The organism is Kitasatospora sp. NPDC036993 (genome assembly GCF_055607525.1).
Map to the genome: position 1 here is coordinate 396,715 of NZ_JBVJRP010000006.1, position 56,439 is coordinate 453,153.

The 56,439-nt window shown below is 72.4% G+C and carries 50 protein-coding genes (2 of these 50 cut by a window edge); 30 read left to right on the forward strand and 20 right to left on the reverse strand.

Annotated elements, in window-relative coordinates; all coding sequences use genetic code 11:
* The 11 genes from ACZ7C5_RS15685 to ACZ7C5_RS15735 form a co-directional block, all read left to right on the forward strand.
* Positions 1-247: the 3' portion of a hypothetical protein gene (locus ACZ7C5_RS15685; protein ID WP_188297744.1), read on the forward strand. It extends 197 nt beyond the left edge of the window; 247 of the gene's 444 nt are visible here — the last part of the coding sequence; the start codon falls outside the window, past its left edge; its stop codon occupies positions 245-247.
* A gap of 285 nt (positions 248-532) precedes the next feature.
* Complete coding sequence (gene atpB / locus ACZ7C5_RS15690) at positions 533-1,345, forward strand: F0F1 ATP synthase subunit A (RefSeq protein ID WP_317620169.1); 813 nt, start codon at positions 533-535, stop codon at positions 1,343-1,345.
* Positions 1,346-1,436: 91 nt separating this feature from the next.
* Positions 1,437-1,673: an ATP synthase F0 subunit C gene (atpE, locus tag ACZ7C5_RS15695; RefSeq protein WP_031074289.1), complete on the forward strand. Its 237-nt coding sequence runs from the start codon at positions 1,437-1,439 to the stop codon at positions 1,671-1,673.
* A 41-nt stretch (positions 1,674-1,714) separates the two neighbouring features.
* A complete protein-coding gene (locus ACZ7C5_RS15700) occupies positions 1,715-2,269 on the forward strand; it encodes a F0F1 ATP synthase subunit B (RefSeq protein ID WP_401083756.1) in 555 nt (184 codons plus the stop codon).
* Entirely contained in the window at positions 2,266-3,081 is an 816-nt protein-coding gene (locus ACZ7C5_RS15705) for a F0F1 ATP synthase subunit delta (RefSeq protein ID WP_470322745.1), read from the forward strand. Before ACZ7C5_RS15700 ends, ACZ7C5_RS15705 begins: the two co-directional genes overlap by 4 nt.
* A 156-nt stretch (positions 3,082-3,237) precedes the next feature.
* Entirely contained in the window at positions 3,238-4,812 is a 1,575-nt protein-coding gene (gene atpA, locus ACZ7C5_RS15710; protein WP_401083553.1) for a F0F1 ATP synthase subunit alpha, read from the forward strand.
* 32 nt (positions 4,813-4,844) lie between these two features.
* Positions 4,845-5,759, forward strand: a complete 915-nt coding sequence (locus ACZ7C5_RS15715) for a F0F1 ATP synthase subunit gamma (RefSeq protein ID WP_401083555.1) — start codon at positions 4,845-4,847, stop codon at positions 5,757-5,759.
* 2 nt (positions 5,760-5,761) lie between these two features.
* Positions 5,762-7,207, forward strand: a complete 1,446-nt coding sequence (atpD, locus tag ACZ7C5_RS15720; protein ID WP_401083557.1) for a F0F1 ATP synthase subunit beta — start codon at positions 5,762-5,764, stop codon at positions 7,205-7,207.
* A 185-nt stretch (positions 7,208-7,392) separates the two neighbouring features.
* Positions 7,393-7,776: a F0F1 ATP synthase subunit epsilon gene (locus tag ACZ7C5_RS15725; protein ID WP_188297751.1), complete on the forward strand. Its 384-nt coding sequence runs from the start codon at positions 7,393-7,395 to the stop codon at positions 7,774-7,776.
* A gap of 148 nt (positions 7,777-7,924) precedes the next feature.
* Positions 7,925-8,425 (forward strand): DUF2550 domain-containing protein, encoded by a 501-nt coding sequence (locus tag ACZ7C5_RS15730; RefSeq protein ID WP_401083559.1) that lies wholly within the window; start codon positions 7,925-7,927, stop codon positions 8,423-8,425.
* A gap of 126 nt (positions 8,426-8,551) precedes the next feature.
* Complete coding sequence (locus ACZ7C5_RS15735; protein ID WP_401083561.1) at positions 8,552-9,124, forward strand: cob(I)yrinic acid a,c-diamide adenosyltransferase; 573 nt, start codon at positions 8,552-8,554, stop codon at positions 9,122-9,124.
* Positions 9,125-9,190: 66 nt separating this feature from the next.
* On the opposite strand, the gene ACZ7C5_RS15740 is transcribed toward ACZ7C5_RS15735, so the two are convergent.
* Entirely contained in the window at positions 9,191-9,808 is a 618-nt protein-coding gene (locus ACZ7C5_RS15740; RefSeq protein ID WP_470322746.1) for a hypothetical protein, read from the reverse strand.
* A 157-nt stretch (positions 9,809-9,965) separates the two neighbouring features.
* On the opposite strand from ACZ7C5_RS15740, the gene ACZ7C5_RS15745 reads away from it, so the two are divergent.
* The 5 genes from ACZ7C5_RS15745 to ACZ7C5_RS15765 all read left to right on the forward strand — a co-directional run bounded on the left by ACZ7C5_RS15745 (position 9,966) and on the right by ACZ7C5_RS15765 (position 16,163).
* A complete protein-coding gene (locus ACZ7C5_RS15745; protein ID WP_470322747.1) occupies positions 9,966-11,174 on the forward strand; it encodes a sensor histidine kinase in 1,209 nt (402 codons plus the stop codon).
* Positions 11,171-11,821 (forward strand): response regulator, encoded by a 651-nt coding sequence (locus tag ACZ7C5_RS15750; RefSeq protein WP_401083566.1) that lies wholly within the window; start codon positions 11,171-11,173, stop codon positions 11,819-11,821. The genes ACZ7C5_RS15745 and ACZ7C5_RS15750 overlap by 4 nt, the downstream gene beginning before the upstream one ends.
* A gap of 273 nt (positions 11,822-12,094) precedes the next feature.
* Complete coding sequence (locus ACZ7C5_RS15755) at positions 12,095-12,964, forward strand: 3-hydroxyacyl-CoA dehydrogenase family protein (RefSeq protein WP_401083568.1); 870 nt, start codon at positions 12,095-12,097, stop codon at positions 12,962-12,964.
* 352 nt (positions 12,965-13,316) lie between these two features.
* Positions 13,317-13,637: an STAS domain-containing protein gene (locus ACZ7C5_RS15760; protein WP_401083570.1), complete on the forward strand. Its 321-nt coding sequence runs from the start codon at positions 13,317-13,319 to the stop codon at positions 13,635-13,637.
* A gap of 240 nt (positions 13,638-13,877) precedes the next feature.
* On the forward strand, positions 13,878-16,163 hold the full coding sequence (locus tag ACZ7C5_RS15765; protein WP_470322748.1) for a P-loop NTPase family protein: 2,286 nt from the start codon (positions 13,878-13,880) through the stop codon (positions 16,161-16,163).
* 4 nt (positions 16,164-16,167) lie between these two features.
* On the opposite strand, the gene nucS is transcribed toward ACZ7C5_RS15765, so the two are convergent.
* Entirely contained in the window at positions 16,168-16,827 is a 660-nt protein-coding gene (gene nucS / locus ACZ7C5_RS15770) for an endonuclease NucS (protein ID WP_188295135.1), read from the reverse strand.
* Positions 16,828-17,309: 482 nt separating this feature from the next.
* On the opposite strand from nucS, the gene ACZ7C5_RS15775 reads away from it, so the two are divergent.
* Complete coding sequence (locus tag ACZ7C5_RS15775; RefSeq protein WP_188295136.1) at positions 17,310-17,702, forward strand: SCO5389 family protein; 393 nt, start codon at positions 17,310-17,312, stop codon at positions 17,700-17,702.
* A gap of 81 nt (positions 17,703-17,783) precedes the next feature.
* Here the strand turns inward: ACZ7C5_RS15775 and ACZ7C5_RS15780 are convergent, their stop codons facing one another.
* Entirely contained in the window at positions 17,784-18,932 is a 1,149-nt protein-coding gene (locus tag ACZ7C5_RS15780) for an LLM class flavin-dependent oxidoreductase (RefSeq protein WP_401083758.1), read from the reverse strand.
* 420 nt (positions 18,933-19,352) lie between these two features.
* Between ACZ7C5_RS15780 and ACZ7C5_RS15785 the strand changes: the two genes are divergently transcribed.
* Entirely contained in the window at positions 19,353-19,679 is a 327-nt protein-coding gene (locus ACZ7C5_RS15785) for an ATP/GTP-binding protein (RefSeq protein ID WP_401083574.1), read from the forward strand.
* A 19-nt stretch (positions 19,680-19,698) separates the two neighbouring features.
* Here ACZ7C5_RS15785 and ACZ7C5_RS15790 read toward each other — a convergent pair whose 3' ends face one another.
* On the reverse strand, positions 19,699-20,466 hold the full coding sequence (locus ACZ7C5_RS15790; RefSeq protein WP_401083576.1) for an ABC transporter permease subunit: 768 nt from the start codon (positions 20,464-20,466) through the stop codon (positions 19,699-19,701).
* 1 nt (position 20,467) lies between these two features.
* Entirely contained in the window at positions 20,468-21,472 is a 1,005-nt protein-coding gene (locus ACZ7C5_RS15795; protein ID WP_470322749.1) for an ABC transporter ATP-binding protein, read from the reverse strand.
* A 105-nt stretch (positions 21,473-21,577) separates the two neighbouring features.
* On the opposite strand from ACZ7C5_RS15795, the gene ACZ7C5_RS15800 reads away from it, so the two are divergent.
* Both ACZ7C5_RS15800 and ACZ7C5_RS15805 read left to right on the forward strand, forming a co-directional pair.
* The gene (locus ACZ7C5_RS15800; protein WP_401083580.1) at positions 21,578-22,375 is read left to right on the forward strand and encodes an alpha/beta fold hydrolase; all 798 of its coding nucleotides are present in this window, start codon (positions 21,578-21,580) and stop codon (positions 22,373-22,375) included.
* On the forward strand, positions 22,372-22,692 hold the full coding sequence (locus ACZ7C5_RS15805; protein WP_188295141.1) for a hypothetical protein: 321 nt from the start codon (positions 22,372-22,374) through the stop codon (positions 22,690-22,692). The genes ACZ7C5_RS15800 and ACZ7C5_RS15805 overlap by 4 nt, the downstream gene beginning before the upstream one ends.
* Before the next feature lie 102 nt (positions 22,693-22,794).
* Here ACZ7C5_RS15805 and ACZ7C5_RS15810 read toward each other — a convergent pair whose 3' ends face one another.
* The 3 genes from ACZ7C5_RS15810 to mce form a co-directional block, all read right to left on the reverse strand.
* On the reverse strand, positions 22,795-23,724 hold the full coding sequence (locus tag ACZ7C5_RS15810) for a coiled-coil domain-containing protein (protein WP_188295142.1): 930 nt from the start codon (positions 23,722-23,724) through the stop codon (positions 22,795-22,797).
* A 117-nt stretch (positions 23,725-23,841) separates the two neighbouring features.
* Complete coding sequence (locus ACZ7C5_RS15815) at positions 23,842-28,767, reverse strand: hypothetical protein (protein ID WP_470322750.1); 4,926 nt, start codon at positions 28,765-28,767, stop codon at positions 23,842-23,844.
* Positions 28,768-29,280: 513 nt separating this feature from the next.
* Positions 29,281-29,721, reverse strand: coding sequence for a methylmalonyl-CoA epimerase (gene mce, locus ACZ7C5_RS15820; protein WP_401083585.1), 441 nt, complete (start codon positions 29,719-29,721; stop codon positions 29,281-29,283).
* Positions 29,722-29,963: 242 nt separating this feature from the next.
* Between mce and ACZ7C5_RS15825 the strand changes: the two genes are divergently transcribed.
* Positions 29,964-31,157, forward strand: coding sequence for an acetyl-CoA C-acetyltransferase (locus tag ACZ7C5_RS15825; RefSeq protein ID WP_401083587.1), 1,194 nt, complete (start codon positions 29,964-29,966; stop codon positions 31,155-31,157).
* 80 nt (positions 31,158-31,237) lie between these two features.
* Complete coding sequence (gene meaB, locus ACZ7C5_RS15830) at positions 31,238-32,194, forward strand: methylmalonyl Co-A mutase-associated GTPase MeaB (protein ID WP_401083589.1); 957 nt, start codon at positions 31,238-31,240, stop codon at positions 32,192-32,194.
* Between the two features lie 73 nt (positions 32,195-32,267).
* Here meaB and ACZ7C5_RS15835 read toward each other — a convergent pair whose 3' ends face one another.
* The 5 genes from ACZ7C5_RS15835 to ACZ7C5_RS15855 form a co-directional block, all read right to left on the reverse strand.
* A complete protein-coding gene (locus tag ACZ7C5_RS15835; protein ID WP_188295819.1) occupies positions 32,268-32,783 on the reverse strand; it encodes a MarR family winged helix-turn-helix transcriptional regulator in 516 nt (171 codons plus the stop codon).
* 40 nt (positions 32,784-32,823) lie between these two features.
* Positions 32,824-33,636, reverse strand: a complete 813-nt coding sequence (locus ACZ7C5_RS15840) for an AIM24 family protein (protein ID WP_401083760.1) — start codon at positions 33,634-33,636, stop codon at positions 32,824-32,826.
* A 176-nt stretch (positions 33,637-33,812) separates the two neighbouring features.
* Positions 33,813-34,463 carry an AIM24 family protein gene (locus ACZ7C5_RS15845; protein WP_188295818.1) on the reverse strand — a complete coding sequence of 217 codons (651 nt, stop codon included), beginning with the start codon at positions 34,461-34,463 and terminating at the stop codon, positions 33,813-33,815.
* On the reverse strand, positions 34,463-35,101 hold the full coding sequence (locus tag ACZ7C5_RS15850; RefSeq protein WP_401083592.1) for an AIM24 family protein: 639 nt from the start codon (positions 35,099-35,101) through the stop codon (positions 34,463-34,465). Before ACZ7C5_RS15850 ends, ACZ7C5_RS15845 begins: the two co-directional genes overlap by 1 nt.
* Before the next feature lie 80 nt (positions 35,102-35,181).
* Complete coding sequence (locus ACZ7C5_RS15855) at positions 35,182-35,979, reverse strand: DUF2127 domain-containing protein (protein WP_401083593.1); 798 nt, start codon at positions 35,977-35,979, stop codon at positions 35,182-35,184.
* Positions 35,980-36,246: 267 nt separating this feature from the next.
* Here ACZ7C5_RS15855 and ACZ7C5_RS15860 point away from each other — a divergent pair, with 267 nt between their 5' ends.
* A complete protein-coding gene (locus ACZ7C5_RS15860; protein ID WP_401083595.1) occupies positions 36,247-36,558 on the forward strand; it encodes a DUF3817 domain-containing protein in 312 nt (103 codons plus the stop codon).
* A gap of 138 nt (positions 36,559-36,696) precedes the next feature.
* Here the strand turns inward: ACZ7C5_RS15860 and ACZ7C5_RS15865 are convergent, their stop codons facing one another.
* Positions 36,697-38,322, reverse strand: a complete 1,626-nt coding sequence (locus tag ACZ7C5_RS15865; protein ID WP_401083597.1) for a M4 family metallopeptidase — start codon at positions 38,320-38,322, stop codon at positions 36,697-36,699.
* A gap of 401 nt (positions 38,323-38,723) precedes the next feature.
* Positions 38,724-40,355 (reverse strand): M4 family metallopeptidase, encoded by a 1,632-nt coding sequence (locus tag ACZ7C5_RS15870; protein ID WP_470322751.1) that lies wholly within the window; start codon positions 40,353-40,355, stop codon positions 38,724-38,726.
* Between the two features lie 498 nt (positions 40,356-40,853).
* Between ACZ7C5_RS15870 and ACZ7C5_RS15875 the strand changes: the two genes are divergently transcribed.
* From ACZ7C5_RS15875 to ACZ7C5_RS15885, 3 genes are all read left to right on the forward strand, one after another.
* Entirely contained in the window at positions 40,854-41,390 is a 537-nt protein-coding gene (locus ACZ7C5_RS15875; RefSeq protein WP_470322752.1) for a MarR family winged helix-turn-helix transcriptional regulator, read from the forward strand.
* 77 nt (positions 41,391-41,467) lie between these two features.
* Entirely contained in the window at positions 41,468-41,809 is a 342-nt protein-coding gene (locus tag ACZ7C5_RS15880; RefSeq protein ID WP_401083602.1) for a DUF3817 domain-containing protein, read from the forward strand.
* A gap of 180 nt (positions 41,810-41,989) precedes the next feature.
* Positions 41,990-43,675 (forward strand): acyl-CoA mutase large subunit family protein, encoded by a 1,686-nt coding sequence (locus tag ACZ7C5_RS15885; protein ID WP_470322753.1) that lies wholly within the window; start codon positions 41,990-41,992, stop codon positions 43,673-43,675.
* A 60-nt stretch (positions 43,676-43,735) separates the two neighbouring features.
* Here ACZ7C5_RS15885 and ACZ7C5_RS15890 read toward each other — a convergent pair whose 3' ends face one another.
* Positions 43,736-44,356, reverse strand: a complete 621-nt coding sequence (locus tag ACZ7C5_RS15890) for a TetR/AcrR family transcriptional regulator (RefSeq protein ID WP_401083762.1) — start codon at positions 44,354-44,356, stop codon at positions 43,736-43,738.
* A 493-nt stretch (positions 44,357-44,849) separates the two neighbouring features.
* Here ACZ7C5_RS15890 and ACZ7C5_RS15895 point away from each other — a divergent pair, with 493 nt between their 5' ends.
* The 4 genes from ACZ7C5_RS15895 to ACZ7C5_RS15910 all read left to right on the forward strand — a co-directional run bounded on the left by ACZ7C5_RS15895 (position 44,850) and on the right by ACZ7C5_RS15910 (position 49,556).
* Positions 44,850-45,842 carry a tetratricopeptide repeat protein gene (locus ACZ7C5_RS15895; RefSeq protein ID WP_401083606.1) on the forward strand — a complete coding sequence of 331 codons (993 nt, stop codon included), beginning with the start codon at positions 44,850-44,852 and terminating at the stop codon, positions 45,840-45,842.
* Between the two features lie 749 nt (positions 45,843-46,591).
* Entirely contained in the window at positions 46,592-47,263 is a 672-nt protein-coding gene (locus ACZ7C5_RS15900; protein ID WP_401083608.1) for a DUF6230 family protein, read from the forward strand.
* A 125-nt stretch (positions 47,264-47,388) separates the two neighbouring features.
* A complete protein-coding gene (locus ACZ7C5_RS15905) occupies positions 47,389-48,081 on the forward strand; it encodes a DUF6114 domain-containing protein (RefSeq protein ID WP_401083610.1) in 693 nt (230 codons plus the stop codon).
* On the forward strand, positions 48,078-49,556 hold the full coding sequence (locus tag ACZ7C5_RS15910; RefSeq protein WP_470322754.1) for a hypothetical protein: 1,479 nt from the start codon (positions 48,078-48,080) through the stop codon (positions 49,554-49,556). The genes ACZ7C5_RS15905 and ACZ7C5_RS15910 overlap by 4 nt, the downstream gene beginning before the upstream one ends.
* Before the next feature lie 74 nt (positions 49,557-49,630).
* Here ACZ7C5_RS15910 and pyk read toward each other — a convergent pair whose 3' ends face one another.
* From pyk to glgB, 4 genes are all read right to left on the reverse strand, one after another.
* Positions 49,631-51,058 (reverse strand): pyruvate kinase, encoded by a 1,428-nt coding sequence (gene pyk / locus ACZ7C5_RS15915; RefSeq protein ID WP_401083616.1) that lies wholly within the window; start codon positions 51,056-51,058, stop codon positions 49,631-49,633.
* Between the two features lie 94 nt (positions 51,059-51,152).
* Positions 51,153-52,376 (reverse strand): acetate kinase, encoded by a 1,224-nt coding sequence (locus ACZ7C5_RS15920; protein WP_470322755.1) that lies wholly within the window; start codon positions 52,374-52,376, stop codon positions 51,153-51,155.
* Positions 52,373-54,532 carry a phosphate acetyltransferase gene (pta, locus tag ACZ7C5_RS15925; RefSeq protein ID WP_401083620.1) on the reverse strand — a complete coding sequence of 720 codons (2,160 nt, stop codon included), beginning with the start codon at positions 54,530-54,532 and terminating at the stop codon, positions 52,373-52,375. Before pta ends, ACZ7C5_RS15920 begins: the two co-directional genes overlap by 4 nt.
* A gap of 156 nt (positions 54,533-54,688) precedes the next feature.
* Positions 54,689-56,439 carry the 3' portion of a 1,4-alpha-glucan branching enzyme gene (glgB, locus tag ACZ7C5_RS15930; RefSeq protein ID WP_470322756.1) on the reverse strand. Its footprint extends 685 nt past the window's final position, so only the last 1,751 of its 2,436 coding nucleotides appear in the window; the start codon falls outside the window, past its right edge; its stop codon occupies positions 54,689-54,691.

The following is a 56,439-nucleotide window of genomic DNA, read 5'->3' on the forward strand; positions in this document are numbered from 1 at the left end:
GATCATGATGGCCGCGGCGCTGCTGGTGTACACCACGCAGATCCTGCTGGTCGGCATCGTGCTCGCGGTCTTCCAGGACACCGAGCTCTTCAACCGGCAGGCGTTCGCCTTCACGCTGCTCGGCTGCGCCCTGGTCTGGACGGGCTTCCAGGTGCGTGGTGCACTCAAGGCCAAGACCTTCTACGTCGACCCCGACGCCTCCGAAAAGAAGGGCGACAAGCCCTCCGACAAGGGGCGTCAACAGTGACGAGGCCCGACTGTCCCCCCAACGAGGGGGGCGGTGTTTATGCCGCACTGACGGGCTGCTATCGTCCGTCGCAACAACGGAGTACGGGAAGAGGCCTGGTCTGTCCGCAGAGCGGACCGATCGCCCCCCTGATCCGGGCAGTCTTCGATGATCCCGCTGTGGTGCAGTGCACCGGCGCGCGGGGTCGGCGAGAAACCCATCAAGTTCCAGTGCCGCTCCGTGGCCGCAGGCCACGCCGACACACCGAGGTTGCCGTATCCATGCGTCACGACGAAGGAGTCCGTGGTGAGTGCTGAACTCACGTCCCTCGCCTCAGGCAGTTGCCACTTCGGGGACGCTGGCTGCGGCTTCCCGGCCCCTGGCCTGAACGAGTTCCAGTTCAAGCCGATCTTCTCGATCGGCAGCGTCGAGTTCAACAAGCCGATGCTGCTGTCGTTCATCGTCGCGTTCCTGGTGGTCGGCTTCTTCTGGGCCGCCTTCGCCAAGCCGCGCCTGGTCCCCGGCAAGCTCCAGCTGGTCGGCGAGATCGGGTACGACTTCGTCAAGCGCTCCATCGTGCTGGAGACGATCGGCAAGAAGGGCGAGAAGTACGTCCCGATGCTCGTCTCGATGTTCTTCTTCATCTGGTTGATGAACATCATGTCGATCATCCCGTTCGCCCAGTTCCCGGTGATGGCGGCGATCGCGTTCCCGGCGGGCCTCGCGGCGATCGTCTGGCTCACCTACATGACGCTGACCTTCAAGAAGCACGGCTTCGTCGGCGGTCTGAAGAACCTCTGCTGGCCGTCGGGCATCCCGGGCTGGGTCATGTTCATCCTGGTGCCGATCGAGTTCTTCTCGAACGTCCTCGTGCGCCCCTTCACGCTCGCGGTCCGAGCCTTCGCGAACATGTTCGCCGGCCACCTGCTGATCGTGATGTTCTCCATCGCCTCCTGGTACCTGCTCAGCCCGACCCTGGGCGCGCTCTACGGCTCGGTCTCCTTCGTGGTGACCATCGCGCTGACCGCCTTCGAGCTGCTGGTCCAGTTCCTGCAGGCCTACATCTTCGTGATGCTGGCCAGCAGCTACATCGCCGGTGCCCTCGAAGAGGCGCACTGAGCCCCGGGGCCCAGGCCCCGCCCAGAACCACCTCCCGGATCGCCCGGTGGCCAATCACCACCGGTTCACCACCCTGCAAAGGACAACGTCAATGAGCATCCTCGCTGAGGGCACTGTCTACGGTTCCGTCGCCTCCCTGGGCTACGGCCTCGCCGCCATCGGCCCCGGCATCGGTGTCGGTCTGATCTTCGGCAACGGTGTCCAGGCGATGGCCCGTCAGCCCGAGGCTGCCGGTCTCATCCGTTCCAACATGTTCATCGGCTTCGCGCTGACCGAGGCGCTCGCCCTCATCGGCATCGTCATGCCGTTCGTCTTCGGCAACAAGTAATCCCGCCGTAGACCCTTTCTGAGGAAGGTCCAGATATGAGCATGGCGATCGTCCAGCTCGCGTCCGAGGAGAAGATGAACCCTCTCCTCCCCGCGTGGCCCGAGATCATCATCGGCCTGCTCTGCTTCTTCATCGTCTTCGGTCTGCTCGGCAAGAAGCTCCTCCCCAGCATCGAGAAGGTGCTGTCGGAGCGCCGGGACGCGATCGAGGGCGGGATGGAGCGCGCCGAGACCGCTCAGGCGGAGGCCCAGGCCCTGCTTGAGCAGTACCGCGCCGAGCTCGCCGAGGCGCGCCACGAGGCTGCCCGCATCGTCGAGCAGGCTCGCGAGCAGGGTGCCGCCCAGCTCGCCGAGATGCGCGAGGAGGGCCAGCGCCAGCGCGAGGCCATCGTCGCCGCCGGTCACGCCCAGATCGAGGCGGACAAGAAGCAGGCCACTGCCGCCCTGCGTCAGGACGTGGGCTCGCTGGCCACCCAGCTGGCGTCCCGCATCGTGGGTGAGTCCCTGGAGGACCACACCCGGCAGAGCGGCGTCATCGACCGCTTCCTGGACGAGCTGGAGGCCAAGGCCGCCGTTGCTCAGGGTGCGGCCAAGTGATCGGCGCCAGCCGTGAGGCCTTCGCCGCCGGCCGGCAGAACCTGGAGAGCCTGACCGACTCCACCTCGGTGGACGTGGCCAAGCTCGCCGAGGAGCTCACCGCCGTCACGGCCGTGCTGGACCGTGAGGTGTCGCTGCGCCGAGTCCTGACCGACCCGTCCCGGTCGGGCGAGGACAAGGCCCAGCTGGTCTCCTCGCTGCTGACCGGCCAGGTCACCGGCGCGACGGTCGACCTGGTCTCCGGCCTGGTCCGCTCCCGCTGGTCGGGCTCGCGCGACCTGGTGGACGCGACCGAGGAGCTCGCCGCGTACGCCGAGATCGTCGCCGCGGACAAGGCCGGTTCCCTGGACGACGTCGAGGACGAGCTCTTCCGGTTCGGCCGGGTGGTGAGCGGTTCGCACGAGCTGCGGGCCGCGCTGACCGAGCCGAAGGCCGGCACCGCCGCGAAGGCCGCGCTGATCGCGAAGCTGCTCGGCGGCCGCGCCAACGCCGGCACCGTCCGGCTGGTCACCGCCGTCGTGAACGCGCCGCGTGGCCGTAGCCTGGAGCAGGGCCTGGAGTCCTACTCCAAGCTCGCCGCCGCACGCCGCGACCGCGTGGTGGCCCTGGTCACCACCGCGGTGCCGCTGTCGGACACCCAGAAGGAGCGCCTGTCCGGTGCTCTGGGCCGGATGTACGGCCGCCAGGTCCACCTGAACATCGACGTCGACCCTCAGGTCGTGGGCGGTGTCCGGGTGCAGATCGGCGACGAGATCATCAACGGCACCGTGTCGAGCCGCCTCGAGGGCGCTCGCCAGTCGCTCGAAGGCTGAGCACCGAAGCAGCACATCCGACCCTCGGTCGGGAAACCGGCTCCCCAAGGAGCCGGCACATCGTACGGCCGGTTCGGAAGACCCGGCCGAGAGTCGAATACTTGCGGCCCTCAATGGCGGGCCGAGGATCGCAAACTAGGAGAGCAGGGAAGCCTGATGGCGGAGCTTACGATCCGTCCGGAGGAGATCCGGGACGCGCTGGCCGACTTTGTCCAGTCGTACCAGCCGGACGCCGCTTCTGTGGAAGAGGTCGGCAAGGTCACTGACGCGGCGGACGGCATCGCGCATGTCGAGGGCCTGCCCTCGGTCATGGCGAACGAGCTGCTGCGGTTCGAGGACGGCACGCTCGGCCTCGCGCTGAACCTCGACACCCGCGAGATCGGTGTCGTCGTCCTCGGTGAGTTCGGCGGTATCGAAGAGGGCCAGACCGTGCGCCGCACCGGCGAGGTCCTCTCGGTTCCGGTCGGCGACGGCTACCTCGGCCGCGTCGTGGACCCGCTGGGCAACCCGATCGACGGCCTGGGCGACATCGCCGCCACCGGTCGCCGCGCCCTGGAGCTGCAGGCCCCCGGCGTCATGGCCCGCAAGTCGGTCAAGCAGCCGCTGCAGACCGGCATCAAGGCCATCGACGCGATGACCCCGATCGGCCGCGGCCAGCGCCAGCTGATCATCGGTGACCGCCAGACCGGCAAGACCGCGGTGGCCGTCGACACGATCATCAACCAGCGTGACAACTGGCGCTCGGGCGACCCGGAGAAGCAGGTCCGCTGCATCTACGTCGCCGTGGGCCAGAAGGGCTCCACCATCGCGTCCGTCCGTGGCGCCCTGGAGGAGGCCGGCGCGCTGGAGTACACCACCATCGTGGCTGCTCCCGCCTCCGACCCGGCCGGCTTCAAGTACCTCGCCCCGTACACCGGTTCGGCCATCGGCCAGGAGTGGATGTACGACGGCAAGCACGTCCTGATCATCTTCGACGACCTGTCGAAGCAGGCCGAGGCCTACCGCTCCGTCTCCCTGCTGCTGCGCCGCCCGCCGGGCCGCGAGGCCTACCCGGGTGACGTCTTCTACCTGCACTCCCGCCTGCTGGAGCGCTGCGCCAAGCTGAACGACGCTCTGGGCGGCGGCTCGATGACCGGTCTGCCGATCATCGAGACCAAGGCCAACGACGTCTCGGCGTACATCCCGACCAACGTCATCTCCATCACCGACGGCCAGTGCTTCCTGGAGTCCGACCTGTTCAACGCCGGCATCCGCCCGGCCGTGAACGTCGGTATCTCGGTCTCCCGCGTCGGTGGCTCCGCCCAGATCAAGGCCATGCGCTCGGTCGCCGGCCGTCTGCGTCTGGACCTCGCCCAGTACCGTGAGCTGGAGGCCTTCGCCGCCTTCGGTTCCGACCTGGACGCGGCCTCCAAGGCCCAGCTGGAGCGCGGTGCGCGCATGGTCGAGCTGCTGAAGCAGGGCCAGTACCAGCCGTTCCCGGTCGAGGAGCAGGTCGTCTCCATCTGGGCCGGCACCAACGGCAAGCTGGACGACGTCCCGGTCGCCGAGATCCGCCGCTTCGAGCGCGAGTTCCTGGACCACGTCCGCCTGCAGCACAAGGACCTGCTGGCCGGCATCGTCGAGACCGGTCTGCTGGCCGAGGGCACCGTCGACGCGCTGACCACCGCGATCGAGGCGTTCAAGCAGGGTTACCAGACCGCTGACGGCAAGCTGCTCTCCGAGCAGGCCTGAGTCCGGTAGCGAGGGAAAGGACGTAACGACCCATGGGAGCACAGCTTCGGGTCTACAAGCGCCGGATCCGCTCTGTCACCGCGACGAAGAAGATCACCAAGGCGATGGAGATGATCTCCGCGTCGCGCATCGTCAAGGCGCAGCGCGCGGTGGCCGCCTCCACTCCGTACGCCGATGAGCTCACCCGGGCGGTGACGGCGGTGGCCACCCGGTCCAACGCCAAGCACCCGCTCACCACCGAGAACCCGGACGCCAAGCGCGCCGCGGTCCTGCTGATCACGGCGGACCGCGGCCTGGCGGGCGGCTACTCGACCAACGCCATCAAGGCCGCCCAGGGGCTCACCGAGCGCCTGAAGGCCGAGGGCAAGGACGTGGTGACGTACATCGTCGGCCGCAAGGGCGTCTCGTACTACACGTTCCGCGGTCTCACGATCGCGGGCTCGTGGACGGGATTCTCGGACAAGCCGACCTACGGTGACGCGAAGACCGTGGCGGCCGACCTGATCGAGGCCTTCACGGCCGAGACGGGCGGCGTGGACGAGCTCCACCTGGTCTCGACCGAGTTCGTGTCGATGCTGACGCAGAACGCGGTGGACGCGCGGCTGCTGCCGCTGAAGCTGGACGAGGTCCAGCTCAGCGACCAGACGCCGGCCAAGTCGGAGATCTTCCCGCTGTACGACTTCGAGCCGTCGGCGGAGGGCGTCCTGGACGCGCTGCTGCCGCGGTACGTCGAGAGCCGGATCTACAACGCGATGCTGCAGTCGGCCGCTTCCGAGCACGCCGCCCGCCGTCGCGCGATGAAGAGCGCGACGGACAACGCCGGCGAGCTCATCAAGTCGCTCACGCGGCTTGCCAACTCGGCCCGTCAGGCCGAGATCACCCAGGAAATCAGCGAGATCGTCGGTGGCGCCAACGCGCTGGCCGACGCTAGCCGCGGGAGCGAATGAGTATGACCACCACTGTTGAGCCGACCACGGCGACGGGCCGCGTCGCGCGGGTCATCGGCCCGGTCGTCGACGTGGAGTTCCCCGTCGACGCGATTCCGGAGATGTACAACGCCCTGCACGTCGAGGTGGACAACCCCGACGGCACGGGCAGGAAGACCCTGACCCTCGAGGTCGCCCAGCACCTCGGCGACGGCATGGTCCGCGGCATCTCGATGCAGCCGACCGACGGCCTGGTCCGCGGTTCGCAGGTCTCCGACACCGGTGCCGCGATCTCCGTCCCGGTCGGCCAGATCACCAAGGGCAAGGTGTTCAACGCCCTCGGTGACGTGCTGAACGTCGACAAGGACGAGTTCGAGTCGCAGGTGGAGGTCCGCTGGCCGATCCACCGCAAGGCCCCGGAGTTCAAGGACCTCGAGTCCAAGACCGAGATGTTCGAGACGGGCATCAAGGTCATCGACCTGCTCACCCCGTACGTCACCGGTGGCAAGATCGGTCTGTTCGGTGGTGCCGGTGTCGGCAAGACCGTTCTGATCCAGGAGATGATCTACCGCGTCGCCGAGAACTTCGGTGGTGTGTCGGTGTTCGCCGGCGTCGGCGAGCGCACCCGTGAGGGCAACGACCTCATCGACGAGATGGTCGACTCGGGCGTTCTGGACAAGACCGCGCTGGTCTTCGGCCAGATGGACGAGCCGCCGGGCACCCGTCTGCGCGTCGCGCTGTCCGCGCTGACCATGGCGGAGTACTTCCGTGACGTCGAGAAGCAGGACGTGCTCCTCTTCATCGACAACATCTTCCGGTTCACCCAGGCCGGTTCCGAGGTGTCGACCCTGCTCGGCCGCATGCCCTCCGCGGTGGGCTACCAGCCGAACCTGGCCGACGAGATGGGCCTCCTCCAGGAGCGCATCACCTCGACCCGCGGTCACTCGATCACCTCGATGCAGGCGATCTACGTCCCCGCGGACGACCTGACCGACCCGGCCCCGGCCACCACCTTCGCCCACCTGGACGCGACGACCGTTCTGTCGCGGCCGATCTCGGAGAAGGGCATCTACCCGGCCGTCGACCCGCTGGACTCCACGTCCCGCATCCTCGACCCGCGGTACATCGCGGCGAACCACTACGAGACGGCCATCCGTATCAAGGGGATCCTGCAGAAGTACAAGGACCTCCAGGACATCATCGCGATCCTCGGTATCGACGAGCTGTCCGAAGAGGACAAGGTCACGGTGCACCGTGCCCGTCGCATCGAGCGCTTCCTCTCGCAGAACACCTACGTGGCGAAGCAGTTCACCGGTGTCGAGGGCTCGACCGTCCCGCTGTCGGAGACCATCGAGGCCTTCAACTCGATCGCGGACGGCAAGTACGACTCCGTCCCGGAGCAGGCCTTCTTCATGTGCGGTGGCATCGAGGACCTCGAGAAGAACGCCGCCGAGCTGGCGAAGAAGTAATCGCGGCCGGTAGCAGCTGTGCGTGACGTGAGGGGTGGCCCCCGAGCCTGGGGACCGCCCCTCACGGCGCATCGGCTGTGATTCCGGTCAAATCCGTGCCGCCGGTTTCATGCCGGAGGCGCGGGGCCGTTATTCTTACCGAAACTCCCGAGTAATCGGGGGTTGCATGAGCCTAGGAGCCCACGTTGGCTGAGCTGCACGTCGAGCTGGTCGCAGCCGACCGCAAGGTGTGGTCCGGTGCGGCCACCATCGTCGTCGCCCGTACGGCCTCCGGTGACACCGGCATCATGCCGGGCCACACCCCGGTGCTGAGTGTGCTGGAGACCGGTCCCGTCACCATCCGCACGGCGGACGGCGGCACCGTGATCGCCGCTGTGCACGGCGGCTTCATCTCCTTCGCCGACAACAAGCTGTCTCTGCTCGCGGAGATCGCCGAGCTGGCGGACGAGATCGACGTCGCCCGTGCCGAGCGCGCGCTGGAGAACGCCAAGTCGGGCCTGGACGAGCACGCCGAGCGGCGCGCCGAGGTCCGTCTGTTCGCGGCGCGCGGCCTCAAGGCCCACGTCTGAGTGCGCCGGATCCCGGCTTAGCGGGGTCTACCGACGGTCCCGGGGACGCGTGAGCGTGACCCCGGGACTGTCGTCGTAGTTGGTAGGTCAGGGCGGTCGCTTGATACGACCGCTACGGGGAACGCGGGTAGCGAGGAGGTGGGTGAGCATGGTCCTCGCGCTTGTGGTGTGTGCGGCGGTCGTGGCCCTGGGAGTGATCGGGTTGATGGCCTTCGCCGTCCGGCGCCGCCTGATCCAGAGGGTCGGCGGCACCTTCGATTGCAGTTACCGGCTCAAAATGCCCGCCGACGCCTCGACGCAGCCCGACCTCGACGAGAACGGCAAACCCACCTCGGCCCCGGTCCCTCCGACCGACGGCAAGGGGTGGGTTTTTGGTATCGGCCGCTACAGCGGCGACTCGATCGAGTGGTTCCGGGTCTTCTCCTACGCCCCGCGGCCGCGCCGGCTGCTGCCGCGCCGCGAGATCGAGGTGCTCGGCCGGCGCTACCCGGAGGGCCAGGAGGAGCTGGCGCTGCTGTCCGGCTCGGTGGTGCTGCGCTGCCTGCACAACGGGGTGCCGCTGGAGCTGGCGATGAGCGAGGACGCGCTGACCGGCTTCCTGGCCTGGCTGGAAGCCGCCCCGCCGGGGCAGAGAGTCAACGTCGCGTAGCGACGAGACTCTCGGGTTGGGGGCACCTCCCGGCCGGAGGCTGGGGGAGGTCAACGTCGCGTAGCCGTACGGTCGGCTGCCCGGCTCGGGGTTAACGCGGCCTAACCCGGCGGTTAGTCTGGCCGCATGGTCAATCTGACGCGCATCTACACCCGTACCGGCGACGACGGCACCACCGCGCTCGGCGACATGAGCCGGACCACCAAGACCGACCCGAGGCTGATCGCGTACGCCGACGCCAACGAGGCGAACGCGGCGATCGGGGTGGCCCTGGCCGTGGGGGAGCTGGCGGAGGACGTCTCGGCGGTGCTCGTCCGGGTCCAGAACGACCTGTTCGACGTCGGCGCCGACCTGTCCACCCCGGTGGTCGAGGACCCGAAGTACCCGCCGCTGCGGGTGCTCCAGTCCTACGTCGACCGGCTGGAGGCGGACTGCGACGAGTACCTGGAGCGGGTGGAGAAGCTGCGCAGCTTCATCCTGCCGGGGGGCACGCCCGGTGCGGCCCACCTGCACCTCGCCTGCACGGTGGTGCGGCGCGCCGAGCGTTCGACCTGGGCGGCCATCGCGGAGCACGGTGACAGCGTCAACCCGCTCACCGCGAAGTACCTGAACCGGCTCTCCGACCTGCTGTTCATCCTGGCCCGGGTGGCCAACAAGGAGCGCGGCGACGTGCTCTGGGTCCCGGGGGAGAACCGCTAGAGCCCGCCGAAGGGCACGCCCCCGGCCCCCGCGGGGCGGGGACGTCCGGGGACGGGCCGCGAGGCCTCAGGGCCGGTCGGCCGGGGCGTGGGCGCCGGTGCCGACCAGGGTCTTCCCGGTGACCACCCGGCCGTTCTCGACCGGCACGCCGGCCGGCGCCTCCTTGGGCCAGAGCGAGTAGCAGCCGGCCACGATCACGTTGACCGCGGCCGCGATGCCCAGCTTGAGGTACCACTGGGTGAAGGTGCCGAAGTGCGCGGAGCCGGCGGAGAGCGGCACGAGCAGGGTGATCAGGGTCAGGGTGACGGCGGCCGACACGACGGTCCGGCCGGCGATCTGCCACTCGTACCTGGTCCGCTCGGGCCCGTACTTCGGCGAGGGCAGCGGCTTGGGGCCGCCGGCGAAGCGGTACAGGAAGTGCCGGTCGGCCCAGCGGACCAGCGAGGGGCCGTAGCCGATCGAGAAGCCCGCGTAGCTCGCGGCCAGGGCGTGGGTCCAGCTCGCGGTGGCGCCGCCGCGCAGGTCGAGGACGGTGAGTGCGTAGAGGGTGAGGTCCACCACGGGCAGGCCGACCAGCAGCGCGGTGCTGGCGCGGCGCCACCGCAGCAGGTAGCGGGTGGCGAGTCCGAGGCCGAGCAGGATCCAGAAGGAGACCTCGGCCGCGACGATGAGAGTGACGATCACGTTCTGCTCCCGGGCGATTCGGTGGTGCTTCCATGCTCGTGCGCGGGCGCGCCGGTGTCGTCGTCGTCCGGTGCCGTCCGGTGCTGCATCTTTCGATGTAGCGGGCTCCTCCGCGGACCGGAGCCGGGCGGGACGCCGGGGATGGTGAGATGGGAACGTGGCCTTCCCGTTCCCCGCTCTCTCCCCGCGCCGGCAGGACCGGCTGATCGCTCTCGCCGGGCTGCTCGGCGGCACGGTGCTGATCGTCTTCAAGGTGTACGACCGGGCCGACGACATGCCGCTGTGGGCGGTGCTGCCGCCGCTGCTGGTGATGGCGGGGCTGGAGCTGGTCCGGCGGACCAGGCCGGTGCTGGCGGTGTCGGTCGGCGGGCTGGCCTTCGCGGCGAGCCTGTTCGCCGGCAGCCTGATGGCGACGTTGATCATGTACACCGACCTGTTGTACGCGGCGGTGATCTACGGCACGCCGCGGGTGTCCCGGGTGCTGCACCTGAGCGGCGGGGCCACGGTGCTGTCGCTCTCCGTACTGGCGGCGATGTACGGCGGCACCTCCGACGGGCTGCTGATCGCGGTGGTCAGTTCGCTGGTCTTCCTGGGGCCGGTGTGGACCGGCGACGTGGTGCGCAAGCACCGGCAGGAGGCGGAGACCGAGCGGTTGCGGGCGGAGCAGACCGCGTTGCTCTCGGAGCTGGACCGGCGCGAGGCGATCGGCGCCGAACGGGCGAGGATGGCAAGGGAGTTGCACGACGTGGTGGCCAACCACCTGTCGGCGATCGCGATCCACGCCACCGGTGCGCAGGCGGTGGCCAGACGGCGGCGGCTGGCCGCCGACGATCCGCTGGTGGAGGTGCTGGCGGTGATCCGGGAGAACAGCGTCCAGGGATTGGCCGAAATGCGTCGCATGATCGGACTGCTCCGAGACAGCGGCGGGGGCGAGGCGGACGAGTCCTACGCGGCGCCCGACCTGGCCGCGGTGGACTCCCTGCTGGCGAAGGCCAGGGCGGCCGGGCAGGACGTCGGGCTGGAGTTCGAGCTGGACGAGCGCGGCGAGCGCGGTGAGGTGCCGGTGCCGGTCGGGCTGGCCGCGTACCGGATCGTCCAGGAGTCGCTGACCAACGCGCTCAAGCACGCCGGGCCCGGACTGGTCAGCCTGCGGCTGGAGTTCGCGCCCGAGGAACTGCGGATCGCCGTCGACAGTCCGTACCGGGGCGGGCCCGGCCGTGGCCTGCCCGGCGCCCGGGCCGGCCTGGTGGGCATGGCGGAGCGGGCCGGGCTGCTCGGCGGCAGCTTCGAGGCCGGGCCCGAGGCCGGGTACTGGAGGGTGCGCGCGGTGCTGCCGCGCGCCCAGGAGAGCGGGGGGCGGGCATGACGATCCGGGTGCTGGTGGCGGAGGACCAGGCGGCGGTCCGGGCGGCGCTGGTGATGATCCTGCGCGCCGAACCGGAGTTGGAGGTGGTCGGGCAGGCCGCCGACGGCGAGGAGGCCGTCCGGCTCGCGCTGGAACTGCGGCCCGACGTGGTGCTGATGGACGTGCAGATGCCCCGGCTGGACGGCGTCTCGGCGACCAGGGAGGTGGTCGCGGCCGGGGCCGGCCAGGTGCTCGTGCTGACCACCTTCGACCTGGACGAGTACGTCTACGGCGCGCTGCGGGCGGGCGCGTCCGGGTTCCTGCTCAAGGACCTGGAGGCGGACGCCCTGATCGAGGGCATCCGTACGGTGGCGCGCGGGGACGGCATGCTGGCGCCCTCGGTGACCAAGCGGCTGATCGGGACCTTCGCCCGCCCGGAGCGGCCGGTCGGGCCCGAGGCCAGGGCGGCGGTGGGGGCGCTGACCGGCCGGGAGCGGGAGGTGCTGGCCTGCCTCGGGGCCGGGATGTCCAACGTCGAGATCGCGGCCCGGCTGGAGATGGCGGAGGCCACCACCAAGACGCACGTCAGCCGGATCCTGGCGAAGCTGCGGCTGCGCAGCCGGGTCCAGGCGGCGATCCTGGCCCAGGACCTCGGGCTGACCATCTGAGGAGCTGGTCGACCGATCACATGGTCACCTGACCAGGTCGGTTGCAGATCACACTCCCGATTGCTATTGCACGGGGGGATTCGGCATTAGAGTCCCGGCTTAAGCGAGCGGAGCGAGCGACCTGAAGGAGGGCGCGAGCTCCGCGGAAGCGACTGCCGGGCGCGAGCGCGGCGGGAGAATTGAGCGATGCGGCTCTACTGCGGCGGTGATCCCTGCCCTGAGCCGCCTTCAGGGCCCGCCCGCGGGGCGGCGACGGCATCGGGAGACCCAGCCATGAGCAATGCGTCCAGCAAGCAGATCGCCGTGATCGGTGCCGGCCTGATGGGCGCCGGCATCGCCCAGGTGTCCGCGCAGGCCGGCCACCCGGTGGTGCTGCGGGACGTCACCGAGGAGGCGCTCCAGCGGGGCCTCGCGGGCATCCGCGCCTCCTACGACAAGTTCGTCGCCAAGGGCAGGCTGAGCGCCGAGGACGCCGAGGCCGCGCTGGGCCGGATCACCACCACCACCGACCTGGGCGCCGTCGCCGAGGCCGACATCGTGGTCGAGGCCGTGTTCGAGCAGCTGGAGGTCAAGGAGGGCGTGTTCCGCGAGCTCGACAAGCTCGCCAAGGACGGCGCCGTGCTGGCCTCCAACACCTCGGCCATCCCGATCACCCGGATCGCCGCCGCCACCCGGCGCCCCGAGTCGGTCGTCGGCGTCCACTTCTTCTCGCCGGTCCCGATGATGAAGCTGGTCGAGCTGGTCCGCGGCTACAAGACCAGTGACGAGGCGCTGGCCACCGCCCGTGCCTACGCCGAGGGCGTCGGCAAGGAGGTCGTGGTGGTCAACCGCGACGTGGCCGGCTTCGTGACCACCCGCCTGATCACCGCGCTGGTCGTCGAGGCCGCCAAGCTGTACGAGTCGGGCGTGGCCACCGCCGAGGACATCGACACCGCCTGCCGGCTCGGTTTCGGCCACGCGATGGGCCCGCTCCAGACCGCCGACCTGACCGGCGTGGACATCCTGCTGCACGCCGCCCGCAACATCTACACCGAGACCCAGGACGAGAAGTTCGCCGCGCCGGAGATCATGGCCCGCATGGTCACCGCCGGTGACCTGGGCCGTAAGAGCGGCCGCGGCTTCTACCCGTACGAAGGCAAGTGAGCCGGCCGGGCTGACGACGCGGCGGGCCGTGCGACCGAGCACCGTACGGCCCGCTCCACCGGGGCGGGTGAGTTTCCTCACGCCGGTGCCGCAGACGGGTGATTTGGGCGGTAATCGAGCGTAGGTGTGGGGCCGACCTGCGTATATTCCCTCGGACGGGTGAAGTTGCTTCAGATCTGGCCGGAACCAGCAACCTGCGGAGCCGGTTCACCGTCAGATGAGGGAACCCGGCATTCCGCCCGGGGCCGGACGTGGGGCTGCGGCCCGCCCGGCGACACCCCCCCGCTCCCGCACCCGGCACGGCCGGGGCGGACCCGCCCCGCACCAGGCCGTCCAGGCGAAGGAGGAGAGCATGCGCATCACCGGCGACCACACGGCGCTGGCCATCGAAGGCCGCCTCGACGTGCGCACCGCCGCCGACGCGCGGGCCCGGCTGCACCAGGCGGTGGACGGCGGCCTCGGCGACCTCGTACTCGACCTCGCCCGGCTGGAGTTCTGGGACGCCACCGGACTCGGCGTGATCATGGGCACCCACCGCAGGGCCGGCCGGATCGGCCGCCGGCTGGTGCTGCGCTCCGTCCCGGCCCAGCTCCAGCGGCTGCTGGTGGCCACCAAGCTGCACCGCATCCTCGCCGTCGACGGGGTCACCGAGGCGCACGGGGTCGCGCTGTAACCCGTCGTCGCGCCGCCGCACGCGCCCGCACACCCCTCGCCCCCACCACGCAACGTCCCTGGTCAGCGCCCCCGGCCGGCCGTCCGCAGCGGACCGCTCTGCACGGCCGGCTCCCGATGTGCAAGAGTCTGCCCGTCAGAAGACGGCCGCCGGGGCTGCCTCCAGCCCGGCCGAGGCCGTGACCGGACGTCAGCCGGGCGGCGCGGGGCGCCGCCGGCCGAGCACGATGCGGAGCAGAACGTGGCAGAGCCATCCGGGGAGTTCCGGCAGGAGGCCGCCCGCACCCGCGGCGGCGAACTGGTCTCCGGCGGCCTGCTGGTGGGCGTCGGCGCTCCGGACGGCTCCGAGGCCGGGCCCTGCCCCGAGGAGTGGCGGCCGCGTCCGCACCGGATCGAACGCAGCGAACCCGCCCGCGGCCCGGTCGGCGGTGTCGGCCGCGCGGTCGGCCCGCTCGCGCTCGGCGCCGGGCCCGCCGACCTGCCGATGCTGGACCGCGAGGCCGACGTCGCCGAGCTGCTCGGCCTGCTCTCCCAGGGCCGCTCGATACGCCTGGTCGGCCAGGCCGGCTCGGGCCGCAGCGCACTGCTGTCGGCCGTCGCCGAAGCCGCCGCCGACCTCTCCCCCGGCGGGGTGGTGCAGCTCTGCGGCCACCGCAGGACCGTCCCCGACCTGCTCCAGGACCTCTTCGCGGCCACCCATCACGCCCCCGGCTACCGCCCCGACCCCGGACAGCTGGCCGCCCACCTCGCCGAGGTCGGCGCGATCGTGGTGATCGACGCCGCCGAACCCTCCGGCGCCGAGCTGGAGGAACTGCTCGCCGCCGCCCCCGGCTGCGCCTTCGTGATCTCGGCGGCCCCGGACGACCCGCCGCTGCCCGCCGGCTCCCGGCTCCAGGACCACCTGGTGGCCGGGCTCTCCCGCTCCGCCTGCCTCGCCCTCACCGCCCGGCTGGCCGGGCGCCCGCTGGACGTCGACGAGAAGGCCTGGGCGGTGGACCTCTGGTTCGAGTCCGAGGGACTGCCGCTGCGCTTCGTCCAGGCCGCCGCGCTGCTGCGCCAGCGGGACGTGTCGGTGGACGCGCTGGTCGCCGCCGAGGACGACCGGATGGGCGTCTTCGGCGCGCTCGACGAGCCCGTCCACGACCCGGACCCGGCGATCCGGGAGAACGCGCTGCGCCGCACCGTCCCGCTGCCCTCGGTGGCGGAGACCGCCTCGCCCGCGGTCCGGCTCGCCGAGGGGCTGAGCGAGCCCGCGCAGGCCGTGCTGCGGCTCGCCGTCGCGCTCGGCGGCGAGTGCCCCACCGCGCCGCACCTGCCGGCCCTGATCGACGTCGGGCAGGGCGAGGCCGCCCTCGCCGAACTCGCCGACGCGGGGCTGGCGGTGTCCATCGGCGGGCACCACCGGCTGACCGCGGGCGCGCTCGAACTGCTCGTCCCGCACTGGCCGGCCCGCGGCTGCGTCGACGGTGCCGCCCAGCACTTCGCCTGGTGGGTCGGGCACGGCTCGGTGACGCTGGAGCAGATCGCCGCCGAGGCGGAGGTGGTGGTCGGCGTGCTGCTCGCCGACCGCGCCGCGGGGCGGCACGACGCGGTGGTCAGGCTCGCCAGGGCGGCGGCGCCCGCGCTCGCGCTGTCGCTGCGCTGGGGCGCCTGGGAGCGGGTGCTCCAGCTCGGCCTGGAGGCGGCCCGCAGGACCGGTTCGCCGGTCGACCAGGCCTGGTTCCACCACGAGGCGGGCGTGCACGCGATCTGCCTCCGGCAGCCCTCCCGGGCCATCGCCGAGCTGGAGACCGCGCTCACCCTGCGGACCTCGGCGGGGGAGCAGCGCGGGACGGCCTCCGCCCGCCGGATGCTCGACCTGTTGCGCGCCGAGGGCCGGCAGCTGCCGGCCGCCGCGCCCGCCGTGGCGGCGTCCGGCCGGGCGCCGGTGATCCGCAAGATCGCGGCCCGGGTGCCGGCCCGCCTGAAGTCCAGCAGACGGCGGCGGGTGGCCGTGGTCTGCACGGCCGTGCTGACCCTGGGGGTGCTCGGCACGGCGGTGGCGATGAGCTTCAGCGGGCCGGAGGAGGTCAAGGGGAAGGACCCGGGCAACGGCCGGCTGGACGGCGGCGGCACCCAGGACGCGCCGTTCCCGCAGTCCTCGGGCAGCGGCTCCCCGGCCCCGGCCGCCACCGATCCCGGCAGCCCGGCCGGGCAGGCGACCAGCCCGGTCCCGTCCACGAGCGGCAGCGCCTCGCACTCGCCGAGCGCCTCGCCGACGAGGAAGCCGAGTTCCTCGCCCGGCGCGTCCGGGTCGCCGGCCTCGCAGCCCCCGCAGTCGCAGCCGCCCGCACCGGGCCAGCCGCAGCCGCCGGTCCCGACGCAGCCGGGGCAGTCCCCGCCGCCGCAGACCGGTCAGCCCACGAAGCCGACGGAGCCGAGCCACACCCCGACGACCGCGTCGCCCGACCCGACCGCCTCACCGTCCGGGTCGCCGACGACCCCGAGCGGTTCGGCCAGCCCGACCGCCCCGGTGACGCCGCCCTGAGCGGTCAGAACAGCTTGAGCTTGTCGTCGTCGATGCCGCGCAGCTCGTCGTAGTCCAGCACCACGCAGCCGATGCCGCGGTCGGTGGCCAGCACGCGGGCCTGCGGCTTGATCTCCTGCGCGGCGAAGACGCCCTTGACCGGGGCCAGCAGGGGGTCCCGGTTGAGGAGTTCGAGGTAGCGGGTGAGCTGTTCGACGCCGTCGATCTCGCCGCGGCGCTTGATCTCGACGGCCACCGTGGCGCCGTCCGAGTCGCGGCAGAGGATGTCGACCGGGCCGATCGCGGTCGGGTACTCGCGGCGGATCAGCGACCAGCCGGACCCGAGCACCTCCATCCGGTCCGCGAGCAGCTCCTGGAGGTGGGCCTCCACGCCGTCCTTGATCAGACCGGGATCGACCCCGAGCTCGTGGGACGAGTCGTGCAGCACCTCCTCCAGCGTGATGATGAGCTTCTCGCCGGCCTTGTTCTCCACCGTCCAGACCCCGTCGGCCTCCCTGAGGACGCACGGCGGGGACATCCAGTTCAGCGGCTTGTAGGCACGGTCGTCGGCGTGGATGCTGACGCTGCCGTCGGCCTTGACCAGGATCAGCCTGGTGGCGGAGGGCAGATGGGCGGAGAGCCGACCGGCATAGTCGACTGAGCAGCGGGCAATTACGAGACGCACGGTCGACCACGCTAGCCCACCGGGGCCAGTTGATGCGATTCCGCGACGGCAGGGTGAAGAAAGCGCGAACCCGGCCAACATGGAGGTCCCGCGGTCCCGACTGCCTCCCGCCGAGGTCTGGCGCCCCCACCTTCAGGTCGCTACGGTGTGTGACGGCATGCTCGCGGGATCGCTGTCAACGGGGACGGAGACTTCAGATGAACGGTCCGACAGGATCCGGCCAATCCGGTGCACCGCAACATATTTCCGAAGCAATCCACAGGAATGACCGGCCTGCCGCGTCGTTGACTGCCACGCTGTCCTGAGTGCGTTCGGTATCCAGGGCGTCACGTCCCGTGGTGCCGCCGCTGTCGCGAAGGTGCCGGAAACCCCTGTCCCTCGGTGTTCCGGACGCCCCCGTGCGCATCCACCACCCTCACTGTGAGCTTGACCTACGCACGACCACCCGGGCGCCGCGCGGGTGGACCGCGAGAGGAGAATCCATGTCGCTCGACGTCTCACCGGCCCTGCTGGAGAAGGCCCAGCGGGGCGAGGTCGACGAGCGGGAATTCGTCGACTGCGTCCGCGTCTCGCTGCCGTACGCCTGGGACCTGATCAGCTCGCTGGTCGCCCAGGCGAAGGTCGACGGCACCGACTTCGCCGACAACCAGGTACCGCCGCCCAGCGAGCAGGCCCGTGGCCAGCTGCTGCGTGCCCTCGCCAGCGACGCCATCCGGGGCGCCCTCCAGCGCCACTTCGGCGTCCGGCTGGCGTTCCAGAACTGCCACCGAGTGGCGGTGTTCCTGCCGTCGGACACCAACGAGGCGCGGTACGGCCGCTTCACCTCCGTCCGGGAGCAGCTGCTCAACCAGTCCGAGGAACTGCGGGACTGCTGACCCCCGTCGTACCCCGGCCGTGGTGCCGGCCGCCCCCGTCCCCCGGTGCGGGGGGAGGGGCGGCGGCCCGGGCCCGCGGGTTCAGCCCAGCTGCGGCAGCACCTCCGAGCCGAGCCGGGCGATGTTGTGCAGGGTCGCCTCGTTCTCGCCGCTGCCCTCGGCGAGCAGGGCGAAGCGGCGGATGCCGGTGCGCTCGGCGGTGGCCAGCAGCCGGTCGGCGCACTGCCGCGGGGTGCCCACCGCGTGCAGGTCGCAGAGCAGCTCGGTGTACTGGCGCGGGTCGCGCATCTTGCGCTCGCGGCCGTCCACGGTGCGGTGGGCGCCGAGCCCGTACTCGAACCAGCCGGGCATCGCGTTCAGCAGCGTGGACCGGGCGGCCGCGGCCCGGTCGTCGACCTGGGCCACCCCGGCCGCGACGTGCCGGCGGCCGACCCGGCGCAGCTGTTCCTCGCCGCGCCCCGCGGCCAGCCAGGCGGTCCGGTACAGCTCCAGCATCCGCAGCTTGTCGTCGTCCCCCGAGTGCATGCCGAGCAGCATCGGCAGGCCCCGCTCGGCGGCCAGCCGCACCCCGCCCGGCGAGGTGCAGGCGACCACCACCGGCGGACCGGCCACCGGCCGCCCGGCGGTGGTGAGTTCCTCGCCGAGGCCCTCGTCCTCCCGGCGCTGGCGCGGGAAGCGCACCGGGCCTGACCGCCCGCCGAGGCCCAGCCAGCTGCTCAGCTGGGGTCGCCGCACCGGCTCGGTGGCCCGCGGCACCACCGGGACCTCGGGGAAGGCGAACTGGGGGCCGTCCGCGCCGACCCGGGAGCCGCGCAGCCAGCGCAGCAGCAGGTCCAGCCGCTCCGGGAAGCCCTTCTCGAAGGCGTCCACGCCGCCGCCGAACACGTCCAGGTCGATCCACGGCCCGCCGCGGCCCACCCCGAGCGTGAACCGTCCGCCCGAGGTGAGGTGCAGCAGCGCCGCCTGCTCGCCGAGTGCCACCGGGTGACGGGTGGAGAGCACGCTCACCGCCGTGCCGACGCCGATCCTGCGGGTGCGGCCGAGCAGCATCCCGGCGAGCGTGGCGGCGTCCGGGCAGACCCCGTACGGCACGAAGTGGTGCTCCGCCAGCCAGACGCTGTCCAGGCCCGCCCGTTCGGCCTCGACGGCGGACCGGACGGTGCGCTCCAGCGCCTCGCCGTGGCTCTGCCCGGGGAACTGCGCGGACAGCAGGAACAGTCCGACCCGCAGCGGCCCGGTGGCCGGTGGCAGCGCGCCCGCCCGCTGGACCGCGGGCAGCGGCTCGCCCGCGACGGCCGTCACCGGGGGGACGGCACTCAGCGTCGGGGCGCTCAGCGTCGGGGCGCTCAGCGTCGGGCCGGGGGAGGGCACCCCGACCCCGACGGGCCGGCGGTTCTCGGCACGGGCGCTGGTCTTGCTCATCCTGGGGCCTCCTCGGGTGCGCGCAGGGTCTGCGGGCCCCGCCTGTTCCCCCTCTGGGTATCCGATGTCATGTGCCAATGGCACGCGGAACCCCGGATTTCCCCGATGATCGGGTGGATCTCGGCAAAAACGCCGAAGTGCCGGACAAGGCCGTGGTAGTGGCCGTGCGGGAGCCCGGCCGGCCGTAGGCTGGAACGATCCAGAGCCCAGCAGGAGAGGGAGTCCGCCGTGTCGCCGCGCCGCAACCGGATCAAGAGCGCCGCCCCCGAGGAGAGCGCCGCACCGGCCGCCACCCCGTTCGGCGGTTCGCTGCGCCGCACCGAGAGCTACCAGGGCGACGACTGGGTGGTCCAGACCGTCGCCGGGACGGCGGGACGGCACTACCGCTGCCCGGGCTGCGACCAGGAGATCCCGCCGGGCATGGGCCACGTGGTGGCCTGGCCGATGCACGGCGCCGGGGTGGACGACCGGCGGCACTGGCACCGCGCCTGCTGGGGAGCGCGGGAGCGCCGGGCCTCCAACGTGCTGCGGGGCCGCGGCGCGCCGCGCTACTGAGTCCGGTCGCGCGGATCCGTCAGGCGTCGCGCCTCTTGAGCACCAGCGCGCCGCCGACCAGCGCCGCCGCCGTCCAGGCGAGGCAGATCAGGAAGCCGGCCCAGGGCCCGTACGGCTGGCCGTGCTGCTCGTACACCAGCGTCATCCGGGAGCCCGCGTAGTCGGGGAAGTAGTGGGCCAGGGTCTTGACCTTCGGCACCGCCGAGAGGATCGGCGAGAGCAGGAAGAAGAACGGCACCAGCACGCCGAGCGCGAGCGTCTGGTTGTGCAGCATCGTGGTGACGCCCGCCGAGAACAGGCAGAGCATCGTCAGGTACAGCGCGGCCCCGAACACCGCCCGCAGCACGTTGGGCTCGCCGATCGTGGTGGAGTGCGAGCCGAGCAGCGCCTGTCCGGCGAAGAAGGTGACGAAGGCCGTCACCACCGAGACCGCGAGGGCGAGGGCGCCGAGCACCACCGTCTTGCCGGCGAGCAGGGTGGCGCGCTGCGGGACGGCGGCCAGGGTGAGCCGGATCATTCCGCTGCTGTACTCGTTGCCGATCGCCAGCACGCCGAAGACGATGATCGCCAGTTCGCCGAGCACGATGCCGGAGAAGGCGGTGCCGGTGGCGTCGAACGGGTTCGTGTCGTGCTGCCTGAACTCGGCGAAGTTGTTGTTGGTGAGCAGGGACAGCAGCGCGCCGATGCCGACCGTGACGACGAAGGTCAGCGCGAGCGTCCAGAGCGTGGAGCGGACGGTGCGGATCTTCGTCCACTCGGAGCGCAGGATCGCCGGGAAGGACGTCATCTCAGTTCTCCTCCTGCCGTTCGGTGGTGGCCGGCCGGGTGCCGTCCGCCTTCCAGCCGGCGCCCCACTCGGTGGGCGCGCCGGCCGCGTCCTGGCCCGGGCGCTCGCCCGCGTGGTACTCCACCGAGTCGGCCGTCATCTGCATGAAGGCCTCCTCCAGCGAGGCCTGCTGCGGGCTGAGCTCGTGCAGCACCACGCCGTGCCCGGCGAACAGCTCGCCGAGCCGCGCGATGTCCCCGTTCACCACCTCGTAGGAGCCGTCCGGGCCCGGTTCGTGCGGCAGGCCGGCCCCGGCCAGCACGTCGAGCAGCCGCTCCGGCTCCGGGCCGCGCAGCCGGACGGCGGAGCGGGAGTTGCGCCGGATGAACTCCGGCATCGACAGGTCGGCGAGCAGCCTGCCCCGGCCGATGACCACCAGGTGGTCGGCGGTGAGGGCCATCTCGCTCATCAGGTGGGAGGAGACGAAGACCGTCCGGCCCTCGGCGGCGAGGCGCTTCATCAGGTTGCGGACCCAGAGGATGCCCTCCGGGTCCAGGCCGTTGACCGGTTCGTCGAACATGACGATCTCCGGGTCGCCGAGCAGGGCGGAGGCGATGCCCAGGCGCTGGCCCATGCCGAGCGAGAAGCCCCGGGCCCGCTTGCGGGCCACCGGGGTGAGGCCGACCAGGGCGAGCACCTCGTCCACCCGGCGCTCCGGGACGCGGTTGCTCTGGGCGAGCCAGAGCAGGTGGTCGCGGGCGGTGCGGCCGGGGTGGACGGCCTTGGCCTCCAGCAGCGCGCCGATGTACTTGAGCGGCTCGCTCAGCTGACCGTAGTGCTTGCCGTCGATGGTGACCCGGCCGGCGGTCGGCCGGTCGAGGTCGAGGATCATGCGCATGGTGGTGGACTTGCCGGCGCCGTTGGGGCCGAGGAAGCCGGTCACCTGGCCCCGGGGCACCTGGAAGCTGAGCCGGTCCACCGCGAGCGTCTTGCCGTAACGTTTTGTCAGGTCGTGCAACTCGATCATTCGCGCTCCCTTACTCCCTGTCAGGCTAGGACAAAGCGGGTGTACGGGCCCGTCGGGTGAACCTGCCGAGTGGGCCGCCCGGTCGAGCCGCAATAGGTTGGGCACATGACCCAGAGTCCCTCCGCAGTGTCGGTCCGCGAGAGCGGTACCGGAACACCACTCGTGCTGCTGCACGCCTTCCCGCTGAACGCCTCGATGTGGTCGTCCCAACTGGACGCGCTGCCCGGTATGACCGGAGACGAAGCGCGTGTGCTCGCCCCCGACCAGCGGGGGTTCGGCGGTACCGGGCTGGGCGCCGACGAGCCCTCGCTGGACCTGGTCGCGGACGACCTCGCCCTGCTGCTGGACGCGGCCGGGATCGAACGCGCGGTGGTCGGCGGGCTGTCCATGGGCGGCTACGTGGCGCTGGCCTTCGCCCGCCGCCACCCCGGCCGGCTGTCCGGCCTGCTGCTGGCCAACACCCGGGCCACCGCCGACACCGACGCGGTGCGGGCCAACCGGGAACGGATCGCCGCCGCCGTCACCGCGCGGGACAGCGTCCGGCTGCTGCTGGACGAGCAGGTCGCGGCCGGGCAGCTCGGGCCGGACTCGCAGCAGCTGGTGGAGCGGGTGCGGGCGATGGTCGCCGCCGCGCCGCCGGCCGCCGTCGCCTGGGCCCAGCGGGCCATGGCGGCCCGCCCGGACGCCTTGGACGTGCTGGCCGCCCTGCGGGTGCCGGTCGCGGTCGTGGCGGGCGCCCGGGACGCCCTGGTGGCGCCGGAGGAGGCCGAGCTGATGGTGCGGGCCAGTCCGGACGCCGAGCTGACCGTCGTCCCCGGGGTGGGCCACCTGAGCGCCCTGGAGGCGCCCGAGGCCTTCGACGCCGCCGTGCGCACCCTGCTCGCCCGGGTGGCCGCCGGATGAGCCAGGAGAGCCAGGACGCGGCGGCCTGGGACTTCTCCGCGCTGGAGGTGACCGGCCGGATGCCCGTGACCAACCGGAGCGAGGCGCTGGTCGAACTGACCCTGGAACCGCTCGGCGAGGACTACTGGATGCGCCCCGGGGAGACCTTCATCGTCACCTCGTACGGCGACTACGGGCTCGGGCACCCCTTCGAGGTGCAGTACTGGCCCGACTCGGTGTCGGTCTGGTGCACCTCCTGGTTCGGCACCGTCTCGGACGACGAGGGCAACCAGCTCAGCAGCGGTTACCAGCGGCCGGACGGGGCGTACCCGAGGTAGCCGTGCGTCCGGCCGGGAAGTGCCCGAGGTGATGACGGCGCGAAAGCCGGCAGGCCCTCACCCTGGCGGGTGAGGGCCTGCGGTGCCACTGGGTCCGGTGCGTCAGCGCGACTGCTGGGCGGGCACGCCCATCGTGTCGTCGTTCGGCAGCGAGGCGGCGGCCACGGCCGCGCCGGTCAGCGTCGCCAGCATCTCGCGGACGTTGGTCAGCTGGGCGTTGATGCTGTCGCGGCGGTTGGTGAGCGCCGCCAGCTCGCGCTCGGATTCGCTGCGGATGCGGTCCGCCTTGGCGTTGGCGTCGGCCACGATGTCCTCGGACTGGCGCTGGGCCGTCTCGACGGTCTGGCGGGCGCGGCGCTCGGCGTCGGTGCGCAGCTTCTCGGCCTCCAGGCGCAGCTGCTCGGCCCGGTGCTCGATCTCGGCCAGGCGCTTCTCCGCCTTGGCCTGACGGGCCGCCAGGTCGCGCTCGGACTGCTCGCGGCGCTTGGCCAGGTTGGTCTCGAACTCCAGCGCGGCCTGGGCGGCCTTGGTGCGGGTGTCCTCGAAGAGGGCGTCCGCCTCCTCGCGCTTGTTCTGGGCGTCCTTGTTGGCCTCGGCGCGCAGCTGGGCGGCGTCGCTCTTCGACTTGTCGACGATCCGCAGCCCCTCGTCCTCCGCCTTGGCCTTGCGGTCCTTGGCGTAGTTCTCGGCCTCGGTGCGGACCTGCTGGGCGGCGGCCTCGGCGAGCTCGCGGTGCTGCTCGGCGGCGCGGTGCGCCTCGTCGCGCAGGTCCTTGGCCTCCTCCTCGGCGAGTCGCAGGATCTTCTCGACCCGGGCGCCGAGGCCGGCGTAGGAGGGCTCCTGCTCGACCACGGCCGCCTGGGCGGTCTGGGTCTCCAGGTGGAGCTCCTCGATGCGCTTCTCCAGCGCGCTGATCCGGGTCAAGGCACTGTCACGGTCGGCCACCAGCTTGGTGATCCGCTCGTCGACCTGGGCGCGCTCGTACCCACGGCGCACCAGGTCGAAGCCGTGAGGGGAGTGACTGTCGCTCATGGGGTTCTGGGCTTCCTGTCGTCAAACCGCTGAGGTGGTTGAGGGAATCCTGACACGGTACCGGAGTGTCGACGGCGATACGCCGTCCTCTCACGGACAATGGCCGCCAATGTCCGCTCAATCGGGTGGTGAGCTCTTGGAGCGATTGCCACCCGACCGGGGGGAGCCAACTCCGGCACCGGCCTTGGCGCCCCCGTCCTTCTTGGTGCTGCTTCCCCCGTTGACCTGGGCGACCGGTGACGGCGCCTCGAACGCCTCCAGGGCGGACAGCACGTCCTGGACCCTGGAGATCTCGGTGTTGATGTCCTTGCGGCGGCGCACCAGTTCGTCCAGCTCGCGCCGGCCCTCGTCGGTGACCCGCTTCGCCTCGGCCTTGGCCTCGGCGAGCAGCCGCTCGGCCTCCGCCTTCGCCAGCTCGATCTGCTCGTCCGCGGCCTCGTCGGCGTCCCGCAGCCGCTTCTCCGCCTCGGTGGACGCCTGCTCCAGCCGCTCCTCGGCCTCGGTCTCGGACGACCGGAACCTGGCCTCGGCCTTGACGATCAGCGCCTCGGCGCGGCCGGTGGAGTCGGCGAGCTTGGTCTCCGCCTCCTTCAGCAGGCCCTCGGCCTTGCGGACGGCGGAGATCCGGACCTTGCTGGCCTCCGCGGACGCCTCCGAGGTCAGCTCGGCGGCCCGGTCCTCGGCCGCGGCGACCAGGGTCGCCGCCCGGTCCTCGGCCTCGGCGACGGTGGCCACCGCCTGCTCCTCGGCCTCGGTCAGCTGCTCCTGAGCGGCCGTCACCAGCGCGTCCACCCGCTCGCCGGCCGACTTCATGGCCGCCGCGTTCTCCTTGCGGGCGCGCTCGTGCAGCGCCTCCACCTCGGCGTCGGTGCGCTCGCGCAGCTCCTCGGCGCGCTCGCGGATCGCGGTCGCGTCCCGGCGGGCCTCGGCGAGCAGGGCGTCCGCGTCGGAGCGGCCCTTCTCGACCTCGGCCTGACCGGCCGCCTCGCCGGCGGCGACCAGCCGGCCGGCCTCCTTGCGGGCGGCGGCGACCATCGCGTCCGCCTGCTCCTCGGCGGCGGCGGTGGTGGCCAGCGCGGTGGTCTGGGCGTCCTCGCCGAGCGCCTCGGCGTCCGCGAAGGCCTTCTCCAGAACGGACTTGGCCCGCGCGCGGGTGGACTTGTCGAACTGCTCGGCGGCCTCCCTGGTCTCCGCGTCGAAGGCGTCGGCGCGGGCGTGGGTGGCGGAGTCGTAGTCGTCGGCCAGGGTGCGGGTGGCGAGGGCGTACTCCTCGGCCTCGGCGCGCAGACCGGCGGCCAGCTCCTCGGCGTCGGCGACGGCGCGGGCGCCCCTGGCCTCGGCCTCGGCCACCGTACGGGCGGCCTGTGCCCCGGCGTCGGCGCGCAGCTGCTCAGCGGCCTCCTGGGCGGCGCGCAGCTCGGCCTCGGCGTCCGCGCGCAGCTGCTCGTCGTAGGCGTGGGCCTCGGCACGCAGACGGCCGAGCTCGTTCTCGGCGGCCTCCAGCTCGGCGGCCAGCTCCAGCTCGGTCTGCTCGCGCAGGGCGGTGGTCTCGGCCTCGGCGCGGGCGCGCAGGTCGGCCGTCTCGCGGTCGGTGAGCTCGCGCAGCTCGGCGCTCTCGCGCTCGACCAGGGCGCGCAGCTCGGAGGCGTACGCGTCGGCGGACTCGCGCTGCTCGGTGGTCTCGCGCTCGGCGAGGGCGCGCAGCTCGGTGGCGTCCTGCTCGGCGGCCTCGCGGACCTCGGCGACCTCCTGTTCGGCGGCGGCCCTGAGCGCGGCGATCTGCTCGGCGCCGGCCTCGTGCATGCCGGCGACCGACTGGCGGACCTCGGCGGCCTCCTCCTCGGCCGTGGCCACCAGCTCGGCACCCTCGGCCTTGGCGGCGGCGATCAGCTCGGCGCGGTCGGCCTTGGCCTGCTCCAGCTCGGCGGCGGCCTCGGTGCGGATGCCGTCGGCGGCGGCGCGGGCCTCGGACAGCGCGCGGCCGGCCTCGGCCCGGACGGTCTCGGCCTGCTCGTTGGCCAGGGCCAGTTCGGCGGCGGCCTTCTCGCGGGTCGCCTTGGCGTCCTTGGCGGCCTCGGTCCGGTACTGCTCGGCGGTGGCCCGGGACCGCTCCAGCACCTCGTCGGCGGCGGTGCGCTGCTCGGCGGCGTAGGCGTCGGCCTGCTCGTGGACGTCGCCGGCGTAGGCGTCGGCGGCTTCGCGGACGTCGGCGCTGTGCCGGTCGGCCTCGGCCCTGGTCTCGGCGGCGTAGGCGTCGGCGGCGGTGTGCTGCTCGGTGGCGTACGCGTCGGCGGCTTCGCGGACCTCGGCGCTGTGCTTGTCGGCGGCTTCGCGGACCTCGGCGCTGTGCTTGGCGGCGGCCTCGCGGACCTCGGCCGTCTCGGCCGCGGTGCGCTCGGTGAGGTCGGCGGCGTGCTGCTCGGCCTCGGCCCTGGTCTGCGCGGCGTAGGCGTCCGCGGTGGTGTGCTGCTCCGCGGCGTAGGCGTCGGCCGCCTCGCAGACCTCTTCGGCGTGCTTGTCGGCGGCTTCGCGGACCTCGGCGCTGTGCTTGGCGGCGGCCTCGCGGACCTCGGCCGTCTCGGCCGCGGTGCGCTCGGTGAGGTCGGCGGCGTGCTGCTCGGCCTCGGTGCGGAGGCGGTCGGCGTAGGCCTCCGCGGTCTCCCGCTGCCGGGTGGTCTCGCGCTGGGCGAGGGCCCGCAGCTCGGCGGCGGCGTGCTCGGCCTCGGCCCGGAGCTGTTCGGCGGCCTGCTCGGCCTGCTCGCGGGCGGCCGTGGCGGTGGTCAGCTGCTCGGCGGTCTCCTCGCGCTCGCGGCGCAGCCCGTCGGCGGCCTCCTCGCGCTCGCGCCGGCTCTCCTCGCGCAGCGCGTTCGCGGCCGCGTCGGCCTCGGCCCTGGTGCGGGCGGCCTCGGTGTCGGCCTCGGTGCGCACGCGCTCGGCGTCGGCCACCGCGGCGTCCCTGACGGAGTTCGCCCCGGCCTGCGCCTCGGTGCTCAGGGCCTCCGCGGCGGCGGTCGCCTCGGCGCGCACCCGCTGGTCGAACTCGGCTGCCTCGCGCCGGAGTTCGGCGGTCTCACGCTCGGCGGCGGCCCGGTTCTCGGCGGCCGCGGCCTTGGCGGAGGCGAGCGCGTCCTGGCCCTGCTGTTCGGCGGTCCCGGTGATCTTCCCGGCCTCGGCGCGGGCCCGGGTCAGGGTCTGCTCGGCCCGTCCCTGGGTCTCGGCCGCCTGCTCCTGGGCGTGCTCGCGCAGCCGCTCGACCTCCGCGGCCGCGCCCGCGCGCAGGTCGTCCGCGTCGGCCTTGGCCTTGGTGAGCAGCTCCTCGGCGTTCTTCGCCGACTCCTCGATCTGGGCCACGGCCTGGCGGCGGGCCTCGCCGCGCACCCGGTCGGCCTCGGCGGCGGCCTGGGCGCGCAGCTCCTCGGCCTCGGCCCGCAGCCGGGCCGCCTCGTCCTGCATCTGCTCGATCCGCTCGCGGATCGCGGCGGCGTCGTCCAGGGCGGCGTTCTGGGCCTGCTCGACGGCGGCCTGGGCCTGCTCGCGCAGCCGCTGCGCCTCCGCGGCGGCCTCGGCACGGATCCGCTCGGCCTCGGCGGCGGCCTCGCCGCGCGCCGTCTCGGCGTCCCGGTCGGCCCGGCCGAGCACCTCCTCGGCGGTCTTGGCGGCCTTGGCGAGGTGGACGGTGGCGTCCTTGGCGCCGGCCGCCCGGCCCGCCTCCTCGGCCTCGCCGCGCAGCCGCAGGGCGTCGGCCTCGGCCTGTGCCCGCAGCTCGGCGACGTCCCGCTCGGCCTGGGCGCGCAGTTCGGCGATCGCCGCCTCGGCCTCGGACTTCAGCTCGGTGGCGACCGACGCGGCGGTGGCCCGCAGCCGCTCGCTCTCCTCGGCCGCGGCGGCCCTGGCGGCGTCGGCCTCGGCCTGCTTGGTGGTGGCTTCGGTCCGGACGGCCTCGGCCTCGGCGCGGATCGCCTCGGCCTCCTTGGTGGCCTGGGCGACCATCCGGGCCACCTCGGCCCTGGCGGTCTGCGAGCGCTGCTCGTTGGCGGCCTCGCCGTCGGCGACCTTGCGCTCGGCGGCGGCCTCGGCGTCGGCCTGGAGCTGTTCGGCGGCCTGCTCGGCCTGGTTGCGCAGCTCGGTGGCCTCGTGGCGGGTGCGCTCCGCCTCGGCGATGGCCTCGGCGCGCAGCCTCTCTATCTCGGCCTTGGCGGCGGAGAGCTGCTGTTCGGCCCTGGCCTGTTCGGCGGAGGCCTGCGACGTGAGCCGGCCGATCTCGGCCTGCGCGGCGGCCAGCTGGCCCTCGGCGGCGGCGTGCGCGGCGGCGAGCTGCTGCTGGGCCTCGCCGCGCGCGGCGTCCACGTCGGCGGCGGCCTGGGCACCGGCCTGCTGGGCCTGCTCGGAGGCGGCGCGCAGCAGGCGCTCGGCATCGGTCTGGGCCCGGTGGAGGGCGGCCTCGGCGGCGGCCTGGGCTTCACCGCGGGCGGCGTCCACGTCGGCGGCGGTCCTGGCGCGGGCCTGGTCGGCGAGGGCGACGGCCTCCGCACGGGCGGCGGCGACCATCCGCTCGGACTCGGCGCGGGCCTCCTGGAGCAGCCGCTGGGCCTCCTGCTCGGAGCCGGCCCTGGTCTGCTCGGCCCAGCCGTTGACGTGCTGCTCCGCGGAGCGGCGCAGCTCGGCGAGCTCGTCCTCGAGCTGGCGGCGGCGGGCGGTGAGCTCGGCCTCCAGCCGGGAGGTGCGCTCGGCGGCCTCGGCCATGATCCGCTGGGTGGCGGCCTGGGAGTCGCGCAGCTGGCGCTCGGCGTCGGCGCGCAGCTGCTGGGCCTGCATCTCGGCGGTGCGGAGCATCTGCTCGGCCTGGCCGGAAACGGCGTCGAAGGCGCGCGGCTGGGCGAGCATGCGGCGGGACTCGTGCAGCTTCGCCCGGAGCACCTCCACCTGGTAGGCGAGGTCCTCGGCATGCTCGACTGCCTTGTCCCGCTCCTTCCGAGTCCGACCCATCTCGGCCTCGAACTGGGAGAGGTGATCGTCAACCTCGTAGCGGTCGTTGCCCCGCACTCCGCGGTCCCATCCATCTCCTGGTCGCGTCCTCGACCCGGCCGGTGCCGGGCTCCCGTTTTCCGGGGGCCGGTCCGACTGGTCCTTGCATCCGCGGCCGGTGGACGGCTCCCCGCCAATCAGGGGCCGCCCGCCGCGGTCGTCGGAGTCCGGGGCGCGGGATCGCGGGAGTTTTTCCGCGCTCCCCCGTCCGAGTGGACTCCTGGGCGAACTCTTGCCTTGTGGAGAATGGTGACAGATCCGTCTTGCGACTGTTCAGCCGTGCCCGCGTAATGGACTCCCCTTGCGACGGGCCCACCACCGGAGGGCGGACGGGCCTGTCATCGGCCGTGCCCGTCGCCTCCGTCCCCCGGAGCCTTCGCGCACCTGGGCATTGTAGTGGGAGCGCACCGCGGGGGAATGGCCGCAGGGGGGTTTTCCGGCTCTTCCGGCCAGGTTACTGACGGGTCATGACCGACGGGGCGTCGGTTGCCGCCCGGGGCGCCGCACGCCCCGGGGCGGTCCTGGCACCGGTCAGTGCCCGTCCTGGGCCTGCTGCGCGGAGGTGACCAGCTCGGTCAGCACGCCGCCGCAGTCCTTGGGGTGCAGGAAGGTGATCCGCGACCCCATCGAGCCGGCGCGCGGCTGGTCGTAGAGGACCCGGACGCCCTTGTCCCTGATGGCCTCGGAGTCGCCGTCCACGTCCGCGGTGCCGAAGGCGATGTGGTGCACGCCCTCGCCGTTCTTCTCCAGCCACTTGCCCACCGGGGAGTCGGTCCTGATGGGCTCCAGCAGCTGGAGGTAGGAGGCTGCGCCGTCGTCGGTGCCGTTGATCCTCAGCATGGCCTCGCGGACGCCCTGCTCCTCGTTGACCTCGGAGTGGAAGACCTCGAAACCGTACGTGGCGCGGTAGAACTCGACCGTCTTGTCGAGGTCTCGGCAGGCGATGCCGATGTGGTCGATGCGGGTCAGCACGGTGACCTCCGGGTGGTGGGGAGAAGGTGCACCAAGTGCAGCGCATGGCCCGCGACGGACGCCAGTACCCGGCGTGCGAGCCTGCTCACACGGCCGGCGGTTCACCCGGACCGGGTCGGCACGGTGTTGACTGGATGGTGCCAGTGCGCTCGATCACACCGTCGCTCCGGTGACGGGCGGGTAACAGGTCAGTACATTGAGCGCATTCTCACCTGGCCACGACGTGCGAAGGGGCCCGTCCCATGACCAACACCACCTCTGTGATCGTTGCCGGTGCGCGGACCCCGATGGGCCGCCTGCTCGGCTCCCTGAAGGGCTTCTCGGGCGCCGACCTCGGCGGCGTCGCGATCAGGGCGGCCCTGGAGCGGGCCGGTGTCACCGGCGACCAGGTCCAGTACGTGATCATGGGCCAGGTGCTCCAGGCCGGCGCCGGCCAGATCCCGGCCCGCCAGGCCGCCGTCAAGGCCGGCATCCCGATGAGCGTCCCGGCGCTGACGATCAACAAGGTCTGCCTCTCCGGCCTCGACGCCATCGCGCTCGCCGACCAGCTGATCAGGGCCGGCGAGTTCGACATCGTGGTCGCCGGCGGCCAGGAGTCGATGACCAACGCCCCGCACCTGCTGCCGAAGTCCCGCGAGGGCTTCAAGTACGGCGCGATCGAGATGCTCGACGCGATGGCGTACGACGGCCTCACCGACGCCTACGAGAACATCCCGATGGGCGAGTCCACCGAGAAGCACAACACCCGCCTGGGCATCCCGCGCGAGGCGCAGGACGAGATCGCCGCCGCCTCCCACCAGCGGGCGGCCAAGGCGCAGGCCGACGGCGTCTTCGACGCCGAGATCGCCCCGGTCGCCGTCCCGCAGCGCAAGGGCGAGCCGGTGCTGTTCAGCCAGGACGAGGGCATCCGCGCCGACACCACCGTGGAGGGCCTGGCCAGGCTGCGCCCGGCCTTCACCAAGGACGGCACGATCACCGCCGGCACCTCCTCGCAGATCTCCGACGGCGCCGCCGCCGTGGTCGTGATGAGCAAGGCCAAGGCCGAGGAGCTGGGGCTGACCTGGCTCGCCGAGATCGGCGCCCACGGCAACGTGGCAGGACCGGACAACTCGCTCCAGTCGCAGCCGTCCAACGCGATCAGGCACGCGCTGGCCAAGGAGGGCCTGGAGGTCGCCGACCTCGACCTGATCGAGATCAACGAGGCGTTCGCGGCCGTCGCCCACCAGTCGATGAAGGACCTGGGCGTCTCCTCCGACATCGTCAACGTCAACGGCGGTGCCATCGCGCTCGGCCACCCGATCGGGATGTCCGGCGCCCGCGTGGTGCTGACCCTGGCGCTGGAGCTCCAGCGCCGCGGCGGCGGGGTCGGCGCGGCCGCGCTGTGCGGCGGCGGCGGCCAGGGCGACGCGCTGATCGTGCGCGTCCCGAAGGTCTGACCGGCCGATCCGGCCTCCAGGGCCGCGGACCGCGACCAGCGGTCCGCGGCCCCTTTCGGCATCTGCGCTAGGAGCTCCTGATGATCGATGTCGCCACGCTGGTCGAGCAGGCCCGGGAGGGCCGGCCGCGGGCGGTCGCCCGGCTGATCACGCTGGTCGAGAACGCCGCTCCGCAGCTTCGGGAGGCGATGGCCGCGCTCGCGCCGTACACCGGGCGGGCGTACACGGTGGGCCTGACCGGCTCGCCCGGGGTCGGCAAGTCCACCTCCACCTCGGCGCTGGTCTCCGCCTACCGGCGGCTCGGCAAGCGGGTCGGGGTGCTGGCCGTCGACCCGTCCTCGCCGTTCTCCGGCGGCGCGCTGCTGGGCGACCGGGTCCGGATGCAGGACCACGCCACCGACCCCGAGGTGTTCATCCGCTCGATGGCCACCCGCGGCCACCTCGGCGGGCTCTCCTGGGCGGCGCCGCAGGCGCTGCGGGTGCTGGACGCGGCCGGCTGCGAGGTGATCCTGGTCGAGACCGTCGGGGTGGGCCAGTCCGAGGTGGAGGTCGCCGCCCAGGCCGACACCACCGTGGTGCTGCTGGCCCCCGGGATGGGCGACGGCATCCAGGCCGCCAAGGCCGGGATCCTGGAGATCGGTGACGTCTTCGTGGTCAACAAGGCCGACCGGGACGGCGCCGACGCCACCGCCAGGGAGCTCAACCACATGCTGGGCCTCGGCGAGGCCAGGGAGGCGGGGGACTGGCGCCCGCCGATCGTCAAGACCGTCGCGGCGCGCGGCGAGGGCGTGGACGAGGTGGTCGAGGCGCTGGAGAAGCACCGCGCCTGGCTGGAGGAGCACGGCGAGCTGGCCGCGCGGCGCCGCCGCAGGGCCGCCGAGGAGATCGAGGCGATCGCGCTGGCCGAACTGCGCGCCCGGATCGGCGACCTGCGCGGGGACCGGCACCTGGCCGTGCTGGCCGAGCGGGTGGCCGGGGGCGCGCTGGACCCGTACGGCGCGGCCGACGAACTGGTCGCGGGCCTGACCAGGAGCTGAGCGGTACCCCCGCCGCCCCGCCGCGATCACGGTCGCGGCGGGGCGGCGGGGAACCGCGCTGGGCTGCCGGGCCCTACGGCCGGCCGCGGAGGCCGCGCAGGTGTTCCGCGATCGGGGCGAGGGCCTCGTACATGGCGTCGAGCTGTTCCTCGGTGAAGCGGTCGATGAAGTGCGCCCGGACGCTGCGCACGTGGTCGGGGGCGACCCGCTGCATGGTCTCCCAGCCGTGCTCGGTGAGGTGGGCGTAGAGGCCCCGGCGGTCGCCGGGGCATTCCTGGCGGAGCACCAGACCGGCGTTCTCCATGCGGGTGATCTGGTGCGAGAGGCGGCTCTTCGACTGGAGGGTCGCGGTCGCGAGGTCGGTCATCCGCAGCCGGCGGTCCTGGGCCTCGGAGAGCACGACCAGGATCTCGTAGTCGTTGATCGCCAGGTTGTGCGGCTGGAGTTCACGGCTGAGCTGGTACTCCAGCAGCTTGGCGACCTCCAGATGGGCGCGCCACATCCGCTGCTCCCTGGCGGTCAGCCAGGGAGTCTCCTCCTCGGGCTGCGACGGAGGGGTGGCCGCAGTGTCGATCGTGTGCGATTCCATGCCGTCCAGCATAGCCGATTTAGTTCAATCTTGTACGAGTTTACAGGCCGAAACGTCGTCCGAGGTCGCCCAGGTTACCGAGGCCCGGTACGTTCGGATTCCCTCCGGCGTGGGTCGCCGGCTGGTTCGGCACCCCGCCGACCGGCACTCCCGCCTCCGCGTCGACCTGTCCGACCGAGCGCTCCGCCAGCAGCTTCTCGCTCGACTGCAACAGCACCTGGCCGGCGCCGATGAACTCGAACTGGTGCTCCTCGCCGGAGGCGCCGCCGAGGCCGGTCAGCCGCCGCAGGCCGCCGATCAGCCCGTGCATGTAGTCGTGGTCGTAGTGGTGGCACGGCGCCGGGCAGTCCGCCCAGCCGACCAGTGCCTGCGGGTCCACCCGCAGCGGCGGCTCGACGAAGTGCACGGGGCCGTTGGAGGCGGCGACGAAGCGGCCGGTGCCGAGCAGGGTCAGGAAGCCGGGGATGATCGACTGCTTGAGCCGCAGCGTCGGGTCGAAGGCCAGCAGGTTGCCGGAGCGGACGGTCAGGTTGCCGTCCTCCAGGTCGTACGAGTTGAGGTCGTACGCCCGGTCGGCCAGCAGCAGTTTGCCGCGGCCCTCGGCGACCACCCAGTCCGACGCGTGCATCGGCGAGTTGAAGTGCTGCCCGAGCATCCGGTCGAGCGCCCCGGCGCCGACGCCCTTGAAGGTGATGTCGCCGTAGTAGGCGACCATCTTGCCCTTCTGGAGGAAGTACGAGCCGTTCAGCTCGACCGAGAAGGCGTACGGGTTGACGTTGTCGCCGGCCGGCAGGCTGTGGACGTCCCACACCACCGGCCCGGTGCCGCCGTGGCCGCTCGGCAGCGGGGCCACCGGGCCGCCGAACTGCTCCTGGGCGTACGGCTGTTGCTGGGCCTGGTGGGCGGGCGGCGGTGGTGGTGGGTAGCCCTGCTGCGGGCCGTGGTTCGGCGGGGGCGGCGGGACCGCGAAGCCGGGCTGGGTCTGCTGGTCGTGCGGCGAGCCGTACGGGGGCTGCGGCGGGTAGGACATCAGAGCTTCTCCTCGCTCGCCTGGACGTACACCGCGCCCTGTCCGGACAGCTCCAGCTGGAACGCCTCGCCCGAGCCGCGGCCGATCATGTCGCGCCAGCCGAGCGCGGTGGACAGCTTGTTGCGCACGTCGCCGCGGTGCGCCACGTACGCCTGCGGGTCGACGTGCACCGACTGGCCGGGGACGATGGGCAGTTCGAAGACGCCGCCGTGGGCCATCACCGCGACCGACCCCTGGCCCTCCAGCTTGGTGGTGAACAGCCCCTGCCCGGTGACCTGGCCGCGGACCATGCCCATCACCCCGCCCTGCGAGCCCATGAACATGGTGGACTGCCGCAGGGTGCCCTCGAAGGCGAGCAGCCGGTCCGCCTCGACGTACAGGGTGTCGCCGAACAGGTCGATCACGTGGACGTGGTGGCCGCCATGGCCGAACATCACCCGGCCCTGGCCCTCGACGGTCATCAGAGGGGTGTCCTCGTTGGCCACCCGGCGGCCGATCATCGACATCACGCCGCCCTGGCCGCCGGTGATGTTCGGCGTGAAGCGGACCTCGCCGCTGTAGGCGAGCATCGCGCCGCGCTGGCTGAACAGCCGCTGCCCGGGCAGCACCTGGGCCTCGACCATCTTGCCGTTGATCTTCGTGAAGCCCATCAGACGTCACCCCCGATGGTGATCTTCTCGGAGGGCTGCACGTACACCAGACCTTCCCCGGTGAACTCGATCTGGACGGCCTCGCCGCCGCCCTCGCCCATCACCGTGGTCCAGCCCGCGCCCGACTTCAGGCTGCGGTGCAGGGTGCCGGTGTGCGCCACGTACGCGCCCGGGTCCACCCGCAGCGGCATGCTCTTGTCGACCCGCAGGATGACCGCGGGGCCGTTGGAGGTGAGGGCCGCCCAGCCGTGCCCCTCCACCTTGGTGGTGAACAGGCCGTTGCCGGAGGACATGCCGTTCAGCCCGGTGAAGCTGGTGCCGGTGTGCAGGCCGGACTCGGTGCAGAGCAGGTTGTCCGACTCGACGTACAGCGTCTCGCCGTTCAGCCGGACGAGGCTGATCTCGGTGGCCTTGTCGGCGAAGTAGCAGGTGCCCTGTCCCTTCACCTCCATGACCGTCATCTTCTCGCCGGTCAGTCGTCGGGTGACCATGCCGCGCAGGCCGTCCCCGCCGCCGGTCAGTTTCTTGAAGGCCATCTGCCCGGTGTAGGCGACCATCGAACCGTGTCGCGCCTTGACGCCGTCCCCGCCCAGCTCGACGGCGAGCACGCGTGATCCCTGGAGTCTGAACTGTGCCACGGCCGCAATCTAGCCGCTGTGGAGGCGGTACGGGGAGAGTGCGCGGGCCAACTGGTACCGGGCTGCGACAAACGCGCCGGTCAGGTCCGGGCGCGCGCCCCCTGTCCGGGGCCCGGAACGGCCCCGGCCGCCTGTTCGACCTCCAGCAGCGAGGCCGAGTGGCGCTCCGCCTCGAAGGCGGCCACGCCGCCGCGCAGCCCGAACAGGCGCTTGGAGAGCATGATCCAGAGCACCGCCGCGATGTTCAGCGCCAGGGTGCAGATCTTCAGCGCGCTGACGTGGTGGCTCAACTCGTAGCCCTCCAGCGGGAGGAAGGCCGCGGTGGCGACCACCGTCAGGTACTCGGCCCAGCGCTTGTTCAGCCAGAGGCCGACCGCCTCGACGATCTCGATCGCCGCGTAGACGAGCAGCGCGCCCGCGACGATCAGCAGGGTGCTCTTCCTGAACTCGAAGGTCTTGCGGATCGTCTCGACGATCGGCGCGTGTTCGAGGTCCCAGTGGAAGTGGTCGGTGACCGGCCTGAAGACGGTGAGGTTCTCGTCGAAGACCCGGTGCACCGCGTCCTGGCTGTTGGAGAACTTCCACACGGCCCAGGCGACCAGGATGATCAGCAGCCCGCGCAGCACCCGCTCGACGGCCAGGAAGCGCAGGATGAACAGGTCCCGCAGCGCCTTGCCGCGGGGCACCAGCGGGGCCTCGTCGGCGGGGCCGGAGCCGTGCGGGGCGCCCAGCGCGAAGTCGCCGCAGCGCAGGCAGCGCCAGGCGTCGCCGAGGGCGGTCGAGGCGTGCAGCCGGGAGGCCAGCCCGGGCTCGGTCGGCGCGTAGGTGACGTGGCCGCGTTTGGCGCAGGTCCTGCGGTCCCAGTCGCGTGTGAACATGCGGTGACTACCCCCGTGTGCGATGCGTCGGCGCCCGGATCGGTGGGCGCGCGGGCAGCAGGATAGGGGCTCCCGGGGGCGGGCGGTCCCGCCCGGCGGCGTTCCGGCACACAGCTGTGACACGGCCGGCGGGCGCTGTGAGATCGGGCACGGCGGCCACCCCCGGCCGGGGGCCTGGGCGTGTGCTCGGCGATAATGGGCCGAAGGCTTGTGAGTCGCTTCACAAGCTCGCCCGCGCCTCCGACCCCACGTATTGAGGAACCCATCGTGAACAGCAGCGCCGTCCACCGCCTGCGCCTGGTCTCCGGCCCCGAAGGGGTCTCCTTCATCCTGCTGCTGATCTGCTCGGTGCTGAAGCGGACCACCTCGTTCGACGCCGTCCCGGTGATGGGCATGGTCCACGGCGTGCTGTTCATCCTGTACGTGGTCTTCTGGATCCAGGCCTGGCAGACGCAGAAGTGGGACGCCAAGCGCGGCGTCCTGATGTTCGTGCTCGCGGTGCTGCCCACCGGCGGCTTCTTCGCCGAGCGGATGCTGGCCAAGGAGGAGCGGGGCGAGCTCAAGCCCGCCACCGCCTGATCCCCGGCTTCCGCGTGGACGGTCGACAGGCTGCCACGGCCTCCTCTCCCAAAGGGCCGCGGCAGCCTGTCGCCGTTTCTTACCGGGAGTGGCTCGGGCCGGGCGGGCCGGCGTCCGGCGCCCGGTCGACGGGTACCGCTAGTTGACGCTGACCGCGCTCCAGGCGGCCGCGACCGTGTTGTACTCGGTGCTGCTCGCGCCGTACAGGTCGGTGGCGGCCTTCAGGGTCGCGGTGCGGGCGGCCTTGTAGTTGGTGGTGGAGGTCATGTAGACGGTCAGCGCGCGGTACCAGATCGCGGCCGCCTTGGTCCGGCCGATGCCGGTGATCGTCGAGCCGTTGGAGGTCGGGCTGTTGTAGCTGACCCCGTTGATGACCTTCGACCCGCTGCCCTCGGCGAGCAGGAAGAAGAAGTGGTTGGCGACGCCCGAGGAGTAGTGGACGTCCTTGTTGCCGACGGTGGAGGACCAGTAGTCGGCCGAGGCGCCGTCCTTGGACGGCTTGTCCATGTAGCGCAGCGGGGTGCCGTTGTTGTTGATGTTGAGCTTCTCGCCGATCAGGTAGTCCGGCGGGTCGGCCGGCAGGTTGGCGGACCACTCGACCAGGGTGCCGAAGATGTCCGAGGTGGCCTCGTTGAGGCCGCCGGACTCGCCGGAGTAGTTGAGGTTCGCGGTGGCGGAGGTGACGCCGTGGCTCATCTCGTGGCCGGAGACGTCGATGGCGGTCAGCGGGCGGGAGTTGCCGGAGCCGTCGCCGTACGTCATGCAGAAGCAGGAGTCGTCCCAGAACGCGTTGACGTAGTTGGTGCTGTAGTGCACCCGGCTGGAGGCGCCGACGCCGTTGTTCTTGATGCCGTTGCGGCCGAAGGTGTTCTTGTAGTAGTCCCAGGTGGCCGCCGCGCCGAACTGGGCGTCCACGCCGGCGGATTCGCGGTTGGAGGCCAGGCCGTTGCCGAAGCTGTTGGTGGTGTTGGCGAACAGCGTGCCGCTGCCCGAGGTGCCGCCCTTGAGGTCGGTGGTGGACTGGTTGCCCCGGGAGGCGTCCTTCAGCTGGTAGGAGCTGCCGCTCTGGGTGGTGGTCAGCGTGACGGTGCCGACGTTGACGCCCTTGCCGGTGCCGGTCGCGGTCTGCACCTGCTCGTCGGTGGCGAGCACCTGGCCGGTGGCGGCGTCGGTGACCACCTCCTGGCGGCTCGGGGTGCCGTCCGCGCGCTGGCCCTCGACCACCGTGCGGTGGGCCAGTCGCGGGGTGCCGTCGGCGGCCCAGAGGACCAGCTCGGGCGCGCCGGCGCCGTCGACCCGGCTGAGCGCGGCCTCGTCCGCGTCGGCGGCGATGCCGACGGTCGCCCGCACCGCGGCGGTGGCCGCCTCGGCGGCCTGGGGCGCGGCGAGGCCCGGGGTCAGGCTCGGCACCGAGAGCTGTCCGGCGAAGGCCCGGTCGACGGACTTCACCGAGCCGTCGGCCTTCTGGTGGACGACCAGGTCGCCGCCGAGCACCGGGAGGCCCGCGTAGGTCCGGTCGTACCGCAGGTGACGGGTGCCGTCCCGGTCCACCACCACGTCCTTGGGCACCAGCTTCTCCTGGCCGCCGAGGGCGAGGGCCTGGGCGACCGGGGCGCTCTGCCCGGAGGCCAGCGCGAGCAGCGCGGACTGCTGCTGCGCCGGCGAGGGGGCGGCGGCCTGGGCGGGGACGGCGGCGATCTGGATGACGCCGGCGAGCAGGGCGGTGGCGGAGAGTACGGCTCCGACAGTCAGCTTTCGCTTCACGTGCGGGGGTTCCTTCCACGAGACCCGCGAGGTGCGTGCGGGTGCGCCGCGTACCGGGGCGCCGGGGTTGGCACCTTGGGGGCGGTAGGGCGCGGACGTGCCGGTCCCGTGCGGTTCCTGACACTCCGTCGGAATTGGGTGGGGCGGCGGAGGGTCGGACGGGACTTGGTCAGAAGCATGACAATTGTTGGCAGGGATGGACAGGCCGCCTCCGGGGATTGGCGGAGAATCGCCAACTCCGGTAACTGATGGTTCGGTTGCCGCCCGGTGACCGGTTTCGCCGGGTTCGTCGCGGCTGGCGGGACTCCGCCAGCCGGACGGCCTTGACAGCCGCCGGCGACGGCGGACGCCCGGGTCCTCCCGCCGGAGGCCCCGGGCGCCGGGTGTGCTGTCCGGGTACGTCAGCCGACGTTGACGGCGGCCCAGGTCGCGGCGACGGCCGCGTACTCGGCGCTGCTCGCGCCGTAGAGGTCGGCGGCGGCCTTCAGGGTGCCGGTGCGGGCCGCCGCGTAGTTGGTGGTGGAGGTGAAGTAGGTGGTCAGCGCGCGGTACCAGACCGCGGCGGCCTTGTCCCGGCCGATGCCGGCGAGGGCCGAGCCGTTGGAGGTCGGGCTGTTGTACGCGACGCCGTTGACGGTCTTGGCGCCGCTGCCCTCGGCGAGCAGGTAGAAGAAGTGGTTGGCGACGCCGGAGGAGTAGTGGACGTCCAGGTTGCCGACCGAGGACGACCAGTAGTCGGCCGAGCGCCCGTCCTTGGACGGCTGGTCCATGTAGCGCAGCGGCTTGCCGTCACCGTTGATGTTGATCTGCTCGCCGATCAGGTAGTCCGGCTTGTCGGCGGCCAGGTTGGCGGACCACTCGACCATCGTGCCGAAGATGTCCGAGGTGGCCTCGTTGAGGCCGCCGGACTCGCCGGAGTAGTTGAGGTTCGCGGTGGCGGAGGTGACGCCGTGGCTCATCTCGTGGCCGGCCACGTCCAGCGCGGTCAGCGGGTGGGTGTTGCTCGCGCCGTCGCCGTACGTCATGCAGAAGCAGCTGTCGTTCCAGAAGGCGTTGACGTAGTTGCGGCCGTAGTGGACCCGGCTGGTGGCGCCGACGCCGTCGTTCTTGATGCCGCTGCGGCCGAAGGTGTTCTTGTAGAAGTCCCAGGTGGCGGCGGCGCCGAACTGGGCGTCCACGGCGGCCGACTGGCCGTTGGAGACGGTGCCGTCGCCCCAGGCGTTGTCCGCGTCGGTGTACAGGGTGCCGTTGCCCGAGGTCTTGCCCTTGAGGTCGCTGGTGGACTGGCCGCCGCGGGAGGCGTCCTTCAGCTGGAAGGCCGAGCCGCTCTGGGTGGTGGTCAGCGGGACGCTGCCGACGAAGACGCCCTTGCCGGTGCCGGCGGCGGTCTGCACCTGCTCGTGGGTGGAGAGCACCCGGCCGGTGGCGGCGTCGGTGACCAGCAGTTGGCTGCTCGGGGTGCCGTCGGCGCGCAGGCCCTCGACGGTGGTGCGGTAGGCCAGCCGCGGGTTGCCGTCGGCGGCCCAGACCACCAGCTTCGCGGCGCCGGTCTGGCGCACCTCGGTCAGCGGGGACTCGTCCTCGTCGGCGGCGATGCCCACGGTGGACTGCACGGCGCCGGTCGCCTGGGCGGCGGCCTGGTCGGCGGGGATCCGCGGGGTGAGGTTCGGCAGGGCGATGGTCGCGCCGGTGGCCTTGTCCACGGAGGCGGTCGAGCCGTCCGCCTTCTGGTGCACCACCAGGTCCCCGCCCAGAACCGGGAGGCCGGCGAAGGTGCGCTCGTAGCGCAGGTGGCGGGTGCCGTCGGCGTCCACCACGGCGTCCTTGGCGACCAGTCGCTCCTGGCCGCCGAGGGCCAGGGTCTGCGCCACCCTGCCGGCCTGGCCGTCGGCCAGGGCTATCAGGTCGGCGCGCTGCCGGCCGTCCCTGGCGTGCGGGGCGGGGTCCGCGACGGCAACGGTGCTGACCTGGACGACACCGGTGAGCAGGGTGGTGGCGGAGAGTACGGCGACTGCGGCGAGCTTTCGCTTCACGAACGAGTCCTTCCGGGAAACCGCGAGCGGACGCGGTCGCACCGCGTTCCGGGCGCCGGGGACGGCACCTGAGGGGCGGAACGGGCGCTGACGTGCTGCTCCCCGTGCGGTCGGAACGGCTTCGCCACCGGTGGGTGGGGGCGGTGGCTGCCGTACGGGGTTGGTCGAAAGCATGACAATCAAGCACGTCAAATGACAGGTCTCGCTCATTGATTGGCCAAGTCCCGCCAAAGCGGGGGAATGTGAACGACCGGACAAAAGGGGCGAATAGCCCGCCCGTGCGGCGGGTTGCCGCCCGAACCGAGGCCTGCTGGTGCGGCGCCGGCCCGATCCGGGGCCAACCACGGGGCACCGGGCGCCCGTTGGTGGGCGTTCACACCGGCGCAATGTCCTGGTATGGACCTGGCCGTCCGGTTGGCGGGTTCCCGCCACGTGTCGCGCTTGTCCACCATCAGGACGGCTGGTAGCACACGTCCCTTCCGCCGGTACGGTAAGGGGGTGGCCAAGCCCCTCGCTCTCGACTTCGATCCGATCGCCCGTGCCGACGAGCTGTGGACCCGCCGTTGGGGCGGAGTCCCCTCGATGGCGGCGATCACCTCGGTCATGCGCGCCCACCAGATCCTGCTGTCCCGGGTGGACGCGGTGCTCAAGCCGTACGGGCTGACCTTCGCCCGCTACGAGGCGCTGGTGCTGCTGACCTTCAGCCGCACCGGCGAGCTCTCGCTCTCCAAGATCGGCGAGCGGCTCATGGTCCACCCGACCAGCGTCACCAACACCGTCGACCGCCTGGAGCGGGCCGACCTGGTCGCCCGCCGCCCCAACCCGCTGGACGGCCGCGGCGTGCTGGCCGCGATCACCGGGCGCGGCCGCGAGGTGGTCGAGGAGGCCACCCGGAAGCTGATGGCGATGGAGTTCGGGCTGGAGGAGTACGACGCCGAGCAGTGCCGCCAGGTGTTCGAACTGCTCAGGCCGCTGCGGGTCGCGGCCGGCGACTTCGCCGAGCCGGCCGAGGGGGCTGCGAAGGAGACGGTGTGAAGGCGGCTACCCTCGTGTGAGCGGTGCGCGGATCCGGGGCGCACCGGCCGAGAATGCCGAGCGAGGCGAGGAAGATCATGAAGGCGACCCCCCTGCTGGGCTGGTACCGGGCCCTGGCCGTCGCGACCGGCGTGGCACTGCTGGTGTTCTGCGGCTTCATGGTGGCGAAGTACGGCTTCGACGCCGCCAAGGACGTCACCACCTACGTCGCGATGCTGCACGGCTACCTCTACATCGGGTACTTCGTGGTGACCTTCATGCTCGGGCAGAAGCTGAAGTGGCCGATGGGCCGGCTGGTGCTCACCCTGGCCGCGGGCTGCATCCCGTTCCTCTCCTTCGTCTTCGAGCGCAAGGTGGCCGGCGAGGCCGCCGAGAAGCTCGCGGCGGGCACCGGCGAGCGCCGGCCGGCCGCCGTCTGAGCCGGACCGCACGTCTTTCCGGAGGGCCCCTTCCCCGTTGCCCGGGGGAGGGGCCCTCCGCCGTCCCGATCGGGGGGCGTCATCCGTCGACAAGTAGTAGGACGTCCGAGTAAATTGTTAGGACGTCCTACTAGCTGCCGCCCGTCTCCGTGGCGGCCGTACGGAGCGGAGTTCGGGGTCATGGACGCCGAGGAGATCGAGCGCGGCCGGCAGCGCTGGCAGCAGCGGTACGACAGGGCCCGCACGCGTGACGCGGACTTCACCACCCTCTCCGGTGACGAGGTCGAGCCGGTCTACGGCCCGCCCGCCGGGCAGGCCTACGAGGGATTCGAGCGGATCGGCTGGCCGGGCGAGTACCCGTACACCCGCGGTCTGCACCCGACCGGCTACCGGGGCCGCACCTGGACCATCCGGCAGTTCGCCGGCTTCGGCAACGCCCGGCAGACCAACGAGCGCTACCGGATGATCCTGGACGCGGGCGGCGGCGGCCTCTCGGTCGCCTTCGACATGCCCACCCTGATGGGCTACGACTCGGACGACCCCAAGTCGCTCGGCGAGGTCGGCCACTGCGGCGTGGCCATCGACTCGGCCGCCGACATGGAGGTGCTGTTCGCCGGCATCCCGCTCGGCGAGGTCACCACCTCGATGACGATCAGCGGCCCGGCCGTCCCGGTCTTCTGCATGTACCTGGTGGCCGCCGAGCGCCAGGGCGTCGACCCGGCGGTGCTCAACGGCACCCTCCAGACGGACATCTTCAAGGAGTACATCGCCCAGAAGGAGTGGCTCTTCGCGCCCGAGCCGCACCTGCGCCTGATCGGCGACCTGATGGCGTACTGCGCCCAGGGCATCCCGGCGTACAAGCCGCTGTCCGTCTCCGGCTACCACATCCGCGAGGCCGGGGCGACGGCCGCGCAGGAGCTGGCGTACACCCTCGCGGACGGCTTCGGCTACGTCGAGCTGGGCCTGTCCCGCGGCCTGGACGTGGACGTCTTCGCGCCCGGCCTGTCCTTCTTCTTCGACGCGCACCTGGACTTCTTCGAGGAGATCGCCAAGTTCCGCGCCGCCCGCCGGATCTGGGCCCGCTGGATGCGCGACCGCTTCGGCGCCAAGACCGACAAGGCGCAGTGGCTGCGCTTCCACACCCAGACCGCGGGCGTCTCGCTGACCGCGCAGCAGCCGTACAACAACGTGGTCCGCACCGCCGTCGAGGCGCTGGCCGCGGTGCTCGGCGGCACCAACTCGCTGCACACCAACGCCCTGGACGAGACCCTGGCGCTGCCCTCCGAGCAGGCCGCCGAGATCGCCCTGCGCACCCAGCAGGTGCTGATGGAGGAGACCGGCGTCGCCAACGTGGCCGACCCGCTGGGCGGTTCCTGGTACGTCGAGGCGCTGACCGACCGGATCGAGCAGCAGGCCGAGGCGATCTTCCAACGCATCCTGGACAAGGGCAGCGAGGACCACGAGATCGGCCCGATCACCTCCGGCATCCTGCGCGGCATCGAGGAGGGCTGGTTCACCGGGGAGATCGCCGAGGCGGCCTTCCAGTACCAGCAGTCGGTGGAGAAGGGCGACAAGCGCGTGGTCGGCGTCAACTGCCACCCGCGCAGCGTCACCCCGGAGCTGGAGATCCTGCGGGTCAGCCACGAGGTCGAGCGCGAGCAGGTCCGGGCGCTGAAGGAGCGCAAGGGGGCCAGGGACGAGGCGGCCGTCCGGGCCGGGCTGGACGCCATGCTGGCGGCGGCGCGCTCGGGCGAGTCGATGATCCCGCCGATGCTGGACGCGGTGCGGGCCGAGGCGACGCTGGGCGAGATCTGCAACGCGCTGCGGCAGGAGTGGGGGACGTACCAGGAGAACGCGATGTTCTGAGGCCGTGGCCGACGAGGAGCCGCCGTGCGGGAGTCCGTGCGGCGGCTCCTCGTCGTGTGCTCAGCCGGCGGTGAGCGGGCCGAGCAGCAGGTCGGTGAAGCGGCGGGTCCACTCGGCGGTGATCGGCTCGCCGCTGACCAGGACACGGTGCTCGACGGTGCCCGCGATGGTGTCGAAGATGATGTCGACCTCCTCGCGGGCCGCGTCGGGGTCGGTGTCCGCGGCCAGCTCGCCGCGCGCCTGGGCGGCCGTCCGGCCCTGGCGGACCAGCCGCTTCTGCGGGTCCACGATGGCCTCGCGGATCCGGCGGCGCAGTTGCCGGTCGCGGGTGCCCTCGGCGAACAGCGCGAGCAGCGCGGCCTGGGTCTCCGGGCGGGCCAGCAGGTCGGCGAACTGGGCCACCACGGCCTCGATGTCGGCCCGCAGGCTGCCCAGGTCGGGCATCTCCAGCTCGTCGAAGAGGCTGGCGACGGCGTCCACCACGAGTTCGTTCTTGGACGGCCAGCGGCGGTAGAGGGTGGTCTTGGCGACCCCGGCGCGGCTCGCCACGTGGCCCATGGTCAGCCCGCCCCAGCCGAGTTCGGCCAGGGTCTCGCGGGTGGCGTCGAGGATCGCGCGGTCGGCGGCGGCGCTGCGCGGGCGGCCCTTGGCCCGGACGGCGCCCGCGGGCTCCGGGGCCAGGACCGGGGACCGGGCCGCGGTGGCCGGGTCGGGCCGCGCCTGGTCCGTGCTCTCCGTGCTCTCTGCGGGCTCCGTGCTTTCCGCGGGCTCCGCGGACCCCGGGATCGCTGGGGGCTGGGCGGCCGGCACCGGGCCTCCTTGCGCTCTACTGGTAAGTAACTTGGGCGGGGCTGGTAACGGTAGCGACTGTTCGCCGATTCGGGGAGCCGGGCGTCACGGGAAAGTGGGGCAGGTCACGTCCCCGGACCGCCGGTGGGGCTTGCGGGCGGGGCACCGCCTCCAGTTACGCTACGACTCGTAGCGAAAGCAGTGTCAACCAGGCGCCGCATCCCGTGGGACGGGGCGGCGCGGGCGCGGGTGGGGATCCGCGCCGAACGGTTCAGGCTACCGGGGGAGGGGCGCGGCGCCCGGGAATCCGCGTCGCGCGGCCCGTACGGTGCGACTTTCCCGGGGTTGGTGCCCGCCGGCAGCGCCGACGGGGGAGGATGGTGCCATGCAGCCACGGAATTCGCGTCTCAACAGTGCCGCCCTGCGCGGTGCGGTCGACCTCGCCGCAGTGAAGGCGGCCGGCGAAGCCGCCCAGAAGGCCGAGCAGGCCCGGGCCGAGCGGGCCCGTCAGGCGGCCGCCGCCGAGTCGGCCGGAGTCGCCCCCGCCCAGTCCGCGTACCAGCTCGTCATCGACGTCACCGAGGACACCTTCGAGACCGAGGTCGTCCAGCGCTCCACCGAGGTGCCGGTCGTCATCGACTTCTGGGCCGAGTGGTGCGGGCCCTGCAAGCAGCTGAGCCCGGTCCTGGAGGGGCTGGTCGAGGAGTACGCCGGCCGCTTCGTGCTCGCCAAGATCGACGTGGACGCCAACCCGCAGCTCTCCCAGCAGTTCGGCATCCAGGGCATCCCGGCCGTGATGGCCGTGGTGGCCGGTCAGCTGGTGCCGCTGTTCCAGGGCGCGGAGAGTGCCGCGAACATCCGCAAGATCCTGGACCAGCTGATCCTGGTCGCCGAGCAGCGCTTCGGTGTGGCCGGCGGTGCGGCCGCTCCGGGCGAGGCCCAGGCCGTCGCCCCGCAGTACCCCGAGGACCCGGCGCTGGCCGCCGCGCACGACGCGCTGGACGCCGGCGACCTGGCCGGCGCCATCCAGGCCTACCGGAACGTGCTGGCCGAGGAGCCGGGCAACACCGAGGCCAGGCTGGGCCTGGCCCAGGCCGAACTGCTCCAGCGGATCGAGGGCCTGGACCTCCAGGCCGTCCGGGCGGCGGCCGCGGCCGACCCGAAGGACGTCGGGATCCAGCTCCAGGCGGCTGACCTGGACCTGGTCGGCGGTCACGTCGAGGACGCCTTCGGGCGCCTGGTCGCCACCGTCGGGCGGACGGCCGGCGAGGACCGGGACACCGCCCGGCTGCGCCTGCTGGAGCTGTTCGAGGTGATCGGCCCGGAGGACCCGCGGGTCGTCGCGGCCCGTACGGCACTGGCGCGCGTGCTGTTCTGAGCCGTTGGGCGGTGCCTCGCCTTGTGCCCGGCCCCGCGCCCGGTTCGGGCCCCGTTCGGGCCCGCCGGCTGGCACCTCGGATGACCTGCGGTGTCGCCTGGTGATTTGGCGACAATCCGGTCAACTGGACAGAGGTTTACCAAATCTTGATTTCACCCGCGGGTGGTCACCATGTGTGACCACCCGCGGGTGTTTCGCTGGTGTTTCCGGCGGATTTCGCCATCACGGTTTCTCCAGAGGGTCACGCACGGTGCGGGCGGCGCGGATTCCATGATCAACGTCGCCTGATGTTGCATTACCCGTCAGTAAGGCACCTCTTGTGCTTCGCCCGGGATTCAAGCACGATCGGCCACGCCCGGTCCCGGGCTCCACACCCTCCGGCCACAGGTCGGCACGCGGAGCGCGGGATCCCCACCGGGTGATCCGTCGACCCCAGGCCGACGGGAGGGAGGGCAGGGGGTATCCGCGGTCCCACGGCGGTTCCTGTCCTTCGACCGGCCGCGCGGCCCTGCGCGGTCGCTGGTTGTCGCTCGGGGGTGATCGCCGATGTCGTCGGTCCTGCCCGTCGTCCCGCAAGGACGTCCGGTGCCGGGACGGGAGGTCCGCCGCACGCGGGCCGTTCCCGCGTCCGACGACGCCCAAGGCGCTCTCCGCTACCGAGGACGTAGCTCTCTCCCATCCCAGGCCCCCACCGGCGCGGGACGCGCCGCCGGGGAGCCGGAGATGTACGTCCTAGAAGGAGGACTCGCATGTCCAAGGCCTACGGCAAGACCCGCTGGAAGCGCTTCGCACTGGTGATGGTGCCGAGCGTCGCGGCCACCGCGATGGTCGGCGTCTCGATCGCCAACAGCGCGCTCGCCGCCTCGTTCAGCATTTCCGGCCAGCAGTTCAAGGTCAGCACCGACACGTTGCACGGCACCAACTTCGCCCAGTTCGGCTCGATCGACATCGAGGCGAACGGCAAGCCGCACCCGGTCGCGGTCTCGGCCTTCGACCACGCCACCATCACCAACCTGTGCCAGTCGGTGGTGACGGACCTGACCGCGTTCGGCATGGGCAAGATCACCCTGCAGCTGCACGCCGGTACGGACAAGGACAAGCCGGTCGAGGCCACGAACCTGCTGATCGACCTGGAGCAGCTGAACGCGGACGCGACCTTCACCGACATCAACATCGGTCAGGACGCCTCCACCCTCTCGGGCACGGCCACCCAGGGCTGGACCCCGCACGCGGGCGTCACCAAGGGCGGCGGCGGCGCCGGCCTGCCGACCGGTGCGACCGGGTTCGCCCAGTCCGCCAAGGTCGCCGACCTGAGCGGCGTCCAGCAGACCGCGCGGGCCACCTCGGCCGGCACGTTCGTGCTGAACGGCCTGAACCTCTCCCTCAAGAGCGGTGACGGCAAGGGCAACGAGTGCTTCTGAGCCTCGCCTGACGGTGCGCCGGACCGGCGTGCCCGAGTGACGGCACGGGGCCGGGGGCGGTCTTCCACCGCCCCCGGCCCATCCCCCATTGTTCTTCCCTCGTAGCGACGTCGAGGAGTTGCACCATGTCCAGCGCAACGGTCGAGACGCGGCCCCGCCGGCAGAACCCCGTCGGGTGGCTCTGGCGGCACTTCCGTGAATTCCGCCGCACCAGGCCCTTCTGGGGCGGACTGCTGGCCATGATCGCCGGCGTCCCGATCCTCTACTTCCCTTACGCCCACCTGTCGTTCGGTGGTCTGACCATCGCGATGTCCACCACGGCCGGTGCCGGATCGATGATCATCGGGGTCCTGATGATCATCCTCGGGCTGACCGCCTGGTTCCAGCCCGCGGTGCGCGTCTTCGCGGGCATCGCGACCATCCTGCTGACGCTGGTCTCGATCCCGGTCTCCAACCTCGCGGGCTTCGGCCTGGCACTGCTGCCGGGCCTGATCGGCGGCGGGCTGATGGTCTCCTGGGCCCCGGTGCCGGAGACCGAGCCGGCGGCGAAGGCCGGGCGTCGGCACCGGGCCGGGGACGCCGGGGGCGGCGCGGCCGGGAACGCCGTGGCGCAGAGCGTCGCCGCCGGGCCGGCCGCCGGACCTGCCGGGGCCGTCGCGGCGGGAGCCGCCGAGGCGCCCACCGCCGAACTGCCCGCCCAGGGTGGGCCGCAGGCCGCCGGACCCGCTGCCACCGGCGGCGCTTCCGAAGCCACCGAAGCCGCCGGAGCGGCCGTCCCGAAGCAGACCGGAGCCGTGGACCAGGAGGAGGCGCGGTGACCGGGCCGGCCGAGCAAGCCGACGGTACGACCGTTCCCGCGCAGCGCTCCGGCCGGCACGCGGCCCCGCGCACGCCCGTACGGATCCGGCTGAGAGGCCGCGCGCTGGCGATGGCGGCGGTGCCGACCGCGCTGCTGATGGCCGCGGCCTACACGCCCAACCCGGCGGTCGCCGAGTCCGCGGCGGGCAAGCCCTGCGGCACCGCGCCGGCCACGGTGCCGGACGTCGCGCCGATCGAGACGCCGGTGCCCAGGAGCGAGCTGCCCGAGCCGCCGCCCGGACCCTCCGGCGCGCCGAGCCAGGCCCCGACCACCGCGCCCTCCGCCGGTCCCTCGACCGACCCGGGTTCGATACCGACCCAGGTACCGACCCAGGCTCCCACGCAGGCCCCGACCCAGGCGCCGGCCACCGAGCACGCCCGGCAGCCCACCCCGCCGGTCGATCCGTCGGCCACCGGGGGCGCGGCCACGGTGAACGCGGTCCACCAGGGCGGCGGCACCGGCACGGCGACCCAGGCCGGGCTGATCGACGACCTCGTCGGCGGCCTGGGCGGACTGTTCGACCCGAAGGGCTCGCCGAGCCCGACTCCGAGCGGCGCCCCGGTCACCACCCCCGTCCCGGCGACCACCCCCGCGGCGCCCACCACCCCCGCGGCGCCCACCACCCCCGCGGCGCCCGGCGGCCAGGCCGCTCCGGCCCCGCGCACGGGCACCCCGGCGCAGTCCGCCCCGTCGCAGGCCCAGGCCGACGCCACCCGGCAGACCGCGCCGCCGGCGACCGGGCCCGCCACCGACGAGCCCTCGCCCACCGCCACACCGAGCGGCCGGGCGAGCACCGGGCCGACGCCCTCCGCGACGCCGTCCTCCGGTGCCACGGCGGCGCCCACCGCGAGTGCCTCCGGCTCCCCGTCGGCCACGCCCACCGAGAACCCCGACTGCGACGTGGACACCCGGGGCCTGACCGCCGGCGCGGCCGCCCCCGGCCACGTCGTCCCCGAGCAGAACTGGACCCTGAAGACCAGCCGGCTCGGCCTGCACGGCGCGGCCTTCCACGGCGTCTACGACGTGCGGACGCCGACCGGCAGCAAGCGCGTCCTGAAGTTCGTGGTCGACAGCGTGGACATCGAGAACCTCGACATGTCGACCCTGGAGGGCAACGGCGTCACCTTCCACGTCCAGGGCGCCCCCGGCTCGACCTCGACCATGCGCAAGGGCCCGGTCACCATGTACGTGGAGCGGCTGTCCGGCCACCTCTCCAAGGTGCTCGGCCTGCCGATCCCGATCGACCTGGGCGAGATCACCCTCACCCCGGACACCCTGCCGCGCTGGCTGTACGACCTGATCGGCGCCATCCCGATCCCGCTGGACCTGGAGCTGACCGGCGTCACGGTCAAGCAGGCCGGTCAGTTCGGCGGCACCCTGCACATCCCGGGGATGCGCCTGTTCAACGACGACGCCCCCTACAGCGACGCGTAGCGGACGCCGTCACGCCCGTGGGGCGGCCCTCCCTCGGGAGGACCGCCCCACGGGCGTTCAGGACCGACGGGCGCTCACTCGCCCTGGGTGCCCAGGTGGTGCACCTGCACCATGTTGGTGGTGCCGGGGATGCCGACCGGGACACCGGCGGTGACGATGACGGTCTCGCCCTCGCCGAGCCGGCCCAGCCGCAGCAGCTCCCGGTCGACCTGCGCGACCATCGCGTCGGTGGTGGCCACCTGCTCGGTCACGTAGGCCTCGACGCCCCAGCTCAGCGAGAGCTGGTTGCGGGTGGCGGTGTCCGGGGTGAAGGCGATCACCGGGATCGGCGAGCGGTAGCGGGACAGCCGGCGGGCGGTGTCACCGGACTTGGTGAAGGCGACCAGCGCCTTGCCGTCCAGGAAGTCGCCCAGCTCGCACGCCGCACGGGCGACGGAGCCGCCCTGGGTGCGCGGCTTGCGGCCCGGGTTGAGCGGCTGGAGGCCCTGGGAGAGCAGCTCCTCCTCGGCCTTCTCGCAGATCCGGCTCATGGTGCGGACGGTCTCGATCGGGTACTTGCCGACGCTCGACTCGGCGGAGAGCATCACCGCGTCGGCGCCGTCCAGGATGGCGTTGGCGACGTCGGAGACCTCGGCGCGGGTCGGGCGCGAGGCGTGGATCATCGACTCCATCATCTGGGTGGCGACGATGACCGGCTTGGCGTTGCGGCGGGCCAGGGTGACCAGCTGCTTCTGGACGAGCGGCACCCGCTCCAGCGGGTACTCGACGGCCAGGTCGCCGCGGGCGACCATGATGGCGTCGAAGGCGAGGACGATCTCCTCCATGGCCTCGACGGCCTGCGGCTTCTCGATCTTGGCGATGACCGGCACCCGGATGCCGACCTCGTCCATGACCTCGTGGACGTCCTTGACGTCGTCCGCGTTGCGGACGAAGGACAGGGCGACCATGTCGACGCCCAGGCGCAGCGCGAAGCGCAGGTCGTCCTTGTCCTTCTCGGACAGGGCGGGCACGTTCACGGCCGCGCCGGGCAGGTTGATGCCCTTGTTGTTCGAGAGCACGCCACCCTCGATCACCACGGTCTTCACCCGCGGGCCGTCGACGCTGACGACCTCCAGGGCGATGACGCCGTCGTTGATCAGGACCGGGTCGCCGGGCTTCACGTCGCCGGGCAGGCCCTTGTAGGTGGTGCCGCAGATGTGCTGGTCACCGGGGACGTCCTCGGTGGTGATGGTGAACTCGTCGCCGTTGTCGACGGTCACCGGGCCGTTGGCGAAGGTCGCCAGACGGATCTTCGGACCCTGGAGGTCGGCCAGGACGCCGATGGCCTTGCCGGTGTCCTCCGAGACCTGGCGGACCTTGCGGTACCGCTCCTCGTGGTCCGCGTGGTTGCCGTGGCTCATGTTCAGTCGGGCGACGTTCATGCCCGCCTCGACGATGGCCTTCAGCTGTTCGTAGGAGTCCGTCGCCGGACCCAGGGTGCAGACAATTTTCGCTCGGCGCATATGGATCAGTCTATCCGTTCGTGTTATAGGTGCATTCGGCGCACACCAGGAGGAATCGCCGACGAATGGTTCCGGGGAGTGAGACGTTTCCGTGTCAGTCCTCGGACTCCCGGCATTCCTCGTGCACCAGTGCGAAGGACTGTCGGGCGATCTCCAGCTCCTCGTCGGTGGGCACCACGGCGACCGCCACCCGGCCGTACCCGGGCGAGATGATCCGGGCCTCGCCGGACCGCACCGAGTTCAGCTCCGGGTCGACGGCGATGCCCAGTTCCTCCAGTCCCGCGGTGGCCGCCGCGCGCACCGGCGCCGCGTTCTCCCCGACGCCCGCGGTGAACGCGATCGCGTCCACCCGGCCCAGCACCGCGTAGTAGCCGCCGATGTACTTGCGCAGCCGGTGGACGTACGCGTCGAAGGCCAGCTTCGCGTCCTCGTCTCCCTCGTCCGCCCGGCGCATGATCTCGCGCATGTCGTTCTCGCCGCACAGCCCGCGCAGGCCGCTGCGGCGGTTGAGCAGGTCGTCGATCTCGTCCACGGACAGCCCGCCGACCCGGTGCAGGTGGAACACCACGCCGGCGTCGATGTCGCCCGAACGGGTGCCCATGACCAGGCCCTCCAGCGGGGTCAGGCCCATCGAGGTGTCCACGCAGCGCCCGCCGCTGACCGCCGAGGCGGAGGCGCCGTTGCCCAGGTGCAGCACGATCACGTTGACCTCGGCCGGGTCCTTGCCGAGCAGCCTGGCGGTGGCCCGCGAGACGTACTGGTGCGAGGTGCCGTGGAAGCCGTAGCGGCGCACCCGGTGCCGGTCGGCGACGGCCTTGTCGATCGCGTACCGGGCCGAGTACTCGGGCATCGAGGCGTGGAAGGCGGTGTCGAAGACGGCCACCTGGGGGAGGTCGGGGCGCAGCGCGCGGGCCACCTCGATGCCGGTGATGTTGGCCGGGTTGTGCAGCGGCGCGACCGGGATCAGCCGGCGGATCTCCTTGAGCACGTCGTCGGTGATCACGGTCGGCTCGGTGAACCGCAGGCCGCCGTGCACCACCCGGTGGCCGATCGCGGCCAGCTCGGGGGAGTCCAGCCCGAGGCCGTCGGCGGACAGCTCCGCGGCGACGGCCCTGAGCGCGGCGGCGTGGTCCGGGAAGACCCGGACGGTCTCGCGCGGTTCGCCGGTGCGCGGGGTGTGCACCAGGCGCCCGCCGGTCTCGCCGATCCGCTCGACCAGCCCGGCGGCGAGCCTGGCCCCGTCCAGCATGTCGATCAGCTGGTACTTCACCGACGAGGAGCCGGCGTTCAGCACGAGAACGCGGGTGCCATCGCTCATGCCGTGGGCTCCTTGCGGTCCTGGGACTGGATGGCGGTGATCGCGACGGTGTTGACGATGTCCTGCACCAGCGCGCCGCGCGAGAGGTCGTTGACGGGCTTGCGCAGCCCCTGGAGCACCGGGCCGACGGCGACGGCGCCGGCCGAGCGCTGGACCGCCTTGTAGGTGTTGTTGCCGGTGTTGAGGTCGGGGAAGATCAGCACGGTGGCCCGCCCGGCCACCGGGGAGCCCGGCAGCTTGGTGGCCGCGACGTGGGCGTCCACCGCCGCGTCGTACTGGATCGGGCCCTCGACCAGGATGTCGGGCCGCAGCTCGCGGACCAGTTCGGTGGCCTTGCGCACCTTGTCGACGTCCGCGCCGGAGCCTGAGGTGCCGGTCGAGTACGAGAGCATCGCGACCCGCGGCTCCACCCCGAACTGGGCGGCGGTGGCGGCGGACTGGATGGCGATGTCGGCCAGCTGCTGGGCGTCCGGGTCGGGGTTGACCGCGCAGTCGCCGTACACCAGCACCTTGTCGGCCAGGCACATGAAGAAGACCGAGGAGACGATCGAGGCGTCCGGCGAGGTCTTGACCACCTCGAAGGCGGGCCGGATGGTGGCGGCGGTGGAGTGCACCGCGCCGGAGACCATGCCGTCCGCGATGCCCTCCTGGACCATCAGGGTGCCGAAGTAGGAGACGTCGGTGACCACGTCCAGGGCCAGTTCGACGGTCATCCCCTTGTGGGCGCGCAGCTTCGCGTACAGCTCGGCGAACTGGCGGCGCAGCGGGCTGGTGGCCGGGTCGACGATCCGGACCCGGGCCCGGTCGCCGTCCGGCTCCTCCCCGGCCCCGAGGCCGGGCGGCGCCCCCACCTGCGGCAGCTCGATGCCGTGGGCGGCGGCGGTGCGGCGCACCGCGTCCGGCTCGCCGAGCAGGGTGAGGTCGCAGATGTTGCGGCGCAGCAGGATCTCGGCGGCGCGCAGCACCCGCTCCTCGGTGCCCTCGGGCAGGACGACGTGCCGGCGCCCGGCCCTGGCGCGTTCCAGCAGCTCGTGCTCGAACATCATCGGGGTGACCCGCTCGGACCGGCCGACCTCGATCAGGTTGGTCAACTCGGCGGTGTCGACGTGCAGTTCGAACAGGCCGAGGGCGATCTCGGCCTTCCGGGGGCTGGCCGAGGTGAGCTTGCCCTCCAGGTGGGTCAGATGGGCGGCGGTCGGCCAGCTGCCCCCGGGGACGACCGCGACCGGGGTGCCGGGGGCGAGCCGGGCGGCCAGGGCCATCACGTTGGGGCCGGGGTGCTGGCCGAGCGTCAGCAGCACGCCGGCGATCGGCGGGGCGCCGGCGGCGTGCGCGGCCAGCGAGCCGATCACCAGGTCGGCGCGGTCCCCGGGGGTGACGACCAGGGCGCCCTCGGTCAGCGCGTCGAGGAAGGTGGGCAGCATGGCGCCGCCGAAGACGTAGCCGCGCACGTCCCTGGCGAGGCCGGCGGCGTCCCCGAGCAGCACCTCGGCGCCGGTCGCCTCGACCAGTTGCGCGACGGTGGGCGCGGCCAGCGCCGGCTCGTCGGGGATGACGTAGGCGGGGATCGGCAGCTTCTCGGTGAGGGTGCGCTGGATCCGCTGCTTGCCGCCGGGGGCGACCCGGTTGGCGATCATCGCCAGGGTCTCGCAGCCGAGGTCGGTGTACGCCCGGTGCGCGTTGCGGACCTCGGCGATCACCGTCTCGGCGTCCTCGCCGTGCCCGCCGACCACCGGCAGCACGGCGGCGCCGAACTCGTTCGCCAGGCGGGCGTTGAAGGCGAGTTCGTCCGGGATGCCGGTGTCGGCGAAGTCGGTTCCGAGCACCAGCACCGCCTGACAGCGCCGCTCCAGCGCGTGGAAGCGGTCGACCAGGACGGAGACCAGTTCGTCCTGCCCCCGGGCGGCCTGGAGCGCGGCGGCCTCCTCGTAGGTGAGGCCGTACAGCCCGGCGCTCGGCAGGTCGAGCCGGTAGCGGCCGCGCAGCAGCTCGACGACGTGGTCGGAGCCCGGCTGCCCGGGTGCGGCGGCGTGCACCAGCGGGCGGAACACCCCGACCCGGTCCACCTGGCGGGTGAGCAGTTCCATGACCCCGAGTTCGACCGCCTGGCGGCCGTCCCCCCGGTCGATACCGGTCACGTACACGCTGCGCGCCACGTGGGTGTCTCCGTCCCGTCGTCTCGGAAAGTGGTCATATCGACCATACCTTCGCACCCCGAACGGCCGTCCGCGAGCAGAACGGCGAGGTTCGGGCAAGGGGCCGGAGGTCCCGCCCGGGTGCCCGCCCGGAGGGGCGGGCGGGCACCCGGTTCCTCAGCGCGCCGGGCGGAGCCAGACGGTGGCGAGCGGGGGGAGCACCAGTTCGGCGGAGCGCGGCTGGTCGTCCCACGCGACCGGCTCGGCCTTGACCGGGTGGGAGTTGCCGACGCCGCTGCCGCCGTACTCCTCGGCGTCGGTGTTCAGCGCCTCCTCCCACAGCTGTTCGCGGCCCGCCAGCCGGGGCAGGCCGACCCGGTGGCCGTGCCGGACGACCGGCGAGAAGTTGCAGACCGCGACCAGCGGCGAGCCGTCGGCCGCGTACCGGACGAAGGAGAGCAGGTTGTCCTCGGCGGCGCCGCCGTCGAGCCAGCGGAAGCCCTCGGGGACGGTGTCCAGCTCCCACAGCGCCGGGGTGTCGAGGTAGCGGCGGTTGAGGTCGCGGACCAGCCGGCGCACCCCGAGGTGCTCCCGGTGGGCGGGCCACTGCTCGTCGAGCACCCACCACTGCGGGCCCTGCTCGTGGTCCCACTCCGCGCCCTGGGCGAACTCCTGCCCCATGAAGAGCAGTTGCTTGCCCGGGTGGGACCACATGAAGCCGAGGTAGGCGCGCTGGTTGGCGCGCTGCTGCCACCAGTCGCCGGGCATCTTGGAGACCAGGGACCGCTTGCCGTGCACCACCTCGTCGTGCGAGATCGGCAGGACGTAGTTCTCCGAGTAGGCGTACACCATCGAGAAGGTGATCTCGTTGTGGTGGTACTTGCGGTGCACCGGCTCCTTGGACATGTAGACCAGCGAGTCGTGCATCCAGCCCATGTTCCACTTCAGGCCGAAGCCGAGGCCGCCGGCGTCGGTGGGGCGGGTGACCCCGTCCCAGGCGGTGGACTCCTCGGCGACGGTCACCACGCCGGGGCAGCGCCGGTAGACGGTGGCGTTCATCTCCTGGAGGAAGGCGGCCGCGTCCAGGTTCTCCCGGCCGCCGAACCGGTTGGGCGTCCAGTCGCCGCCCTCGCGGGAGTAGTCGAGGTAGAGCATCGAGGCGACGGCGTCCACCCGCAGGCCGTCGACGTGGAACTCCTCGCACCAGTAGACCGCGTTGGCGACCAGGAAGTTGCGCACCTCCTTGCGGCCGTAGTCGAACTCCAGCGTCCCCCAGTCCGGGTGCTCGGCGCGCAGCGGGTCGGCCGGCTCGTACAGCGGCTCGCCGTCGAAGCGGGCGAGCGCGAAGTCGTCCTTGGGGAAGTGGGCGGGCACCCAGTCGACGATCACGCCGATGCCGTGCCGGTGCAGGGTGTCCACCAGGTACCGGAAGTCGTCGGGGCCGCCGAGCCGGGCGGTGGGGGCGTAGTAGCCGGACACCTGGTAGCCCCAGGAGCCGCCGAAGGGGTGCTCCATCACCGGCATGAGCTCCACGTGGGTGAAGTTCAACTCCTGGAGGTAGCGCGGCAGTTCCTCGGCGATGGCGCGGTAGGTGGTGAGCTCGGGGCGCCAGGAGGGCAGGTGCAGCTCGTACACCGACATCGGCGCCCTGTGGTGGGTGGCGCGGGCCCGGCGGGCCATCCACTCGCCGTCCTGCCACGCGTAGCAGGAGGAGGTGACCACCGAGGCGGTGCCGGGCGGGCACTGGGCGGCCCTGGCCAGCGGGTCGGCCTTGTCCAGCAACCAGCCCTCCCGGGTGTGCACCTCGTACTTGTAGGTGGCGCCCTCGGCCAGCTCGGGGACGAACAGCTCCCAGATCCCGGACGAGCCGAGCGAGCGCATCGGGTGCCCGGTGCCGTCCCAGTGGTTGAAGTCCCCGATCAGCCTGA

What these genes read in the sequence shown, in the direction of transcription:
- atpA (WP_401083553.1), top strand. Translation starts at nt 3,238, where the DNA reads ATGGCGGAGCTTACGATCCGTCCGGAGGAGATCCGGGACGCGCTGGCC.
- ACZ7C5_RS15775 (WP_188295136.1), top strand. Translation starts at nt 17,310, where the DNA reads ATGTCGCTCGACGTCTCACCGGCCCTGCTGGAGAAGGCCCAGCGGGGC.
- ACZ7C5_RS15885 (WP_470322753.1), top strand. Translation starts at nt 41,990, where the DNA reads ATGGACGCCGAGGAGATCGAGCGCGGCCGGCAGCGCTGGCAGCAGCGG.
- ACZ7C5_RS15805 (WP_188295141.1), top strand. Translation starts at nt 22,372, where the DNA reads ATGAGCCAGGAGAGCCAGGACGCGGCGGCCTGGGACTTCTCCGCGCTG.
- ACZ7C5_RS15895 (WP_401083606.1), top strand. Translation starts at nt 44,850, where the DNA reads ATGCAGCCACGGAATTCGCGTCTCAACAGTGCCGCCCTGCGCGGTGCG.
- ACZ7C5_RS15800 (WP_401083580.1), top strand. Translation starts at nt 21,578, where the DNA reads ATGACCCAGAGTCCCTCCGCAGTGTCGGTCCGCGAGAGCGGTACCGGA.
- ACZ7C5_RS15795 (WP_470322749.1), bottom strand. Translation starts at nt 21,472, where the DNA reads ATGATCGAGTTGCACGACCTGACAAAACGTTACGGCAAGACGCTCGCG.
- ACZ7C5_RS15790 (WP_401083576.1), bottom strand. Translation starts at nt 20,466, where the DNA reads ATGACGTCCTTCCCGGCGATCCTGCGCTCCGAGTGGACGAAGATCCGC.
- ACZ7C5_RS15845 (WP_188295818.1), bottom strand. Translation starts at nt 34,463, where the DNA reads ATGGGCTTCACGAAGATCAACGGCAAGATGGTCGAGGCCCAGGTGCTG.
- ACZ7C5_RS15755 (WP_401083568.1), top strand. Translation starts at nt 12,095, where the DNA reads ATGAGCAATGCGTCCAGCAAGCAGATCGCCGTGATCGGTGCCGGCCTG.
- ACZ7C5_RS15735 (WP_401083561.1), top strand. Translation starts at nt 8,552, where the DNA reads ATGGTCAATCTGACGCGCATCTACACCCGTACCGGCGACGACGGCACC.
- ACZ7C5_RS15825 (WP_401083587.1), top strand. Translation starts at nt 29,964, where the DNA reads ATGACCAACACCACCTCTGTGATCGTTGCCGGTGCGCGGACCCCGATG.
- ACZ7C5_RS15715 (WP_401083555.1), top strand. Translation starts at nt 4,845, where the DNA reads ATGGGAGCACAGCTTCGGGTCTACAAGCGCCGGATCCGCTCTGTCACC.
- pyk (WP_401083616.1), bottom strand. Translation starts at nt 51,058, where the DNA reads ATGCGCCGAGCGAAAATTGTCTGCACCCTGGGTCCGGCGACGGACTCC.
- ACZ7C5_RS15855 (WP_401083593.1), bottom strand. Translation starts at nt 35,979, where the DNA reads ATGTTCACACGCGACTGGGACCGCAGGACCTGCGCCAAACGCGGCCAC.
- ACZ7C5_RS15905 (WP_401083610.1), top strand. Translation starts at nt 47,389, where the DNA reads ATGTCCAGCGCAACGGTCGAGACGCGGCCCCGCCGGCAGAACCCCGTC.
- ACZ7C5_RS15730 (WP_401083559.1), top strand. Translation starts at nt 7,925, where the DNA reads ATGGTCCTCGCGCTTGTGGTGTGTGCGGCGGTCGTGGCCCTGGGAGTG.
- ACZ7C5_RS15900 (WP_401083608.1), top strand. Translation starts at nt 46,592, where the DNA reads ATGTCCAAGGCCTACGGCAAGACCCGCTGGAAGCGCTTCGCACTGGTG.
- ACZ7C5_RS15835 (WP_188295819.1), bottom strand. Translation starts at nt 32,783, where the DNA reads ATGGAATCGCACACGATCGACACTGCGGCCACCCCTCCGTCGCAGCCC.
- atpD (WP_401083557.1), top strand. Translation starts at nt 5,762, where the DNA reads ATGACCACCACTGTTGAGCCGACCACGGCGACGGGCCGCGTCGCGCGG.
- ACZ7C5_RS15810 (WP_188295142.1), bottom strand. Translation starts at nt 23,724, where the DNA reads ATGAGCGACAGTCACTCCCCTCACGGCTTCGACCTGGTGCGCCGTGGG.
- ACZ7C5_RS15750 (WP_401083566.1), top strand. Translation starts at nt 11,171, where the DNA reads ATGACGATCCGGGTGCTGGTGGCGGAGGACCAGGCGGCGGTCCGGGCG.
- atpE (WP_031074289.1), top strand. Translation starts at nt 1,437, where the DNA reads ATGAGCATCCTCGCTGAGGGCACTGTCTACGGTTCCGTCGCCTCCCTG.
- meaB (WP_401083589.1), top strand. Translation starts at nt 31,238, where the DNA reads ATGATCGATGTCGCCACGCTGGTCGAGCAGGCCCGGGAGGGCCGGCCG.
- ACZ7C5_RS15760 (WP_401083570.1), top strand. Translation starts at nt 13,317, where the DNA reads ATGCGCATCACCGGCGACCACACGGCGCTGGCCATCGAAGGCCGCCTC.
- ACZ7C5_RS15920 (WP_470322755.1), bottom strand. Translation starts at nt 52,376, where the DNA reads ATGAGCGATGGCACCCGCGTTCTCGTGCTGAACGCCGGCTCCTCGTCG.
- ACZ7C5_RS15700 (WP_401083756.1), top strand. Translation starts at nt 1,715, where the DNA reads ATGGCGATCGTCCAGCTCGCGTCCGAGGAGAAGATGAACCCTCTCCTC.
- ACZ7C5_RS15880 (WP_401083602.1), top strand. Translation starts at nt 41,468, where the DNA reads ATGAAGGCGACCCCCCTGCTGGGCTGGTACCGGGCCCTGGCCGTCGCG.